Source organism: Erwinia artemisiae, from assembly GCF_051400835.1.
Lineage (GTDB): Bacteria > Pseudomonadota > Gammaproteobacteria > Enterobacterales > Enterobacteriaceae > Erwinia > Erwinia aeris.
In genome coordinates this window covers 230,487-286,760 of record NZ_JBLFFM010000006.1, presented here as the reverse complement: position 1 = coordinate 286,760, position 56,274 = coordinate 230,487, and the positions used below count along the sequence as shown (strand labels likewise).

The following is a 56,274-nucleotide window of genomic DNA, read 5'->3' as shown; positions in this document are numbered from 1 at the left end:
TCACGTTATCGCCTGCTTTGGCGATCCGGGGCTGCTGGCGGCGCGCGAACTGGCTTCGGGGCCGGTTATCGGCATTGCGGAAGCCGCTATGCATATGGCTACGATGGTTGCCACGCGCTTTTCCATCGTCACCACGCTGCCGCGCACCGTTATTATCGCGCGTCATCTTTTACAGCAGTATGGTTTTGAACCGCATTGCGCCGCGCTGCATGCTATCGATCTGCCGGTACTGGCGCTGGAGGATGGCACAGGGCTGGCGCAGGAAAAAGTGCGTGAGCGCTGCATCCGCGCAAAAAAAGAGGACGGCAGCGGCGCCATTGTACTGGGCTGCGGCGGCATGGCCCGGCTGGCGCGGGAACTGACGCAGGAGCTGAATATGCCGGTTATTGACGGCGTGGGCGCGGCGGTAAAAATGGTGGAATCGCTGGTGGCGCTGGGGCTGTCGACCAGTAAGCATGGCGATCTGGACTATCCGCTGCGAAAAAACCTGTCGGGTCAGTTTAAGCGCCTAAACTAAGTTATCTTGCTCTGGAACAGGACTACGATCATGACCGATGCTGATGAAAAGAAAGAGTACAGCTTCAATAAAAACTATCCCCGCGATCTGATCGGCTACGCCGGAAAGCCGCCCCATGCGGCCTGGCCGGACAATGCACGTATCGCCGTGCAGTTTGTTCTGAACTATGAAGAGGGCGCGGAAAACAGCGTGCTGCATGGCGATACCGGCTCCGAGCAGTTTTTATCGGATATTATCGGTGCGGCCAGCTATCCCGAGCGCCATATGTCGATGGAATCGCTGTATGAATACGGCTCGCGCGCCGGTTTCTGGCGCATCCACAACGAGTTCCAGAAGCGCGGCCTGCCGCTAAGCGTTTTTGGCGTGGCGATGGCGCTGGCACGTCATCCGGAAATCGTCGAGGCGATTAAAAACGCCGATTACGACGTGGTCAGCCACGGCTGGCGCTGGATCCACTATCAGGGGATGGATGCAAAAACCGAGCGGCAGCATATGCAGCAGGCGGTGGATACGCTGACCGATCTTTTTGGCAAAGCGCCAACCGGCTGGTATACGGGACGCGACAGCCCGAATACGCGCAGGCTGGTGGTGGAGCAGGGCGGCTTTACCTACGACAGCGACTATTACGGCGACGATCTGCCATTCTGGACAAAGGTGACCTGTCAGGACGGGACGGTCAAGCCGCACCTGATCGTACCTTATACGCTGGAAACCAACGACATGCGTTTCGCCACGCCGCAGGGCTTTAACACGGCGGAGCAGTTTTACACCTATCTGAAAGACAGCTTTGACGTGCTGTATGAAGAGGGCGAGACGGCGCCGAAAATGCTTTCCATCGGCATGCACTGCCGTTTGCTGGGCAGGCCTGGCCGCTTCCGCGCATTGCAGCGCTTTCTGGATCATGTACAGCAGCATGATAAGGTCTGGATCTGCACGCGCCAGCAGATTGCCGACCACTGGATAAAGACGCACCCGGCGCCGGAGGCGTAAGTAAACCTGTCAGGAAGGCATGAAGTGCCATCCTGACAGGATCGCCAGCAGAGGCAAAATTGGCTAGCGGATCGACCTGGAGCTGGCAAAACCACGAATAGCCGCTTCAGCCAGGCTTGCTGCCGTATCAACAATCGGCAGCAACTGCTGAGGATGGCTTTTAAGTAAGGGGCTGATGTCCGTACAGGCAATAAGCAGCGCCTGGGCGCCAGCTTCCTGCGCCAGAGAAATCAGCGCCCGCCACTGCGTTATCACTTCAGGATCGGTAAATCCGTTTTGCTTAATCAGCGCTATCAAACGCGTTGTGCTCGCACGTAATGGCTCAGAAGAGACACAGCGCTTTCCTGTCAGATGCAGACGCTGCTGATAAAAACCCGCATCAAGCGTAGCCTCAGTAGCAATCACGGCGATGTTCTCCGCTGCGGCAAGGCGTTCAAGCGCGCAGTCGGCAATATGCAGGACAGGAATGCCAGCGCTGGCCTCCTGCATTTCAGCAAAGTAGCAATGGGCTACATTGCAGGGCACCACGATCAAATTGACCCCGACTTTTACCAGATCGCTAATGCCATCGCGCAGTGCCGCTGACATTGCGGCATCTTCAACCGCCCGGTCAGGGAAAAAAGGCGTCGGCAAGGAAATAATATGCATTTTGGGATAGTCGATATCGAACCTGGCCCCGTATTGCTTTTGGCACTCATCCACCAACATATCGATAAAAGGCGCGGTGGAGCGCGGCCCCATACCGGCCAGCACCCCTAGACTGTAAGGCATTACGCTCTCTCCCTTTGATAACGGACAAAATTCATCATACATAGCGCCAGCAGTAAAAAAGAAATTATTAACAGCTCAACAGAGATAAGGACGGCGGTAAACCGATAGACACTGGTTGATAATTAAGCGCTTAAATAAACTGATGCGGTCCATTTTTTAATGCGTATCTGGTTACGGATTAAACGACCTTAAGGCCTGGCTCTCTCCCGCAAACAGGTGACAGAAAAGAGCCTGGCCCTGGTAAAAGCATTTTCAGGCTAAAAAATAGCCGGTCGGGCTTCTGCCGGGTCTGCGGATTCACTCCTGGTGAAACGGCATTATTCGCCGCACGTTATCAGGCTGACCTGCGCGGCGACAATCCGCCAGCCTTGCGGCAGCTTCACCCATGTCTGCTGCTGACGACCAATCTTATCCGTTCCCTCACGGGTAAACTCTGTGCTGCATACCGCGTAATCATCGCCAAACGTGGTGATTACCGTATTACGCAGCTGACGAGCCAGGCCCTGTGCAGGACGCGCGGCGCGGAAAGCGCGGATCGCCTCAATCCCGTATAAATTTTCTCCTGCGCCCAGCCGCACGGTGCGCTCGTCATGCCAGAACAGCTCGTCGAGCACGTCGATATCGTTGCCGGTCAGCGCCTGCTCGTAGCGATAAAAAGCTTCGGTAACCTCTGCCAGCACCGAGGGGCGATTAATTTTATCCGTCATGCTGTCAATCCTCCTGCTACAGGTGCTTTAGCTATGCCCATTTTCTCCAGCGTCCATGCCACGCGCAGGCAGGCTTCTTCTTTAAACGGCGCGGCGATAAGCTGTAGGCCGATCGGCATGCCGCCCGGCGTTTGCAGCGGCACGGTCGTCACGGGCAGCCCCAGAAAGGAGATGGGCTGCGTCAACATGCCCATGCTGGCGCGGATGGGCAAATCGCTGCCGTTGATATGCATCGTTTCCTGTCCAATCAGCGTGGCGCTGGTGGGCGTGGCGGGCGCAATCAGCACGTCAAACTGCCCGAACAGGGGCAGCACCCGCTCACGAAAATAGTGGCGGAAGCGCTGCGCCTGCACGTACCAGGCGGAAGGCGTCATCGCACCGGCCAGCAGGCGCTCGCGCGACAGCGGCTCAAAACGCTCCGGCTGCGCGCGCAACGCGGGCAGCCAGGCGTTGCCGCCTTCGGCAGCGGTCAGGATAAACGCGGCGGTACGGGCCAGCGCGGCCTCCGGCATCAGCACCTCTTCCTGCGCATCAAGCGCTTTTGCGGCCTGCGCGACGGCTGCGCGGGCATCGTCATCACACCAGGTTTGAAAATAGCCGCCCAGCACGGCGCACCGCAGGCCCTGTGCGCCTTGCTCCAACAGGCGATGAACAGGCTGGATCGCTTTTTCCGCCTGAAAGCTATCCTGCGGATCGCGGCCCTGTAACGCATCGTAAACCAACGCCAGATCTTCGGTGCTGCGGGCGAAAGGCCCGATATGATCGAGGCTGGCGACAAAGGGCTGGCTGCCGCTGCGCGACAGGCGGCCAAACGTCGGCTTCAGGCCAAAAATGCCGCACAGCGAAGCCGGTACGCGGATCGAGCCGTTGGTATCCGAGCCCAGTGAAAAATGCACCAGGCCAGCGGCGACGGCCGCCGCCGAGCCGCCAGAGGATCCCCCGGCGATACGTTGGCTATCGTGAGGGTTACGCGTGGCGCCGTAATGGCTGTTTTCCGTGGTAAAACCGTAGGCATAGGCGTCCATATTCACCATGCCGGACAGCAGCGCGCCCGCCTCGCTGAGCTTGCTCACTGCCCAGCTGTCTTTTTTGGCCGCCGGGCGATCGCTGAGCAGGCTGGCACCCGCCAGCGTGGTATGGCCTGCAACGTCAAAAAGATTTTTTACCGCGCAGGGAATGGCCGCCAGCGCGGGTAACGGACGATCCTCTTTGCGCTGACGATCGAGGCGATCGGCCTCGCTCAACATGCGATCCCGCGTTACGCTCGTCCAGGCATTGATCGTCGGATCCAGCCGCTCGATCCCGTCCAGCGTTTGCTGCGCGATTTCTCTGGCGCTCAGCTCGCCTTTAAGCAGCGCGCTTTTTAGTTCGGCAATGGAAAGGGAGCTGAGCGTCATGCTTTATATACTCCTGCGATTTCCTGACGTTCATCCAGCGGGAACGCCATCAGCGGCGCGGCCATCTCGGCAATACGTGAAAACTGCACCAGCAGCTCGGCGCGACGACAGTCGTCCATCGGTACGCCCAGCACCTGCTCCATGTGGGTCAGATAAGCCGTCCAGTCAATTTCGGTGTTCATGATCTTCTCCTGTTAAAAACCGGCCGCGCTGCCGTTGCTGCGGGGATCGCTGGCGCCTTCCAGCATGCCGTTGGTATGGCGGACAATCGCGCCCGCGTGGCCGACCGCCTCGCTGAAATCTTCCAGCGCTTCGACTTCATGCCCCAGCTCGCGCAGGCGGGTAAAGGTGGCGGCGGAAAAACGGCCCTCCAGCTTCAGCGAATCGGAAGCCTGGCCCCAGGTGCGGCCGAGCAGCCAGCGCGGCGCGCTGACGCACTGCTGTAGCGGCATTCCCTGCACCACGTGACGGGTAAAAATGGCGGCCTGAGTCTGCGGCTGGCCGTCGCCGCCCATCGAGCCGTAGACCATGGTGCGGCCGTCGTTCAGCCGTGCGGCGGCGGGATTAAGCGTATGAAAAGGCTGTTTGCCCGGCGCTAAAGCCAGCAGGTGTTCGGGATCCAGGCTGAACGCCGCGCCGCGGTTTTGCCAGGTGATGCCGGTGCCGGGCAGCACCACGCCGCTGCCGAATTCGTGATAGATGCTCTGAATAAAAGAGACGGCAAGGCCGCTGCTGTCCATCACGCCCATCCACACGGTATCGCCCGGCCCTTTGCCGGTTCCCCAGCCGGCCGCGCGGCTGTCGCTGATTTGCCCCGCCAGCGTTTCGAGCTGGTCGGAATCAAGCAGCGCCTGCATCTCTTCGCGCATATGCAGCGGATCGGTGATATAGCGGTCGCGCAGGCCGAAAGCCAGCTTGGTCGCCTCCACGATGCGGTGCACGGTCTGCACCTCGTCTGCTTCCGCCATATTCAGATGATTGGTGATGCCCAAAATCGCCAGCGACACCAGGCCCTGGGTCGGCGGCGTCATATTAAAGACCTCGCCGTACTCGTGGCGGATGCTTAATGGCTTACGGCGCTTCGCCCGATGCTTATTAAGATCTTCCAGCGTAATCGGCATGCCAAGCGCCGACATTTCTGCCGCCAGGCGATTAGCCAGCGAGCCGCGATAAAAGCTGTCCAGCCCCTGTTCCGTCAGGATGCCCAGCGTGTTTGCCAGCGCCGGTTGGGTAAAGCGGCTGCCGGCGCGCGGCACCTCGCCATCCGGCAGGAAAGCGGCCGCGAAGCCCGGCTGCGCCGCCAGCTCGTGATATTTGCCGGCGGTTGCGGTCGACTGCGATTGGGTGACGGGAATGCCGTCCGCCGCATAGCGGATCGCATCGGCCAGCAGGCGTGAAACGGGCATCACGGCACCGCTAAGCTCGTTGGCTATCGTCAGCGCTTCTGACCAGCCGCTGACCGTTCCGGCTACCGTCAGCGCCGATTTTGGCCCGCGATGGGGGATAGCCGCCGCGCCGTCATAAAAAGCGAAATCGGCCAGCGATCCGGCCGCGCCGCTGGCGTCGATGGCGACAGGATCGCCCTGCGGCGGCATAATCAGCCAGAAGCCGTCGCCGCCCAGCCCGTTCATATGGGGATAAACCACAGCGATCGTGGCCGCCGCCGCGACCATCGCCTCAATAGCGTTGCCGCCTTCGCGCAGAATGGCCAGCGCGCTTTCACTGGCGAGATGATGAGGCGTTACGGCCATGCCAAGCGGAGCGAGATTACTTTGTATCATCACGTTCTCATTTTCAGGGACGGAGCAGAAAGGGAAGCAAGAGCTGTTCCAGTTTGTTGCAGCCGGAACGGCAGGGCAGTGAAAAAACGCGTCCGGCTTGCAAGATGAAGGTGAACTTTTCCGCCCGGCACGTTATTTGTATACGTTATCTTCTCTGAAACAAAAGTTACAAGGTTCATATCATGAAGCAGCTTGATGAGCGCCTGAGAAATCACTATCCCCAGCTTTCTCCGCAGGAGCAGCGCGCGGCGGATTTCATCTTCGATCATTTTGACGATTTGATTAGCTATAACAGCGCAGAGCTGGCGCGGCTCAGCGGCGTTTCTAAAGCGACCGTCAGTCGCTTATTCAAACGTCTTGGCTATGAGAAATATCGCGATATGCGCGACGAGTTGCGTACGCTGCGCCAAAGCGGCATGCCGCTGACCGACAATCGCGACGCGGTGCAGGGCAACACGCTGCTGGCGCGCCACTACAAGCAAGAGATGGCAAACCTGACGCAGTGGGTAAGCCAGCTGGACGCCGCGCAGTTCGGCGAGGTGGTGCAAAGACTGGCCGCCAGCAGGCGCATCTTTATTGTCGGTATGCGCAACTCCTGGCCGGTGGCGCTGCACCTTCGGCAGCAGCTGTTGCAGGCGCGCGGCGAGGTCTCCGTCGTGCCGCAGCCGGGGCAGACGCTGGCGGAAGAGCTGCCGGATATGACGCCGGACGATGTAGTGGTGGTGATTGCCTTTCGCCGTCGTCCGCGCATCATTAAGCCCCTGCTGCAACAGCTTCAGCAGGCTGGCGTGCCCACGCTGGTGATTTGTGAGCCGCAGGCGCAGGCGATCCTGGCGCTGGCGACATGGCAGCTTTGCGCGCCGTTGGACAGCGTGTCCGCTTTCGACAGCTATGCCTGCGCCAACAGCCTCATCAACCTGCTGACCAATGCGCTGCTGCATGAGCTGTTAAGTAAAGGTCGTCAGCGCATCCATCATATCGCTAATCTGTACGGCCAGCTGGACGAGCTGGAACAACGCTGACAGGGCACCATTTTGGTGCTTTGCTTTATTTCAGGGCAGCGCCGCAGGCATCGGGAAACTGTTTTCTGAGCTTGCTGACATGCTTCTTTTTCTGCCTTATCTCCTGCTTTCTGGCTGGTTTGAAACCGCTTTTTCCTTTCTTTGCGTGCTGTTCCACGGCTGGCGATCCCTTTTTCCGTGGCTGGCACATTAGTTGCAAATGATTATTTCAGGAATCTTTCGTTTCATGTTGGCTTAACCGGGGAAGAGAAAATGAAAAAAACGTTACTGGCTATCGCGGGCGCAGTATTGCTGTTCACCCAGGCCGCACAAGCGGATCAGTTGCAGGATATAGAGAAACGCGGCGTGCTTCGCGTCGCCGTGCCGCAGGACTTTCCGCCGTTTGGCTCGGTCGGCACCGAGCTACAGCCGCAGGGTTACGATATCGATATGGCGCGCTACCTGGCCAGCCAGATGAAACTTAAGTTACAGCTGGTGCCGGTCACCAGCGCCAACCGTGTCCCCTATTTACAGACGGATAAAGTGGATCTGGTGATCTCCAGCCTGGGTAAAAATCCCGAGCGGGAAAAAGTTATCGCCTTCAGCCGCGCCTATGCGCCTTTCTTCCTGGGCGTTTTCGGGCCGAAAGAGGCCGAACTGAAAGCGGCAGCCGGGCTGAGCGGCAAGTCGATTGGCGTAACTCGCGGCGCGGTAGAGGATATGGCATTAAGCGATATTGCGCCCAAAGACGCGCAGCTGAAACGCTATGAGGATAACAACACCACGCTGTCGGCCTACCTGTCGGGCCAGGTACAGTATGTGGCGACCGGCAACCTGGTGGTGGCGGCGATTGCGCGCCAGAACGCAGACAAAGCGCCGGTGGCTAAGTTTATGCTGAAAGATTCGCCCTGTTTTATCGGGATGCGCAAAGGCGAACCGGCGCTGAAGGCGAAGGTGGATGGCCTTATCGAACAGGCGATCAAAGATAAAACGCTGAACGGGCTGTCGCAGCAGTGGCTGAAAGCGCCGTTGCCGGCCGACTTCAGCGCGTAAGGGCCGGCCAATGACGGAGCAACTCGACTTTCCGGCGCTGCTGCCTTACTGGCCGCAGCTGCTGGCCGGACTCTGGATCACTATTCAGCTGACCGTGATGGCGACGGCGGGCGGCGTGGCGCTCGGTATTCTGGGCGCGGCGCTGCGTAGCGGACGGCCTTCGGCGCTCAGCCGCCTGTGGGGCTGCTACGTTGAGCTGATCCGTAACACGCCGTTTGTGGTGCAGCTGTTCTTTATCGTGTTTGGCCTGCCGAACCTGGGGCTGAAGCTGACCGCTGGCGAAGCGGCGCTGCTGGCGATGCTGATCAACCTGGGCGCCTACAGCACGGAAATTATCCGCGCCGGGATCCAGGTCACGCCGAAAGGCCAGTGGGAAGCGGGCCGGGTGCTGGGCCTGACGCGGTCGCAGACTTTCCTGCGCGTGGTTCTGCCACCTTCTTTAAAGCGCATTTATCCGGCGCTGGTCAGCCAGTGCATCATCGTGATGCTGGGATCGTCCGTGGTCTCGCAGGTTTCGTATGAAGAGCTGACCTTTGCCGCCAACCTGATCCAGTCACGCACCTTTTTAAGTTTTGAGGTCTATCTGGTCACCACGCTGATTTATCTGGCGCTGTCGATCGCCATGCGTCAGCTGCTGCTGGCGGCCGGACGTAAATGGCTGGGAGGAACGGCCTGATGACGACATTTACCGACTGGGACATTCTGCGCAATTTACTGCTGGCGGCGCGCTGGACGCTGCTGCTGTCGCTGACCGCGTTCTTTGGCGGCACGCTGGTGGCGATGCCGCTGGTGATGGTGCGCCTGACGCGTCGCCGCTGGCCCAACCGGGCAATCAGCACCTATATCGAGCTTTTTCAGGGCACGCCGCTGCTGATGCAGCTGTTCCTGGCGTTTTTCGGCGTGGCGCTGTTTGGCATCGACGTCTCGCCGTGGACGGCCGCCTCGCTGGCGCTGACGCTCTATACCAGCGCCTTTCTGATCGATATCTGGGTGGGCAGCATCAACGCGTTGCCGAAAGGGCAGTGGGAGGCGTCGCGCTGCCTGGGGCTTGCCAAAGGCCAGACGCTGTATCGCGTGGTGCTGCCGCAGGCGCTGCGTATCGGCATCGCGCCGACCGTGGGCTTTGCCGTACAGGTGGTCAAAGGCACCGCGCTGGCGTCGATTATCGGCTTTGTCGAGCTGACCAAGGCGGGCACCATCCTGAATAACGTGACCTACCAACCTTTTAAAGTTTTCGGGCTGGTGGCGCTGGGCTACTTCCTGATCTGCTATCCGCTGTCGCGCTACAGCCAGTACCTGGAGAAAAAATTCAATGCCGCTCATCACCATTAATCAGGTACAGAAATATTACGGCGCCAACCACGTGCTGAAAGGCGTGGATCTGGACATTGATATGGGCGAGGTCATCTCGATTATCGGCCGCAGCGGCTCGGGGAAAAGCACGCTGCTGCGCTGTATCAACGGGCTGGAAGGCTATCAGGAAGGCAGCATCAAGCTGGGCGGCATGACCATCACCGATCGCGATTCGCAGGCGCGGGAAATCAGCCGTTCCGTCGGCATGGTGTTTCAGAACTTCAACCTGTTTCCGCATATGACGGCGCTGGAAAACGTCATGCTGGCGCCCAGGCGCGTGCTGAAAAAGAAAGAGGCGGAATGCCGGGCGCTGGCGGCGCAAATGCTGGAGAAGGTCGGCCTCGGCGAGCGCATGGATTACTACCCGTCCAGCCTTTCTGGCGGCCAGCAGCAGCGCGTGGCGATTGCGCGGGCGCTGGCGATGACGCCCAAAGTGTTACTGTGCGATGAAATCACCTCGGCGCTCGATCCGGAGCTGGTGGGTGAAGTGCTGAAAGTGCTTGAGCAGCTGGCCCGCGAAGGCATGACGCTGATTTTAGTCACGCACGAAATGAATTTTGCCCGGGAAGTGGGCGACCGCGTGGTGTTTATGCATCAGGGCCGCGTCTGGGAGCAGGGCGACAGCAAAAGCGTGTTCGCCAGCCCGCAGACGGCGGAGTTGAAACAGTTTATCTCATCGGTGCGCGGCCTGAGCTGAGCACCGGATCTGCAAGAGAAGGAAACGAAATGGATGTAACCCGCTATCCGCAAATTAATCCGCCGCAGCGCCTGTTGATGGGGCCTGGGCCAATCAACGCCGATCCTCGCGTATTGCGCGCCATGTCCAGCCAGCTGCTTGGGCAGTACGATCCGGCCATGACGCACTATATGAACGAGGTGATGGAACTGTATCGCGGCGTGTTTCGCACGCAGAACCGCTGGACGCTGTTGGTTGACGGTACCTCGCGCGCGGGCATCGAGGCTATTCTGCTGTCGGCGATCCGCCCTGGCGATAAGGTGCTGGTGCCCGTTTTTGGCCGCTTTGGCCATCTGCTGTGCGAGATCGCCCGCCGCTGCCGCGCGGAAGTGCACACCATCGAAGCGCCGTGGGGTGAAGTCTTCACGCCGGATCGCATTGAAGACGCGATCAAAACCGTGCGCCCTCGTCTGCTGCTGACCGTGCAGGGCGATACCTCCACTACCATGCTGCAACCGCTGGCCGATCTGGGCGGCATCTGTAAAAAATATGGCGTGCTGTTCTATACCGACGCCACGGCCTCGCTGGCCGGCAACGCGCTGGAAACCGACGCCTGGGGACTGGACGCGGTCTCCGCCGGGATGCAGAAATGCCTTGGCGGCCCGTCCGGCACTTCGCCGATCACGCTAAGCCCGGAAATGGAAGCCGCGATCCGCAAACGCAAATGCGTAGAGGAAGGGATCCGCACGGCGGCGCATCAGGATGGCGACGACGAGATGATCTACTCCAACTATTTCGATCTGGGGATGATCATGGATTACTGGGGGCCGGAGCGGCTGAACCACCACACCGAAGCGACGTCGGCGCTGTTCGGCGCGCGTGAATGCGCGCGGCTGATTATGCAGGAGGGCCTGGATAACGGCATCGCCCGCCACGAGCTGCACGGCGACGCGCTGCTGAAAGGCATTCAGGGCATGGGGCTGGAAACCTTCGGCGACCTGCAACACAAAATGAACAACGTGCTGGGCGTGGTCATCCCGCAGGGCATTAACGGTGACCAGGTGCGCAAGCTGATGCTTGAGGACTTCGGCATTGAAATCGGCACCTCGTTCGGCCCGCTGCACGGCAAGGTCTGGCGCATCGGCACCATGGGCTATAACGCCCGTAAAGACTGCGTGATGCAGACGCTGAGCGCGCTGGAATCGGTGCTGACCTGGCTGGGTTATAAAACGCCTCAGGGCGCGGCGATGCAGGCGGCCTGGGATCGTTATGCCGCCGGGAGCCGCTGATGGAGCCACTCAATCTTGCAGAGGCGCAGCAGGCGGCGGCCAGGGTGATGGCGCGCTGCGATCGCCTGGCGGAAATCAGCGAAACGGCGGACGCGCTCACCCGCGTCTATCTGTCGCCTGAACACCTCCAGGCCAACCGGCTGGTAGGGGAATGGATGGCGGCGGCGGGAATGCGCGTCTGGCAGGACAGCGTCGGCAATATCTGCGGACGCTATGAAGGGCAGCAGCCCGATGCCCCTGCGCTGCTGCTGGGATCGCATCTGGATACCGTGCGCAACGCGGGCCGCTACGACGGGATGCTCGGCGTGCTGACCGCGATTGAAGCCGTGCAGGCGCTGCACCGGCAAAATCTGCGGCTGCCGCTGGCGGTGGAAATCGTCGGCTTTGGCGACGAAGAGGGAACGCGCTTCGGCATCACGCTGCTGGGCAGTCGCGGCCTGACCGGAAGCTGGCCGGAAAGCTGGGTCAGCCATCCCGACGGCAACAGCATCACCGTGGCGCAGGCGATGGCCGACGTCGGGCTGGATGCGCAGGCGATTGGCGAGGCGGCGCGTGAGGTAAAAGATATCGTCGCCTATCTGGAGCTGCACATAGAGCAGGGGCCGTGCCTGGAGCAGGAAGACCTGGCGCTGGGCGTGGTCACGGCGATCAACGGCGCACGCCGCCTGAACTGCCGGTTTGTCGGTGAGGCAGGCCATGCGGGCACGGTGCCGATGACGCATCGTAAAGACGCGCTGGCGGCGGCAGCGGAATGGATGGTGTTTATCGAACAGGCTGCGGCAAAGCACGGCCCGCAGCTGGTGGCAACGGTGGGGACGCTGCAGTGCCAGCCCGGCGCGGTCAACGTGATCCCCGGCGAGGTGGCGCTGAGCCTGGACGTGCGGGGGCCGGAAGATCGGGCGCTGGCTGAACTGCTGTCGGCGCTGCTGACCCAGGCGGAAGCGATAGCGCTGCGGCGCGGCTTAAGCTTCAGCGCCGAAGAGTATTACCAGATCCCGGCGACGCGCTGTGACGAAAAGCTTCAGGCGGCGCTGAGCCAGGCGGTAACGGCGGTGCAGGGCCGCTCGCTTTCGCTGCCCAGCGGCGCGGGTCACGACGCCATTGCCATGGCGGAGCGCTGGCCGGTCGGCATGTTGTTTGTCCGCTGCGATCGCGGCATCAGCCACCATCCGGCGGAATCGGTCAGGGTGGAAGACGTGGCGCTGGCGGTTCGCGCCTGGACGAAAGCGGTGAGCGAGATAGCGCTGTCAGCAGACAGCACAGGAGGTCAGCGTGTCGCCTGAACAGTTTAATCAGGCCCCGGTCGCCGAGGCCAGAAAGCACATCGCCCACTGCGTCGCGCTGGCAAGCTGGGTGGAAGAATTAGTGGCCGCACGCCCTTTCGCCTCGTTGGACGAGCTGCTGCAAACCGGCGAGCAGCTGGCGAGCGGCTGGGACGGTCAGGCGCTGGACAAGGCGCTTTCCGCGCATCCACGTATCGGTGAAAAGGCGCAGGGCAGCGACAAAGAGGCCGCGCTTTCCAGCGGCGAGCAGGGCAGCGTTAAGGAGGCGGATGCCGCGCTGAAAGAGGCGCTGCGGGCAGGAAACGCCGTTTACGAACAGCGTTTTGGCCGGGTGTTTTTAATCCGCGCCAAAGGGCGAAGCGCCGGAGAGATGTTGGCCGAACTGCATCGACGCCTCGCCAACGACCCGCAACAGGAGCAGCAGGAAGCGCTGGATCAGCTACGGGAAATCACTCTGCTGCGTTTAAAAGAGACGTTTCGCTAACCCAGCTACATTTGCACAGGAGAGTTCAATGAGCACCATCACCACGCATATTTTGGATACCGCGCTGGGCAAACCGGCGATTGGCGTCGCCGTTTCGCTGGAGCAGAACAGCAGTCAGGGCTGGCTGCCGGTGGCGCAGGGCGATACCGATGTGGATGGCCGCATCACAGACTTAACGCCCGAGCCGCTGGCACCGGGCCATTACCGCTTAATTGCTGAGATCGGCGACTATTTTGCCGCCGACGGCCGCGACGCGCTCTACGTCAGCGCCCAAATCGATTTCGTGCTGCCGGAAGCGGGCAGCCACTATCACCTGCCTTTCCTGATTTCGCCGTGGTCGTGGTCTACCTATCGCGGCAGCTGATCCTTTTATCCTTCGGGCCGCAGCCTGAATGATGTTGGGGAGAGATTAATAACCAGCACCGCCTTTGCGGCGAGTGCAGCAGTGAGGGGTAAACATGAGCGCCAGGCCAGAAGATACGCGTTACCCGGCAGGCAAATCTTTTGCCTGGGGATTGCAGCATGTATTGACGATGTACGGCGGCATTATCGCGCCGCCGTTGATTATCGGCTCGGCCGCCGGGCTGCACGCCGCCGAACTGGGGATGCTGGTGACGGCGGCGCTGTTTGTCAGCGGCTGCGCCACGCTGCTCCAGGCGCTGGGCGTGCCCGGTTTCGGCTCACGTCTGCCGCTGGTGCAGGGCGTCTCTTTCGCGGGCGTGGCGACCATGGTGACGTTAGTGACCAGCGGCGGCGGCCTGCCGGTGGTGTTCGGCGCGGTGATCGCCTCTTCGCTGATTGGTCTGCTTATTGCTCCTTTGTTTGCCCATATCATCCGCTTTTTTCCTCCGGTGGTGACCGGCACCGTGATTACGGTGATCGGCCTGTCGCTGATGCCGGTCGCCGCGCGCTGGGCGATGGGCGGCAATCCACATGCGCCGGAATGGGGCTCGCCGGGCAATATCGGGCTGGCCGCGCTGACGCTGGGGATGGTGCTGCTGTTTCATCGCGTAGGCAACGCCGCGATAAAAAGGCTGGCCGTGCTGGCGGCTATGGTGTTGGGCACGCTGTTTGCTGTGGCAGGCGGTAAAACGCAGTTTTCGGGCGTGCTGCATGGCGACGTGGTGGCGCTGCCCGGCATCCTCAGCTTTGGGCTGCCGGTTTTCGACGTGGCGGCCATCCTGTCGATGACGCTGATCGTGCTGGTGCTGCTTACCGAAACCACTGCCGGGCTGATCGCTATCGGCGACATTGTCGGTACGCAGGTTGACGGTAAACGCATCGCCAGCGGGCTGCGGGCCGATATGCTGACCAGCGCGCTCGCGCCGCTGTTTAACTCCTTTCCGCAGAGCGCCTTCGCTCAGAACATTGGCCTGGTCGCCATTACCGGCATCAAAAGCCGCTATGTAGTGGCGGCGGGCGGCGCGATCCTGGTGTTGCTTGGCTGTCTGCCCGTGCTGGGCCGGATAGTCGCGGCCGTTCCCGCTCCGGTGCTGGGCGGCGCGGGCGTGGTATTGTTCGGCACCGTCGCGGCATCCGGTATCCGCACGCTGGCAAAGGTCGATTACAAAGAGAATATGAACCTGGTGGTGGTGGCGACGGCCATTGCGTTTGGCATGATCCCCATCGTGATGCCGACCTTTTACGACCGCTTCCCTGACTGGGTCAGAACGATTTTCCATTCCGGCATCAGCGCCGCCTGTGTCGTAGCCGTGCTGCTAAATATTATGTTTAACAGCGTTACAGCAAAGGTAAGCGTGCAGGAAAGCCGATCGGGCTGAAGCATTCAGCCAGCAGGCTATGCAATGCCGGGCAGCAACGGCTTATAAACTAAACTCGTCCGCATCGCGCCAGGCCGGAAAACGCTCCCGATATTCGCGCAGCGAATCCAGCGACAGCTCGGCGCTCAGTACCGCTGGCTGATGCGGTTCGCCAGCCGCCAGGATTTCGCCCTGCGGGCTGATAATCCGGCTGTCGCCGCTGTAGCTATGGCCGTTGGCATCATGGCCGGTGCGATTGCAACCGGCTACGTAAGCCTGATTTTCAATCGCCCGCGCCAGCAGCAACGCCTGCCAGTGCGCCGCACGCGCTGCCGGCCAGTTGGCGACATACAGCGCCAGATCGTAATCGTTGCGGCTGCGGGAAAACACCGGAAAGCGCAGGTCATAGCAAATCTGCGGCAGAATGCGCCAGCCGCGGAACGCTATGATTTCCCGCTTTTCGCCCGCCAGATAATGCTGGTGCTCGCCAGCCATGCGGAACAGATGACGCTTGTCATAGCGATGTACCGTGCCGTCCGGCTCCGCCAGCAGGAAGCGATTGACCGCGCCCGCGGGCGTCTGAACGGCGACGCTGCCGCCGATCATGGCATCAGCCGCGCGGGCTTTCTCCTGTAGCCAGCCCACCACGCGCGCTTCCGGCAGCGAGCTTTTCGCCGCCTCCATCGCAAAGCCGGTGGTAAACATTTCCGGCAGTACAATCAGGTCGCGGCCCGTTAATCCGGCTAACAGCTCGTCAAAAAAACGCAGATTGGCTTCGCCGTCCATCCAGACCAGCGGCTGCTGTAGCACGCTCAGGTTTAAAGCTGACATAGCCGCTCCGCTGCCGCATCCAGCGTGGCTTCCTGTTTGGCAAAGCACAGACGGATGAGTTTATGAGGGAAAGGCCCGGCGCAGAAAACCGACAGCGGGATCGCCGCCACGCCCGCTTCTTTGGTCAGCCACTGGCAAAAGGCGACGTCATCCAAATCGGAAACGGCGCTGTAGTCGGCCAGCAGAAAGTAGGTGCCTTCACACGGCAGGATTTTCAGGCGACTTTTCGCCAGCGCCTGTACAAAACGGTCACGGCGGGCACGATAAAACGCCGGCAGCTCGCGGTAGTGCTCTGGTTCGGCCTTCAGCATATCGGCCAATGCCAGCTGTGCGGGCGTGTTGACGGCAAAGGTCAGATACTGATGCACCTTGCGCACTTCCGCCGTTAAGGCTGGCGGCGCCACGCAGTAACCGACCTTCCAGCCGGTCATATGAAAGGTTTTGCCAAACGAGGAAACGGCAATAGCGCGCTCACGCAGCTGCGGATGGGCGAGCACGCTGGCGTGGCCCTCTTTGGCAAAGCAGATATGCTCGTAAACCTCGTCGCTCAGCACATAGATTTCCTGTGCTTTCACCGCCTGCCACAGCGAGGCAAAATCGCTTTTTTGCCAGACGGTAGCGGAAGGATTGTGTGGCGTATTGAGGATAACCAGACGGGTACGAGGCGACAGCAGCGCGGTAAATTCCTGCCAGTCGACACGAAAAGCCGGCGGCTGCAAAGCGATGCGCTTCATCACGCCGCCAGCCAGCATCACCGCTGGCGCATAGCTGTCGTAGCTGGGATCGAAACAGATCACCTCATCGCCCGGCCGCACCAGCGCGGTAATGGCGGCATACAGCGCTTCGGTCGCGCCTGCCGTCACCGTGATTTCGCTGTCGACGTCGGGTTTATGCCCGTAAAGCTCCGCCGTTTTAGCCGCAATCGCCTGCCGCAGCGGCTGCACGCCGGTCATCGGCGCATACTGGTTGGCGCCAGCGCTGACGTGATGCGCCAGGCGCGCTTTCAGATAGTCCGGGCCGTCGAAATCCGGGAAGCCCTGAGAAAGATTAATGGCGTTATGCTGCTGCGCCAGCGCGCTCATTTGCGAAAAAATAGTGGTGCCCAGAGCGGGGAGTTTGCTCTCAGGCTTAATCGGCGTCTGGCTCATGATTAGTCACCCTTGCGGAACGCTATGGATATGTTTTAGCCCGTTGCTGCCACTATAACGTCAGTGCTAATATTTGGCAATCAAGACGCTTAGACGTCTAAACGATAAGAATATGCCGTGCTTAGCGGTTGAAAAGGAAGGTTATGACAACATCGCAATTAGATCGGCTGGTGGCGGCCTGCCACTGGATCGGTGCCAAAGGCTGGGCGCCCGCCACCGGCGGCAATATGTCGGTGCGGCAGGACAGCGAGTTTTGCCTGCTGAGCGAATCCGGCAAAGACAAAGGTTCGCTAACCCGCGAGGACTTTATTCAGGTCGCCATCGCCACTAACCATGCGCCTTCCGGCCGCAGGCCTTCCGCAGAAACGGGCCTGCATACGCTAATCTATCGTCTGTTTCCCGAAGCGGGTGCCGTACTGCACGTTCATACGGTGAACGCGACCGTACTCTCAAGAGTTGAGAAACGCGCCGCATTAGTATTGCAAGGCTATGAAATGCAGAAAACGCTGGCCGGACAAAGCTCGCATCTGGAAGAGGTGGCTATTGCGCTGTTCGATAACGATCAGGATATTGAGGCGCTGGCGAAACGTATTGAGCAGTACGCGGAAGGCCATCCGCTGCGCTACGGTTTCCTGCTGCGCGGCCACGGCCTGACCTGCTGGGGAAGAGACGTGAACGAAGCGCGTCGCCATCTTGAAGGGCTGGAGTTCCTTTTCCAGTGTGAATTACAACGTCGGCTTCTGGAGGCCCAATGATCCGCGCTATTGTCACCGATATTGAAGGCACCACCAGCGATATTCGCTTCGTACACAACGTGCTTTTCCCGTATGCGCGCGAAAATCTGGCGGCCTTTATTGCCGCTTTTCAGCACCGGGAAGAGGTGGCGCAGGCGCTGAGCGATCTGCGTGATGAAATCGCGCAGCCGCAGGCCACGGTAGAGGATTTAATCACCGTGCTGTTCGGTTTTATGGATGAAGACCGCAAATCCACCGCGCTGAAAGCGTTACAGGGCATGATCTGGCGCGACGGCTATCTTAACGGCAGCTTTACCGGCCATCTCTATCCGGACGTGCTGCCCGCGCTGAAAGCCTGGCACCAGGCCGGCATTGGGCTGTATGTTTATTCATCCGGCTCGGTAGCTGCGCAGAAATTGTTATTTGGCTACAGCGACGAGGGTGATATTACCTCGTTGTTCAGCGGCTATTTCGATACGCACGTCGGGGCCAAGCGCGAAACGGACTCTTACCGCAATATTGCCGCAGATATCGGGCTGGCACCGGGCGAGCTGCTGTTTTTATCCGATATTCGTCAGGAGCTGGACGCCGCTCGGGAAGCGGGCTGGCATACCGTGCAGTTAATTCGCGATGAAGCGGATGACGTCAGCCATCATCCTCAGGTCAACCGGTTCGATCACCTTACTCTGGAGTCGTTTGTATGAGCGCACTGACCATTTTTACCGACAGCGAAGCGAAAACGCCGATCTGGCAAAGTACCGATGAAGAAGCGATCCGTCAGAAACTGAGTGGCAAAAACGTGCGTTTTGAGCGCTGGCAGGCGGATCGCGATTTAGGCGTGGATCCGCAGCCGGAAACGGTTATAAACGCTTATCAGCACGCTATCGATCGGCTGGTGGCGGAAAAAGGTTACCAGAGCTGGGACGTAATCAGTATGCGCGCGGACAATCCGCAGAAAGAGACGCTGCGGGAAAAGTTTCTTTCCGAACATACGCATGGCGAGGACGAAGTGCGGTTCTTCGTGGAGGGGGCGGGGCTGTTCTGCCTGCATCTGGACGGGCATATTTATCAAATCCTGTGTGAAAAGAACGATCTAATCTCCGTGCCTGCGGGAACGCCGCACTGGTTTGATATGGGATCGTCACCGCACTTTACCGCTATCCGTATTTTCGACAATCAGGAAGGCTGGATTGCGAATTTTACCGGCGACAGGATTGCCGATGCCTATCCGCGACTGCCGTAAGCAAATCTCTGAGCCATGATGAAAATGGCCGTTTTACAAAACGGGCGGACAGACTGGCCGCCCGGGTTTATCTCAATCAGGTAACCGGAGCGCCAATAAAATAAGACAGTTACTCATTAGCAACTGGGCCACCTGTTTTCAATGGTGCTTTAAAAGTAGTTCTTTTCGTTTCTTATGTGCTTCTGCTGGAAATAATTAATGCAGTGGTTTTGGAAGGTCTTTTAAATATTTAAATATATAACTGAATATTATAATGCTAATTAATAGCCGGGAAAGGATGGTAGATAAATCGATAATAAATATTTTTGGTTTTCATCTTAAAATATTGATTTTTAATATTTAAACTTTAATGCCTAATGTTAGGGTTTGCAGTCAGGGTTTGCGGTCAGGGTTTGCAGTCAGGGTTTGCAGTCAGGGTTTGCAGTCAGGGTTTGCGGTTAAGGGCTTGCGGTTAGGGTTTGCGGTTAGGGTTTGCAGTTAAGGGTCTGAAAGTTGTATTCGTTCTGATGGGGCGCTTTAAACACTTCATTTCTCAATTTTTCATGTAGTGGCTTGAAATTACCATGTTTAAGCCTCTTTTGATTGGTTATTTTCTTATTGTTAATGAATCTTGCCTGTTTTTTATTTTTTTACTGCAGGGTACATATTTATTTTGACGGGAATGTTTTATCAGACGTAGTATGATTTTGCTCTGTCAGAAGGGGATATACTATTTTCAGGTGATAAGTCGTGCCTCACGCTGCTATTTCTGTGTGGCACCGCTCAATTTTAAAAGGAAATTAAAATGAGAGAAATAACCCGAACAGAAGCCACCCGCGTCAGCGGCGGAAGCTTTTTATGCGATCTCAGTCAGGCCAACCTTGCGTTAACCGCCAACCTATTCAAAGTAGGTTTCTTTTTGCTGGGCGGGCTGGTATTGATGAACTGTCTGTGTTCAGGGGCACAAACACCACCAACACCAGCACCAACAACACCAGCACCAACAACAACACCAGAACCCCCCCTGTAGTCACGATCTTTCATGGCCCATAAAATGATGCCGTTATTTTAACCTGCGGGCGCTGCTATAACGCGGCGTCCGGGCCAGTTTGCCTTCCGTCAGTTTGTTACACGGCACTTCCGGTTCTCCGTCCGCCTGAAAGCTTTGCCAGGCGCGCGCTGTCCTGTGTTTTTTAGTGGCGCGGCGCTTAAGGTGTCGTTAACCTGTCTTCGTTTTGTATGCACAGAATTAAGGGAAACATTATGAATGAGGCACAGATCCGTCTGGCTATTGTTGGCGCAGCGGGACGCATGGGGCGTCAGTTAATTCAGGCCGCTCACGAAGCGGAAGGCGTTTGCGTGGGAGCCGCGCTGGTGCGTAACGGCTCTTCTTTGGTCGGGGTTGATGCGGGCGAGCTGGCCGGAACCGGCACGCTGGGCGTGAAGGTCAGCGATCGGCTGGTTGCCGATGAGTTTGATGTCCTGATCGACTTTACCCGTCCCGAAGGCACGCTGGAATATCTGGCGTTTTGTCGTCAGCACAAAAAAGCGATGGTCATCGGCACCACCGGCTTTGACGAGGCCGGTAAGGCGGCGATCGGCGCGGCTGCGCAAGAGATAGCCATCGTTTTTGCCGCCAACTTCAGCGTGGGCGTCAATCTGGTGCTGAAGCTGCTGGAGCAGGCCGCGCAGGTGATGGGCGATTATGCGGACATCGAAATTATCGAAGCGCACCATCGCCATAAGGTTGATGCGCCTTCCGGCACCGCGCTGGCGATGGGCGAAGCGATAGCGGACGCCATGGACTGGGATCTTAAAGAGCATGCGGTCTACAGTCGGGAAGGGCACACCGGCGAACGTAAGCCACAAACCATTGGTTTTGCTACCGTACGGGCAGGCGATATCGTCGGCGAGCATACCGCGATGTTTGCGGATATTGGCGAGCGTATAGAGATAACGCACAAGGCTTCAAGTCGTATGACCTTTGCAAAAGGCGCTGTTCGTGCTGCATCCTGGGTTTTTGCGAGTAAAGAAGGTCTTTTTGATATGAGGAATGTGCTTAATATTGATAATAATTGATAAGTAAGAGTCTGGATATTTTTTTAAGTTGCTGTTTTAATTGGGTAGTTTTGCTGCCCTTTTTTATTTGTGCATATAAATAATATTTAGATGGTATTTTTAACAAAAAGTTGTTTTTAGGTGTTTTTCTGCATTTTTACAGGGTTGATTTGTTAATTTTGACCATTTGGTCCACTATTTTTCGGGCTATCTGGATTTTTCCCATTCATTTCGTCAGGCAACCGTTTTTATCACCACGATAGTTGCTGTTTTTGGTGGCTATCATCATCTTTTTACGCCAGTGGCACAAAAAACAATGAAAAACTCCGCTTCAGGGTAGACATCAGCCGGGGCGATCATTAGAATGCGCGCAATTTGCCAAAAATCGAGCAGGCAGGCAGGTTTTGCATTGATTTAAAGGTGTATCCTGAATTAATATGCAAATAATGTGACTGTTTATTCTCTGGAGGATGTTTTGATTAAGTCAGCGCTATTGGTTCTGGAAGACGGAACCCAATTCCACGGTCGGGCCATCGGGGCAACAGGAACGGCAGTGGGTGAAGTTGTTTTCAACACTTCAATGACCGGTTATCAAGAAATCCTCACTGATCCTTCCTATTCCCGCCAGATTGTTACTCTCACTTATCCTCATATCGGCAATGTCGGCACCAATATCGCCGATGAAGAATCCGCCCAGGTTCATGCTGAAGGCCTGGTTATCCGCGACCTGCCGTTGATCGCCAGCAACTTCCGTAATGAAGAGGGGCTTTCCGCTTACCTGAAGCGTCTGAATATTGTCGCCATTGCCGATATCGACACGCGTAAGCTGACCCGTCTGCTGCGTGAAAAAGGCGCGCAGAACGGCTGCATCATCGCAGGCGACGCGCCGGATGCCGAGCTGGCGCTGCAAAAAGCAAAAGCTTTTCCAGGCCTGAAGGGCATGGATCTGGCGAAGGAAGTCACTACGCAAGAAACCTACAAGTGGCTACAGGGCAGCTGGACGCTGGATGGCCTGCCTGCACCGAAGAAAGAAGAGGAGCTGCCTTTCCACGTGGTGGCCTACGATTACGGCGTGAAGCGAAATATCCTGCGGATGCTGGTGGATCGCGGCTGTCGCCTGACGGTTGTCCCGGCGCAAACGCCTGCGGAAGAGGTAATGAAGATGAACCCGGACGGGATCTTCCTCTCTAACGGCCCTGGCGATCCGGAACCCTGCGACTACGCTATCGCCGCGATTAAGACTTTCCTGGAAACGGAGATCCCGGTATTCGGCATCTGCCTGGGCCATCAGCTGCTGGCGCTGGCCAGCGATGTGAAAACGGTGAAGATGAAGCTGGGCCACCACGGCGGCAACCATCCGGTGAAAGATCACGACAACAATACCGTGATGATCACCGCGCAAAACCACGGTTTTGCCGTAGACAACAACAACCTGCCAGCGAACCTGCGTATTACCCATACCTCGCTGTTTGACCACACGGTGCAGGGCATTCACCGCACGGATAAGCCGGCGTTCAGTTTCCAGGGCCATCCCGAAGCCAGCCCTGGCCCACACGACGCCGCACCGCTGTTCGATCACTTTATCGAACTGATCGAAGCCTACCGTTCAAATAAATAATCAGGAGCGAAAGAATGCCAAAACGTACCGACATAAAAAGTATCCTGATCCTGGGCGCGGGTCCGATCGTTATCGGCCAGGCCTGTGAATTTGACTACTCTGGCGCGCAGGCCTGTAAAGCGCTGCGCGAAGAGGGCTATCGCGTTATCCTGGTGAACTCCAACCCGGCGACCATCATGACCGACCCGGAAATGGCCGATGCCACCTACATCGAACCGATTCACTGGGAAGTGGTGCGCAAAATTATTGAGAAAGAGCGTCCGGATGCCGTGCTGCCGACCATGGGCGGCCAGACCGCGCTGAACTGCGCGCTGGAGCTGGAGCGTCAGGGCGTGCTGGAAGAGTTCAACGTCACCATGATTGGCGCCACGGCGGATGCAATTGATAAAGCGGAAGACCGCCAGCGTTTCGATAAGGCGATGAAGAAAATCGGCCTTGAAACCGCACGTTCCGGTATCGCCCATAATATGGAAGAAGCGCTGAAAGTTGCTGAAGACGTCGGCTTCCCATGCATTATCCGTCCCTCCTTTACTATGGGCGGCAGCGGCGGCGGTATCGCTTACAACCGCGAAGAATTTGAAGAGATTTGCGAGCGCGGGCTGGATCTGTCGCCAACCAACGAGCTGCTGATTGATGAATCGCTGATCGGCTGGAAAGAGTATGAAATGGAAGTGGTACGTGACAAAAACGACAACTGCATCATTGTCTGCTCCATTGAAAACTTTGACGCGATGGGCATCCATACCGGCGACTCCATCACCGTAGCGCCTGCGCAGACGCTGACCGACAAAGAGTACCAGATCATGCGTAACGCCTCGATGGCGGTACTGCGTGAAATCGGCGTGGAAACCGGCGGCTCCAACGTGCAGTTCTCGGTGAACCCGGAAAACGGTCGTCTGATCATTATCGAAATGAACCCGCGCGTTTCCCGCTCTTCGGCGCTGGCTTCCAAAGCGACCGGCTTCCCGATTGCGAAAATCGCCGCCAAGCTGGCCGTCGGCTATACGCTGGACGAGCTGATGAACGATATCACCGGCGGCCGCACGCCGGCCTCGTTTGAGCCTTCCATCGACTATGTCGTCACCAAAATCCCTCGCTTCAACTTTGAAAAGTTTGCGGGCACCAACGATCGTCTGACCACGCAGATGAAGTCCGTGGGCGAAGTGATGGCGATTGGCCGCACCTTGCAGGAATCAATGCAGAAAGCACTGCGCGGCCTGGAAGTAGGCGCGCACGGTTTCGACCCGAAAGTTGACCTGAACGATGCGGAAGCGCTGACCACCATTCGCCGCGAGCTGAAAGATGCCGGCTGTGACCGTATCTGGTATGTGGCCGATGCGTTCCGCGCGGGCATGTCCGTGGACGGCGTCTTCAATCTGACCAATATTGACCGCTGGTTCCTGGTGCAGATCGAAGAGCTGGTGCGGCTGGAAGAGCAGGTTGCCCGCGAAGGCATCAACGGCCTGACCGCCGATTTCCTGCGTACCCTGAAGCGTAAAGGCTTTGCCGACGCGCGCCTGGCCGTGCTGGCTGGTGTGGCGGAATCAGAAGTGCGCAAGCTGCGTCAGCAGTATAATCTGCACCCGGTTTACAAGCGCGTGGATACCTGTGCGGCGGAGTTCTCTACCGATACCGCCTATATGTACTCCACCTATGAAGAAGAGTGCGAAGCCAATCCCAACCAGGATCGCGACAAGATCATGGTGCTGGGCGGCGGGCCAAACCGTATCGGTCAGGGCATTGAGTTTGACTACTGCTGCGTGCACGCCGCGCTGGCGCTGCGCGAAGACGGCTATGAAACCATTATGGTTAACTGCAACCCGGAAACCGTCTCTACCGATTACGATACCTCTGACCGCCTCTACTTTGAGCCGGTCACGCTGGAAGACGTGCTGGAAATCGTGCGCATCGAGAAGCCAAAAGGCGTGATCGTGCAGTACGGCGGCCAGACGCCGCTGAAGCTGGCGCGCGCGCTGGAAGCCGCAGGCGTGCCGGTTATCGGCACCAGCCCGGATGCGATTGACCGCGCCGAAGACCGCGAGCGTTTTCAGCAGGCGGTGGATCGCCTGGGCCTGAAGCAGCCAGCCAACGCAACGGTCACGGCGCTGGAACAGGCGGTGGAAAAAGCGGTGGCTATCGGCTATCCGCTGGTGGTGCGTCCTTCCTACGTGCTGGGCGGCCGGGCAATGGAAATCGTCTATGACGAAATTGACCTGAAGCGCTATTTCCAGACGGCGGTTTCTGTTTCCAACGATGCGCCGGTGCTGCTGGATCGCTTCCTGGACGACGCGGTGGAAGTGGACGTTGACGCCATCTGCGACGGCGAGCGCGTGCTGATTGGCGGCATCATGGAACACATCGAGCAGGCTGGCGTGCACTCCGGCGATTCGGCCTGTTCACTGCCAGCCTACACGCTGAGCAAAGAGATCCAGAACGTGATGCGTCAGCAGGTCGAGAAACTGGCCTTTGAGCTTTGCGTGCGCGGGCTGATGAACGTGCAGTTCGCGGTAAAAGATAACGAAGTCTATCTGATTGAGGTTAACCCTCGCGCCGCGCGTACCGTGCCGTTTGTCTCTAAAGCGACCGGCGTGCCGCTGGCGAAAGTCGCCGCGCGCGTGATGGCGGGCAAAACGCTGGCAGAGCAGGGCGTAACGGAAGAGGTGATCCCGCCTTATTATTCGGTGAAGGAAGTGGTACTGCCGTTTAATAAATTCCAGGGTGTCGATCCTATCCTTGGCCCGGAAATGCGCTCCACCGGCGAAGTCATGGGCGTTGGCCGCACCTTTGCCGAAGCTTTCTCTAAAGCGATGCTGGGCGCGCAAAGCAATATGAAGAAAAGCGGCCGCGCGCTGCTCTCCGTTCGCGAAGGCGACAAAAAGCGTATTGTGGATCTGGCCGCTAAGCTGCAAAAGCTGGGCTTTGAGCTGGACGCCACCCACGGCACGGCGGTAGTGCTGGGCGAAGCGGGCATCAATCCGCGTCTGGTTAACAAGGTGCACGAAGGCCGCCCGCATATTCAGGATCGCCTGAAGAACGGGGAATATGCCTACATTGTTAACACCACGGCCGGACGCCAGGCGATTGAGGATTCCAAACTGATCCGCCGCAGCGCGTTGCAGTATAAGGTGCACTATGACACCACGCTGAACGGCGGTTTCGCGACGGCTATGTCGCTGAATGCCGATCCGACTGAGCAGGTGATCTCCGTGCAGGAAATGCACGCGCAGATCAAACAGGCTTAAAGCGTTTTCTCTGCCCATCCCCGCTACGGCGGGGATTTTTTTATCTCCGCCGCGTTCCCGCCCCAATAACCCGTTTTGTGACGCCTTTAAAATTGATGCGCCAAAAAATGCTATAGGCTTGTCCCGTTGCCGAACCGTCGGCGCTTTTACTCAACATCAGGGATGAAACAATGAAAAAACGCTTAATAGCTCTGGCCTGCATGGCCTTTTTTTCGCAGGCCTTTGCGGCGAAAGACGTTACCACGCAACCTGACTTTTATTTCCTGCAGGAGGCGCAATCCCCCGACAGCCTGACGCTGTTGCCGCCGCCGCCCGCGACGGACAGCATCGAATTTCTTAACGACAAAGCGCAGTACGAGCTGGGCAAAAGCCTGCGCGATACGCCCCGGGGCAAGCAGGCGTGGCAAGATGCGCATGTCGCAGGCGATGGCGTGGCCGCGGCTTTTTCCGGCGCGTTTGGACGAGAAATCAGCAAGAGTAAAACGCCGGAGCTTTATCGGCTGGTGATGAAAATGCGTGAGGATGCCGGCGATTTGGCCACCCGCAGCGCCAAAATTCGCTATATGCGCATTCGTCCTTTTGCTTTTTATCAGGAACCGACCTGCCGCACCGATCAGCAGCAGGAGCTGTCTACCAACGGCGCTTATCCTTCCGGGCATACAACAATTGGCTGGGCTACGGCGCTGGTGCTGACCGAAATAAACCCCGCCAGACAGAATGAAATCCTCAAGCGCGGCTATGAAATGGGCCAGAGCCGGGTAATTTGCGGCTATCACTGGCAGAGCGATGTTAACGCCGCCCGCATCGTCGGCGGGGCTGTCGTGGCTCGTCTGCATGCCGATGAAAGCTTTATGCGACAGTTACAAAAAGCGAAGGACGAGTTTAAACGTCAGACGACGCTGGCCGGAAACCTCGACAGATAACCCACCGCAGAATAACCCTGTGGTTTTACCCCGTCCGCGCGTGGGAAGTAGGTATTGCTGCTGCCGTATAGTCGCTAAAGCCGCAAAGTAAAAAGGCCCGGTTGCCAACAATGCCAACCGGGCCTTCGCTTATCCCCCGCTAATCAGGAGAGCGCGACTTTGATACCGAAAGCGATCAGCACGGTGCCCAGCAGCCTGTCGATCAGCTTCTGCGCGCGGGCCAGGCCACGGCGTACGGGCGGGCTTTGGATCAGCACCACCAGCGTCGGCCACCAGATGGAAGAGAGCGTGATAATAATGCCTGCATACCAAATCTTCTCGCCCAGGCTGGAATGCACGTTCAGCACCTGCGTAAACATCGACAGGAAAAACAGCGTGGCCTTAGGATTCAGCAGATTGCAAAGGTAGCCCTGCATAAAGGCTTTCTTTAACGAGGTGCTTTCCGCCGCGACGTTGCTGAGGTCCATCTTGCTGCCGCCGCGTGAAAGCAGCGCTTGGATGCCGACGTAGATCAGATAAGCCGCCCCGGCATACTTCAGCAGCATAAACAGCCACGGCGTGGTGGTGATCACCACCGCCAGCCCGGCGACGCAATAGGTCATATGCGTTGCCACGGCGCAGTTAACGCCAAGCGCCGTCATCAGCGCGGCGCGGCGTGGATAGCGCGCGGCATTTTTGATAATCAGAAAAAAATCGGGGCCGGGCGAAAGCATGCCCAGCGTCGCAATAGTGACGATAAGTAAACTGGTTTCTAACATGGTGTTCTCAGAATTCAGCAGAAGAGAGAAACCCCAAAGGGTTTGCCGTGGCTATTTTAGCCTGAAGCGCTAATAAATAACACGGCGCCGCTAAACCTTTACTTAATTCGCCAGGTTTTGCTATCGACGAAACTTTCGCCTTTCCGTATGATGGCGCCAATTTTACACCTTGTGAGTATTCTCAGATGATAAGCCTGATTGCAGCCATGGCGACCGACCGCGTTATCGGGATGGAAAATGCCATGCCGTGGCATCTGCCAGCCGATTTGGCCTGGTTTAAAAAGCACACCCTGAACAAACCGGTCATTATGGGACGCCGCACCTTTGAGTCGATCGGCCGTCCGCTGCCGGACAGGCTGAATATTGTGATCAGCAGCCAGCAGGGCGATGCGGAAGGCGTGCGCTGGGTCACTTCCATTGAGGAAGCGCTGAAAGCGGCGGGCGACGTGGCAGAGATCATGGTGATTGGCGGCGGGCGCGTCTATGAACAGCTGCTGCCGCGCGCGGATCGCCTGTATCTGACGCATATTGATGCGGAAGTCGAAGGCGACACGATTTTCCCGGACTATGAGCCGGATGAGTGGCAGTCGACCTTTAGCGAATTTCACGACGCTGACGAGAAAAACACGCACAGCTACTGCTTTGAAATTCTGGACCGTCGACAGTAAGTAACTTTACACTCCTTTCGAACATTTTGTAACCTAAGTGTAACAAAATATCTCTAGCATTGCTTCATTTTACAAACCGTAAAGGAAGCAATGCGCTATGAATAATCAATCGCCGTTACCGAACGAAGCCGTCACGCCCAATCCTGGCCGTCGTAAATTCCTTGCAGGAACCGGGGCATTGAGTCTGGCAGGCTTTATTGGCGGCGGTCTCTCTGTTCCCTCTCTGGCGCTGGCGAAGCCCGTGTCGGGCGGCAGTCAATTGCTGGGTTTTGACGGTATTTCGGCTTCCACAGCGGATGAAATTGCCATTGCCGACGGTTATCAGGCTGATGTGCTGATTTCATGGGGCGATCCGCTGGTCGATGGCGCCCCGGCGTTTGACGCGGAAGGAAAAAACAGCGCAGCCGATCAGGAAAAACAGTTTGGCGATAACAATGATGGCATGAGCTTTTTTGCCATGGAGGGAAGCCGGGATCGCGGCTTAATTGCGGTTAACAATGAATATGTTAATGAGCAATATCTCTATGCTCACGGCGACAGCAAGGCGCACGATGCTGAAGATGTAAAAAAATCGCAGGCGGGGCACGGCGTATCGGTGATGGAAGTCCGTCGTGGCCAGGGAAACCGCTGGGAAGTTGTCCGTCCTTCACGCTATAACCGCCGCATCACTGCCAATTCGCCAATGCGTTTTTCCGGCCCTGCCGCTGGCGATGCGGCGCTGCGTACCGCAGCCGATCCGCAAGGAATGAACGTGCTCGGCACCTTTGGCAACTGCGCTAACGGCAAAACGCCCTGGGGTACTTATCTCACCTGTGAAGAAAATTTCGATACCTATTTCGGCACTAAAAAGGCGGATTTCAGCCTGACGGCGGCGCAAAAGCGCTACACGCTGAGCCCCGCCGATCCCGAGCGCAACTGGTCCGATTTCGATCCGCGTTTTGATGTGGCGAAAAACCCTAACGAATTTAATCGTCACGGCTGGATTGTCGAGATCGATCCTTTCGCCCCCGATTCCGTGCCGGTCAAGCGCACCGCGCTGGGCCGCTTTAAGCATGAAAACGCGGCCGTTACGGTAGCGAAAAGCGGCGAGCTGGTGGTGTATATGGGGGACGATGAGCGCGGCGAGTATATCTACAAATATGTTTCCAAAGGCAAGGTCGATCGCGCTAATCCGGCGGCAAATGCCAGACTGTTGGATGAGGGAACGCTCTATGTTGCCATCTTTGACGGCGACAGAAACGGTACGCCGCTGAAGGGAACCGGACACTGGGTAGCGCTGGTTCAGGGGCAGCACGGCCTGACCGCCGACAACGGTTTCCGCACCCAGGCAGATATTTTGATTAACACGCGCGGCGCGGCGGATGTGGTGAAAGCCACACGTATGGATCGCCCTGAGTGGATTGCCGTTAATCCTCATGATGGCCGCGCCTACTGCACCCTGACCAATAACAGCAAGCGAGGCGATGAGGGAATGCCGATCAACGCGGCTAATCCTCGGCCGGATAACATTTATGGGCAGATTATTCGCTGGGATGAGAAAGGGGACGCTACGGCCCAGGCGTTTGACTGGGATATTTTTGTGCTGTGCGGTAATCCAATTGCGCATCCGCAGGGCATATATCGTGGTACGCCGAACATCACCGAGCAGAACACCTTTAACAGCCCTGATGGTCTGGGCTTTGATGAAGCCGGACGCCTGTGGATCCTGACGGATGGTAAATACAGTAATAAAGGCGACTATGAAGGGCAGGGGAACAATCAGATGCTGGTGGGCGATCCGCAGAGCGGAGAAATTCGTCGCTTTATGGTGGGGCCCAAATCCTGTGAGCTGACCGGGATCACTTTTACACCGGACTACAAAACGATGTTTGTGAATGTGCAACATCCGGGAGAAGAGAAAGACTCGCACTTTCCTGACAATAGCCCGCGTCCCCGCTCTTCCGTGATAATGATTACGCGCAAGGATGGCGGCGTATTGGGTGCCTGAAAGCGGACGGATACGTTTATCGGCTGAGTAAAGCCACGCCTTTAAGGGCGTGGCGCTCACTCTTTATCGGATAGCAAAAAGCCTGTCGCGAAAGCAATTGACGCTTATGAGTCAGCAGACGGCGCCGTTATAGCGGTCTCATGTTCGTTTGACAACCGTTTTGACGGCTGAGTAAACCAGGTTTTATCTTCCCAGCGCAGCATCGTCAGCGTGCCGCCCCAGCAGCAGCCGGTATCCAGCGCCAGGATATTTTCCGGCGTGCCTTTTCCTTCCAGCGAAGCCCAGTGACCAAACGCAATAGTGTAGTCGCGCGACACCGGCCCCGGAATAGCAAACCAAGGCTTTAGCGGCGCGGGCGCCGAATCGGGCGTATCTTTGCAGATCATATCCAGCTGGCCGTTAGGAAAGCAGAAGCGCATCCGGGTTAGCGCATTGGTGCTGAAGCGCAGACGAGCCAGCCCGGTCAGCTCCGGCGTCCAGTTGTTGGGCATATCGCCATACATCGCATCCAGAAACAGCGGATAGGTATCGCTTGAGAGCACCGCCTCGACCTCGCGGGCGCAGCTTTGCGCCGTAGCCAAATCCCACTGTGGCGTGATGCCCGCGTGCGCCATCACCAGCTTCTTCTCTTCATCGACCTGGATCAGCGGCTGGCGGCGCAGCCAGTTAATCAGATCGTCGGCGTCTTCCGCTTCCAGCAGCGGCGTCAGCCTGTCCTTTGGCTTGTTGCGGCTGATACCTGCAAACACGGCCAGTAAATGCAGATCGTGATTGCCCAGCACCACTTTCACCGCATCGCCCAATGAACGAACGTAGCGCAGGACTTCCAGCGAAGCGGGGCCGCGCGCAACCAGATCGCCCGTCAGCCACAGGCTGTCCCGGGCAGGATCGAAAGCCACCTGGTCCAGCAGTGACCGAAGCTCATCGTAGCAGCCGTGAATATCGCCAATCAGGTAAGTGCTCATCAACAATCCGAACCTCAGCGCCGGACCAGCGCCCGGATCGCAATCAGAATTAGTGTATGTGGCTGGGGATGGCCAGCCGGAACACCGGGATCGCCACGCGGAAAGCTTCGCCTTCGCTGTCGATCATTTCATAGTGTCCCTGCATGGTGCCCATAGGGGTTTCCAGTACCGCGCCGCTGGTGTACTGGAATTCGCCAGCGGGTGCGATGTGCGGCTGTTCGCCGATAACGCCTTCGCCCTGAACTTCCGTTTCGCGGCCGTTGCCATTGGTAATCAGCCAGTAGCGGCCCAGCAGTTGAACGGCGTGACGCCCCAAATTACGAATGGTAATGGTGTAGGCAAAAACGTAGCGGTTCTCTTCCGGCGCGGACTGCGACGCAATATAAGCGCTTTGTACATGCACACAAACTCGGGGCGTATCCATGTTTAACTCTCCTGCGGCGTCTGTTGAGGATGCGCAGACAGCCAGTTCGCCAGCTGGCAGTACTGGGCTACGGAGATGTTTTCCGCGCGCAGCGTCGGATCGATATTCATCTCCTGCAGCGCTTCCAGCGTAAACAGATGGCCAAGGCTGTTGCGCAACGTTTTACGGCGTTTGCCGAACGCTTCGGTGGTGATCCTGCTGAGGACTTTAAGATCCTGCACCGGATTCATAATCGTGGCGTGTGGGACCAGACGAACCACGGCGGAATCCACTTTCGGCGCAGGCGTAAAGGATTCCGGCGGCACTTCCAGCACCGGGATCACCTGGCAGTAATATTGCGCCATTACCGTCAGACGACCATAGGCTTTGCTGCCCGGCCCGGCAACCAGTCGGTTGACCACCTCTTTCTGCAACATAAAGTGCATGTCGCGGATCGCATCAGTATAGCTGAAAAGGTGGAACATCAACGGGGTAGAGATGTTATAGGGCAGGTTGCCGAAGACGCGCAGAGACTGGCCTTTTTCACGGGCGTAGGCCGCGAAATCAAAGGTCATGGCATCCTGCTGGAAAATCGTCAGCTTTGGCCCTAAAAACGGATGGGTCTGCAAACGAGCCGCCAGATCGCGGTCGAGTTCGATCACCGTCATCGCTTCCAGCCTGTCGCCAACCGGTTCGGTTAACGCGCCCAGACCGGGGCCGATTTCGACTACCGCCTCGCCGGGCTGAGGGTGGATGGCGGAAACGATGCTGTCAATAATATACTGATCGTTAAGGAAGTTCTGGCCAAAACGTTTGCGGGCGAAGTGGCCCTGATGGACGCGATTATTCATTACTGCTCTTAATCATGGTAATGGCGAGGTTAAGCGCCGTAATAAAGCTGCCCGCATCCGCGTTGCCCTGGCCGGCCAGCTCTAAAGCGGTGCCGTGGTCAACGGAGGTGCGGATAAAGGGCAGGCCGAGCGTGATATTCACCGCTCGCCCGAAGCCCTGGTATTTCAGTACCGGCAGGCCCTGGTCATGATACATCGCCAGAACCGCGTCGGCATGTTGAAGATATTTAGGCTGAAACAGCGTGTCCGCCGGCAGCGGGCCGGTCAGCTGGATGCCGCTGCGCCGCAGCTCGTCAAGCGCCGGAATGATAACGTCAATTTCTTCACGTCCCATATGGCCGCCTTCGCCCGCGTGCGGATTCAGGCCGCAGACAAAAATATGCGGCTGCGCCAGACCGAACTTGCTTTGCAGATCGGCATGCAGGATGTTGATCACTTCATGCAGGCTGTCGCGGGTAATGGCGGCGGAGACGTCTTTTAACGGCAGATGCGTGGTCGCCAGCGCGACCCGCAGCGCTTCCGTCGCCAGCATCATCACCACGCGGGCACAGCCTGCGCGCTCGGCGAAAAACTCGGTATGGCCGCTGAACGGGATACCGGCGTCGTTGATCACGCCCTTGTGTACCGGCCCGGTAACCAGCGCCGCAAATTCGCCGTTAAGGCAGCCGTCGCAGGCGTGAGCCAGCGTATCCAGCACGTAGTGGCCGTTGGCGACGCAAAGCTCGCCAGCTTTTACCGGCTGCGGCGCGCTAACGGGCAGCACGGTCAGGGTGCCGGCAGCCTGCGGCCGGGCAGCAACGCCCGGCTGATAGTCACGCAGCGTCAGAGGGAGGCCCAGCTTTGCCGCGCGCTCGCGCAGCAAAGCTGGATCGGCGACGACGACCAGTTCAACTGGCCAGTCGCGCTGGGCCAGTTGTAGTGTGACATCGGGACCAATCCCGGCGGGTTCGCCGGGAGTGATCGCCACGCGCATATTACTGAGCATTGGCATCCAGAATTTTCACATAGGCAGAGGCGCGCTGCTCCTGCATCCAGGTTTGCGCTTCTTCCGCAAATTTACGGTTAAACAGCAGGCGGTAAGCACGCTCTTTCTGCGCCGCGTCGGTTTTATCAACCTGGCGCGTATCCATCAGCTGGATCAGGTGCCAGCCGAAAGAGGAGTGCACCGGCGCGCTCATCTGGCCTTTTTTCAGTTTCAGCAGCGCGTCGCGGAAGGCGGGATCGTACACCTCTGGCGAGCTCCAGCCAAGATCGCCGCCCTGGTTGGCGGAGCCGGGATCCTGAGAAAGCTGTTTAGCGGCCTGCGCGAAGGTGGTTTTGCCGCTGTTGATTTCAGCCGCAACCTGCGTCAGATTCTGGCGCGCCTGATCGTCCGTCATCACCGGCGACGGCTTGAGCAGAATATGACGAGCGTGCACTTCCGTCACGGAGATGCTCTGTTTGTCGCCGCGAACGTCGTTCACTTTCAGGATATGGAAGCCTACGCCGGAACGGATTGGGCCGATGATATCGCCTTTCTTCGCCGTAACCAGCGACTGCGCGAACAGCGAAGGCAGTTCCTGGATGCGGCCCCAGCCCATATTGCCGCCTTTCAGCGCCTGCGGATCGGCGGAGTAGGTGATCGCCAGCTTGCCGAAGTCCGCGCCGCCTTTAGCCTGGCTGACCAGCTGTTTCGCCAGATCTTCCTGCTCGTCCACCTGCTGCTGCGTCGGGTTTTCCGGCAGCGGCAGCAGAATGTGGCTGAGGTTCAGCTCGGTAGACGCGTTGTTCTGCGAGGAAACCTGCGTCGCCAGCGAATCCACTTCCTGCGGCAGAATAGTCACGCGACGACGTACTTCGTTGTTGCGGACTTCGGCAATGGTCATCTCTTTACGGATCTGCTCGCGATAGGTGGCGTAGTTCATACCGTCATAGGCCAGACGGCTACGCAGCTGATCCACGCTCATCTTGTTCTGAGCGGCGATATTGGCAATCGCCTGATCGAGCTGATCGTCCTGGATCTGGATCCCCGCCTGTTTCGCCATTTGCAGCAGAATATTGTCCATCACCAGGCGTTCGACAATCTGGTGACGCAGCGTTTTATCATCCGGCAGCTGCTGACCAGCCTGCTGTGCCTGACTTTTCACCGACCGCATCATGCCGTCGACATCGCTTTCTAACACAACGCCGTTATTGACCACGGCGGCTACTTTATCAACAACTTGCGGTGCTGCAAACGCGGTGCTGGCAGTGAGCGCAGCCCCCAGGATCAGCATTCTCCAGTTCTTCATACTTTTTCCATTTTTCTATCCGCACTGCGGGTTGGCATACTAATTATCACAACATCAGAAAGAGCGCTGATAAGGCAGGATGCCCTGTCGCAGCATTTGCCCGGTGCCCAGACCATAGGATGAGCTCAGGCCGCGCAGCTCAATGTTGAACGAGATTTTGTTGTCGTACGTGCTGCTGTCGTTTTCCCAATTGGTGATTTTACGTTCATAACCCAGACGAATAGCGTAGCAGCAAGAGCTGTACTGGACGCCCAGCAGCTGATCGGCAGGCTGTTTGGCCTTGGTATCGTAATACCAGGCACCGACCACCGACCAGGCATCGGCGATTGGCCAGCTGGCCGTGGCGCCTACCTGCGAAATCCCCTGCTGGTAGCCAGGGTTCTTAATCTGGCTCAGCGTCTGCTGAATATATTCGGGGCTGGTGTAGCGGTAGTTCAGCTGCACCAGACGATCGGCATCCCGACGATATTCCAGAACGGCGTTGCCCTGGGAAACGTTATCGATGCGGGTGTCGTACTGCACACCGCCGCGCGCGCCCCAGCGATCGCTAATCTTCCAGTAGGTGTCGCCAGCCCAGACCAGGCTGCCGCGATCGTCGCTGTCTGCGTTCTCCAGTCCGGTACGGGCCGGGGTAAACGAGTAGATTTGACCAATGGAAGCGTTAAAACGTTCAACCAAATCGTTATCAAATATTCGCGTAGTCACGCCGCTGGTCAGCTGATTAGCGGAAGCGATGCGATCCAGGCCGCTATAGGTGCGGTCGCGGAACAGGCCGGTATAGTCGCTTTGCAGCAGCGTTGAGTCGTAAGCGCGTACCGTGCTCTGATCGCGATAGGGAAGATAAAGGTACTGCATACGCGGTTCCAGCGTCTGCGTGTAGCCTTCCGACCAGTCCATATCGCGGTCAAATACCATCTTGCCGTCGACCTTAAACTGCGGCATAACGCGGTTTACGCTGCTTTTCAGCTGGTTGACTTTGCTGGTATCAACGTTGTTGTTGTAATACTCGACGTCATCCTGCTGATAGTGCGTCGCCAGCAGTTTCGCTTCGGTATTAAGGCTGCCCCAGCCGTTGGAAAGCGGCAGGTTGATAGTCGGTTCCAGGTGCAAACGCGTTGCATCCGGGTAATTATCGTTAACGTTGGTAAACTTCACCGCCTGCGCATAGAGATGCGTATCGAACGGGCCGACGTTGTTCTGATAGTAGTTATAATCGAACTGCGGCTCGGCGCGGTAAACGTCGTTATTGGTCTGGGTGGAGAAGATCTGGAACTGCTTGGTCGACAGCGTCGCATCCCAGTTTTTCTCTGCGTAGCCTACGCTGAATTTCTGCGTAACGTAGCCGTCGGTCGAGTCGCCGTAGGTGGAATCCAGATCGGTAAAGTAGTAAAGATCGCTGACCTTGGTGTAATCAACGTTAAAGCGCCAGTTCTGATCGTAGACGCCGGAGTGCCGCCAGAAGAAGAGCCAGCGGTTAGAATCTTTGTCGTCGGTCATCCCGCGCGTGGCGGCATCTTTATTGTACTGGTCGTCGCTCGGCAGATAATCAAACTCAACCAGGCCCGCGCCCGCCTTGGTCAGGTAGCGGAATTCGTTCTGCCACTGCAGGCCGCGCTTGCTCATATAGTGCGGCGTGATGGTGGCATCAGCCTGCGGCGCAATGTTCCAGTAGTAAGGCAGAATAAATTCAAAGCCGTTGGAGCTGCCGAATTTCGCGTTGGGGATCAAAAAGCCCGAACGGCGGCGGTCGCCAATCGGTAGCTGTAGATAAGGGCTGTACAGCACCGGCACCGCGCCGATCTTAAAGCGGGCGTTCCAGATTTCCGCGACCTGCTCTTCACGATCCTGGATCACCTGCGTACCTGCAACGCTCCAGCTGTTGTCGCCGGGCAGACAGGAGGTGAAGGTACCGTTTTCAAGGATGGTATAGCGGTTTTCACCGCGCTGCTTCATCTGATCGCCGGTACCCCGTCCCTGGCGGCCCACCATTTGATAGGTGCCGTTCCAGACGTTGGTGTCTTTGGTATTCAGATTCGACCAGGCTTTCGGCCCTTTCAGGATGACCTGATTGTCGTCATATTGCACATTACCCAGCGCGTCAACGGTGCGTACCGGCGTTGTCTGGCCCGGCTGCTGTCGCTGATGCAGCTGCACCTCGTCGGAAAGCAGACGGCTGTTGCCCTGGCGAATATCGACGTTGCCGTTGAACACCGCGTCGTCAGGGTAGTTGCCTTTCGCTTGATCCGCGTTGATAGTAACCGGCAGTTCATTGGTATTTTTACCCTGAATCAGAGGCCGGTTATAGCTCGGTACACCCAGCATACACTGCGAGGCGAGGTCATCTGCCAGACCCTGCTGGCTGTAGAGCGCTGAGCCGATAAGCGTGGCCAGCAAAGTAGGTAGTCGTTTTTTCATACGCGGTATCGAAAATTCCGTGATAGCTGGCATCATGCCGACAAACGGTCAGAGACTAACGCACTCAACTGCGTTGCGCTAGTGTTATCCAGGCTGTTTGACCGCGTTGCCGTTAGGCTCAGAGATAAATGACGGGTATGATAATGCAATTTTTAGCCTTCAGCATGGCGAATTGAGGAGTATATGCGCTATTGGGGAAAAGTAATCGGGCTTGTGCTGGGTTTGTTAAGCGGCACCGGCTTTTGGGGACTGGCGATTGGCCTGCTCTTCGGGCATTTGGTTGATAAAGCGCGAGCGGTTCAGGGGCAGGGCTATTTTGCTAATCAGCAGACCCGTCAGGCGCTCTTTTTCAGCACCACCTTTCAGGTTATGGGCCATCTGACCAAGTCAAAAGGCCGCGTGACCGATGCGGACATCCAGATGGCGTCATTGTTGATGGATCGTATGCAGCTGCACGGCGAGGCGAGAACGGCCGCGCAGCAGGCTTTTCGCCAGGGGAAAGAGGGCAACTACCCGCTGCGCGACAAGCTGCGGGAGCTGCGCAGCGCCTGCTTCGGCCGCTTCGATCTGATTAGGATGTTTCTGGAAATCCAGATCCAGGCCGCGTTTGCCGACGGCTCGCTCCATCCTAACGAACGTCAGGTGCTGTATGTCATCGCGGAAGAGCTGGGGATTTCGCATGCGCAATTCGATCAGTTTTTACGGATGATGCAGGGCGGTCAGCAGTTCGGCGGCGGGGGCTATCAGCACGGTGCCGGTTCGCAAGGCTATGCGCAGGCGCAGCGCGGGCCAACGCTGGAAGATGCCTGTAGCGTGCTGGGCGTAAAAAGCAGCGACGATGCGGCGACCATCAAGCGCGCCTATCGCAAGCTGATGAGCGAACACCATCCCGATAAGCTGGTGGCCAAAGGGCTACCGCCGCAGATGATGGAGATGGCGAAGCAAAAAGCGCAGGAGATCCAGGCGGCTTACGATCTGATCAAGCGTGAAAAAGGATTTAAATAATTTGTTAGCGGCCGACGAGCGCTTTCGTCGGCCTTTTTAATGCCAGGCTTATTATTAATATTCTTTTTAACACCACGCTGATTTTTTATTAACACCTTGTCTTTTAATTCCCCTTTCTTGTTAATCTCGCCTGGCTGTAATCATGCCGCAGCCCGTCTGCGCGCTATATTGCTAATATAAATAATCAGAATGATATACAGACAGGTTCTGTCTGAGCGAACGGCAAATGTTTATGCTGGGTTTATCAGCGGGCCGCTATGATAGAGAAATAAAACCCTGACAATATTAAAATGGCTTAATGAGATATGAATAAAGATAAATATTTTCTTTTTCTCTGTGTTGCTATCGCGTCTGAAATAACGGCTACCACGATGCTGGCGCTGTCTAAAGGCATGTCCGTGCTGCTACCGGCATTTACGGCGCTGGCCGCTTATGGTTTCTCCTATTATTTCTTATCGCTGTCCCTTAAAAAAATTCCGCTGGGCCTGGCCTATGCCCTGTGGGCCGGGCTGGGGATTGTCGCCACTTCGCTGATCAACCGCTTCCTGTTCCAGGTTTCCCTGAGCGGCGGCGCGATTGTCGGCCTGTTAATGATCATAGCCGGGGTGCTGGTGATTAATCTGCTGGCCAAAAGCGATCGCGGTAACGATACCGTGGAGGAAAACTAATTATGCACAGTACGCTGATGGGATTGTTATGGCTTTTTATCGCCATCCTGCTGGAGGTGCTGGCAACCAGCCTGCTGCCTAAAACCGATAATTTTAAACGCTGGGGACTGACCCTGGGTGTCATGGCTATTTACGGCACCTGTTTTTACGCATTATCAAAAGCGATTGTCGTGCTTTCCGTTGGCCTTTCTTATGCCCTGTGGGCCGGGTTGGGCGTGGTTATTATCAGTCTGGTTGGCGTGATTTTTTATCGAAATAAGATCGATAAGTATTCCGTTCTGGGGATTGGTCTTATCGGCATTGGCTGTATTACCATGGGGATATTTTAATGCAGGATATAAACACACGGCTTTTACCTCGTGCTGAGCGTCTGCGCGAGCGTTATTTACAGGCTAAGCCATTTATTTCGGCCGCGCGAGCCAGAGCGGTCACGGAAATTTACCGTCGCTATCCGGGGATGCCGGCTATTTTATTACGCGCGATGGCCTTTCGTCATGCCTGCCGCACGGCGCCGCTGGTGATTGCAGAAGATGAACTGATTGTCAGTCATCCGGCAGGCGCGGCGCGCGGTGGCGAAGTGTCGCCGGAAATCGCCTGGCGCTGGGTGGCGGACGAGCTGGATACCATGTCCACGCGCGCGCAGGATCCCTATGAAATCAGCGAAGAGGTAAAGCGCGAGCTGCGTGAAGAGATTTTCCCTTTCTGGCAGGGGCGGTCGCTGGATGAGGTGGCGGAAACCCGGCTGCGCCACGCGGGGCTGTGGGAATGGAGCACCGTTGAAGGAATTTGTGATTTAAGTATTAAAACGCAAAACGGCGGCGGCGACACCTGTCCGGGCTACGACATCATCCTGCTGAAAAAAGGCATGGGCGGCGTGCAGCGGGAAGCGCAGGCGGCGCTGGATAAGCTTTCGCCAACCTGCCCCGAGGATCAGGACAAGCGCTATTTCTATGAGGCGGTCGTGGAAACCTGTCAGGGCGTGGTGGATTACGCCAACCGCTACGCCGACTACGCCCAGGCGCTGGCTGAGCAGACGCCGGACGCGCAGCGCAAAGCGGAGCTGGAAAAGCTGGCCGCTATTTGCCGTCGCGTGCCGGAACAGCCGCCCGCCACCTTTTACGAAGCGCTACAGGCCATCTGGTTTGCGCAGTCGCTGTTTATTCTGGAAGAAAACCAGACCGGCATTTCGCTTGGCCGTGTCGATCAGTACCTGTGGCCGCTGCTGGAGGCCGATCTTGCCAGCGGCGAGCTGACGGAGGAACAGGCGGAAGAGCTGCTTTGCTGCTGGATGATCAAAATGTCCGAGTGCATGTGGATTTGCAGCGCCAGTTCCGCCATGTATTTCGCGGGCTACCAGCCCTTTGTCAATCTGGTGGTCGGCGGCCAGAAGCGCGAGGGCGGCGATGCCACCAATCCGCTTTCCATGCTGATTATGGACTGCTCGCGCAAGCTGAAAATTTATCAGCCAAGCCTGGCAGTGCGGATCCACAACCAGTCGCCGCAGCCTTTTATGCGCAAAATCGTCGAGGTGATCCGCGCCGGGATCGGTTTCCCTGCCTGTCACTTTGACGACGCGCATATCAAAATGATGCTGCGTAAAGGCTTCGATTACGACGATGCGCGCGACTACTGCCTGATGGGCTGCGTAGAGCCGCAACGTTCTGGCCGCATCTATCAGTGGACCTCGGTAGGCTATACCACCTTTACCTGCGCCATTGAGCTGGCGCTAAATAACGGCAGAAGCGCCAGCGGCAGCCAGATGGGGCCGCAGACCGGCGAGGCCGCCACGCTGAAAAGCTGGGAAGCCTTTGAGGAGGCAGTCAGGCAGCAGCTGTGCCACATTGTGAAGCAGGCCGCAGAAGCCACGCTGATGATGCAAAAGCTGCATAAAGAGCTGGCGCCCAAGCCGTTTATCTCCTGCCTGGTCGAAGGCTGTCTGGAGCAGGGCAAGGATGTGATGCACGGCGGCGCGGCAATTAACAACGGGCCAGGACTGATCTGGACGGGAATGGCGGACTACGCCAACGCCATGATGGTGATGCGCGAGCTGGTTTATCAGCAGCAGCAGGTGACGCCAGCGCAGATGGCGCAGGCGCTGCGTGATAATTTCTCCGGGCACGAAACGCTGCGCAACGCCTGCCTGAACGTCGCCAAATTTGGCAACGATATTGAAGAGGTCGATCTGATCGCGCGCGATCTGATCCGCTTTATCGAAAGCGAGCACCGCCGGTACTCGATGCTGTACGGGCCGTTCACCCACGGGACGCTTTCTATCTCTAACAATACGCCGTTCGGCCTGACCACCGGCGCGCTGCCCAGCGGACGACTGGCCGGTATGCCGCTCGCTGACGGCATCAGCCCTTCCCAGCAGACGGACTATGCAGGCCCGACGGCGATTATTAATTCCGTTGGCCGGATCAATGTCGAAGAGATGGAGATCGGCATGGTGCATAACTTTAAGCTGCTGCACGGCATTCTGGATACGGAAGAGGGCGAGCAGGGCATTATCACCCTGCTGCGCAGCGCCAGCCTGCTGGGCAACGCGCAGATGCAGTTCAGCTATGTGGACAACGAAACGCTGAAAAAAGCGCAGGAAAACCCCGGGCAGTATCGCAACCTGATGATCCGGGTGGCGGGCTACAGCGCCTTTTTCGTTGAACTCAGCCGCGAGGTTCAGGATGAAATCATCAGCCGTACCCAACTCCAGTCTTTCTGAGGCCGCCAGCGGGAGCGTATTCAATATTCAGCGCTTTTCTCTGCATGACGGCCCCGGCGTGCGCACCGTGGTGTTTCTGAAAGGGTGCCAGATGCGCTGCGCCTGGTGCGCCAACCCGGAAAGCCTGGCGCCGCAGCCGGAAGTCCTGTTCGATCGGCAACGCTGTGCAAAAGCGCCTTGCGAGCAGCACTGTCCGGGCCGATCGGCCGTTAAAATGGCGGCGGTCGGCTATGAAAGCTGGCCGGATGACCAGAAGTGCCCGGCGGCGGCGCTGCGCAAAGTGGGCAAAACGCTTAGCGTCGACGAAGTGATGCGCACGGTGGCGGCGGATGCACTTTATTACCGTACTTCAGGCGGCGGGATGACGCTCAGCGGCGGTGAGGCCGCCATGCAGCCTGATTTTTCCCGTGCCTTACTGCGCCGCGCCATGCAGGAGGGGATCCACACCGCCGTTGAAACCTCCGGCTTTGCCGCCTGGCCCGCGCTCTGGCAGGTCTGCGAAGCCAGCCAGCTGATCCTGTACGATGTTAAGCTGGCCGACGACGTCCTGCACCAGCGCTACACCGGCGTCAGCAACCGCAGCATCTGGCAGAACCTGACGCGCCTGCTGACGCAGACGATCCCGCTGCGCATCCGCATTCCGGTCATACCTGAGGTGAACGACAGCAGAAAAGAGGCGGAGAAGATGATGCGCGCCATCGCCAGCCTGACGCAGGGCAGCCGCTGCTTTCAGGGCATCGATCTGCTGCCTTATCACAATTTCGGCCTGCGCAAATACGTGCTGACGGACAGGCGGTGTCTTTATGAGGAAATGCACCCCGATCGCGGCAAGCCGCGGGTGGCGGAGCTGGAGAAAATGGCCGTGCGGTATGGGTTAAACACGACAACGCTGTCCCACTGCATCGGCTGAATAAGGCCTCTGGCGACAGAGGCCTTTGTTCAGAAGTCCGCCGGCTGACGGAAAGTCATCGGCGTCTGGTATTTAGGATGGGTGATGGTGAGCATCTCGGCGTGCAGCAGCAGGCGCGGCGCCATCGCTCTGGCCTCTTCATGCGCGTAAAAGTTATCGCCCAGAATCGGATGCCCCAGCGCCAGCATATGCACGCGAAGCTGATGAGAACGGCCGGTAATCGGCTTTAACCGCACGCGTGCGCTGTTATCCGCCGCATACTCCAGCACCTGATATTCGGTCTGCGCCGGTTTACCGGTTTCAAAGCAGACTTTCTGCTTTGGTCGCAGCGGCCAGTCGCAGATCAGCGGCAAATCGATAAGCCCTTCTTCCTGCGCGGGATGACCCCAGACGCGTGCCAGATAGGTTTTTTTCGGCTCGCGCTCGCGGAACTGGCGTTTCAGCTCCCGCTCGGACGCTTTGGTCAGTGCGACCAGGATAATACCGCTGGTTGCCATATCCAGGCGGTGTACGGATTCCGCCAGCGGAAAATCGCGCTGAAGACGCGTCATCACGCTGTCTTTATGCTCGGGCAGCCGACCGGGCACCGACAGCAGACCGCTCGGTTTGTTGACCACGATAATATGCTCGTCCTGATAAAGAACGGCTAAGGGATCTTGCGGAGGATTATAGGGTTCCATCTTTTTGCCTGTGTGGGGCGACCGCAGCCGCCCCGTGCTAATTACTGATGCGTGACAACGATCAGGCGCAGTGCGTCAAGACGCCAGCCCGCGCTATCAAGCGCCGCCAGCACCTGCTCGCGATTGCTTTCCAGCGCGTCGATCTCATCCTGACGGATGTTAGGATTAACCGCGCTCAGCGCCTGCAAACGCGACAGCTCCGCGCTCAGGTTCTCGTTTGCTTCCGTGCGGGCAATCTCGATCAGCTTGCGCGCTTCTTCGGCAGCCTGGCCTTCCGCCAGCTTCAGGATCTCGTGCACATCCTGCTGTACGGCGTTAACCAGCTTGCTGCCGGTATGGCGATTGACCGCGTTCAGCTGACGGTTGAAGCTCTCGAACTCGACCTTACCCGCCAGGTTAGTCCCCTTGCGATCAACCAGCATCCGCACCGGCGTCGGCGGCAGGAAGCGCGTCAGCTGAAGCTGTTTCGGCGCCTGCGCTTCCACCACGTAGATTAGCTCCACCAGCAGCGTGCCGACCGGCAGCGCCTTGTTTTTCAACAGCGAGAGCGCGCAGCTGCCGGTATCGCCGGACAGGATCAGATCCAGGCCGTTGCGAATGATCGGATGCTCCCAGGTGACGTACTGTGCGTCTTCGCGCGACAGTGCCTGATTGCGATCGAAAGTAATGGTGCAGCCATCTTCCGGCAGGCCAGGGAAGTCCGGCACCAGCATGTGATCGCCCGGCGTCAGCACGATCAGGTTGTCGCTGCGATCTTCCTGATTAATACCGACGATATCAAACAGGTTGAGCGCAAAGTTAACCAGCTCGATATGGTTATCCTGCTCGCTGATGGTTTCCGCCAGCGCCTGCGCTTTTTCACCGCCGTTGGAGTTCAGCTCCAGCAGGCGGTCGCGGCCCTGTTCCAGCTTGCTTTTCAGCGCGTTATGCTGCTCGCGGCAGTCGCTGATAAAGTCGTCCAGCCCCTCGCTGTTTTCCGGCGAGGCCAGATAGTTCACCAGCTGGTCGCTGACCGTATCGTAAATAGCGCGGCCGGTCGGGCAGGTATGCTCAAAGGCGTCCAGCCCCTCGTGATACCAGCGCACCAGCACCGACTGGGCGGTTTTTTCCAGATAAGGCACGTGGATCTGGATATCGTGCGCCTGACCGATACGGTCAAGACGGCCAATACGCTGCTCCAGCAGATCCGGGTTGGCAGGCAGATCGAACATCACCATCTGGCTGGCGAACTGGAAGTTACGGCCTTCGGAACCGATTTCCGAGCAGAGCAGCACCTGCGCGCCATCCTCTTCGGAGGCGAACCAGGCCGCCGCGCGGTCGCGTTCAATAATCGACAGCCCTTCATGGAACACGGCGGCGCGGATGCCTTCACGTTCGCGCAGCACCTGCTCCAGCTGGAGCGCGGTGGTGGCTTTGGCGCAGATAACCAGCACTTTGCTGTCGCGATGGCTGGTCAAAAAGCCCATCAGCCATTCGACGCGCGGATCGAAGTTCCACCAGGTGCCGCTGTCGCCTTCAAATTCCTGATAAATTTGCTCCGGATAGAGCATGTCGCGCGCGCGCTCATCGGCCGCCTTACGCGCGCCCATGATGCCGGACACCTTGATCGCCGTCTGATACTGCGTCGGCAGCGGCAGGCGGATCTGATGCAGTTCGCGTTTCGGAAAGCCTTTGACGCCGTTACGGGTGTTGCGGAACAGCACGCGGCTGGTGCCGTGGCGATCCATCAACATGCTGATCAGCTCCTGACGCGCTTCCAGCTTGCCTTCGCGATCGCTGTTGGCGACCTGGAGCAGCGGCTCGATATCCTGCTCGCCCATCAGATCGTTCAGCATATTCAGGGCGTCGTTATCGATCGCCTTATCGGCCAGCAGGCCGGAAACCGCATCGGCAATCGGCTGAAAATGTTGCTGTTCTTCAACAAAAGTGGCGAAGTCGTGGAAGCGATCCGGGTCCAGCAGGCGCAGACGGGCAAAGTGGCTCTCCATGCCCAGCTGCTCCGGCGTCGCGGTCAGCAGCAGCACACCGGGGATCTGCTCGGCCAGCTGCTCAATTACCTGATATTCGCGGCTTGGCTGACCCTCTTCCCAGGCCAGGTGATGCGCCTCGTCCACGATCAGCAGATCCCACTCGGCTTCCGCCAGCATCTCCAGACGCTGCTTGTTGCGGCGCACAAAGTCGAGCGAGCAGATTACCAGCTGTTCGGTATCGAAAGCGTTGTCGCTGTCCAGGCGCGCCTGCGCGTAGCGATCGTCGTCAAACAGGGCAAAGCGCAGGTTAAAGCGGCGGAGCATTTCCACCAGCCACTGGTGCTGTAGCGTTTCCGGCACGACGATCAGCACGCGCTCGGCGCGACCGGCCAGCAGCTGCTGATGAATAATCATGCCCGCTTCGATGGTTTTGCCAAGGCCCACTTCATCAGCCAGCAGCACGCGCGGCGCGTGGCGACGGCCTACGTCGTGCGCGATATGCAGCTGGTGCGGGATCAGGCTGGTGCGCATGCCGCGCAGGCCGCTGACCGGCAGGCGATACTGTTCGCTCTGGTATTTACGCGCGCGAAAACGCAGCGCGAAGCGATCCATACGATCCAGCTGGCCGGCAAACAGGCGGTCCTGCGGCTTGCTGAACACCAGCTTGCTGTCGAGCATCACTTCACGCAGCATCACGCCGGACTCTTCGGTATCAAGCCGGGTGCCGATATAGCTGACCAGACCGTTTTCGGTCACGACTTCCGCCACCTCCAGCTGCCAGCCTTCGTGACTGGTAACGGTGTCGCCCGGGTTGAAGATCACACGAGTAATAGGCGAATCATTTTTAGCGTAAAGACGGTTCTCGCCGGTGGCGGGGAAAAGCAGTGTGACCATGCGCGCATCTACCGCAACAATAGTTCCTAATCCCAGTTCGCTTTCCGTATCGCTGATCCAGCGTTGACCAAGTGTAAAAGGCATAGATATTCGGCTCGATTCTCGTAGAGGTTATTTCAGGCAATAGCACGGCTGCCCGGCAATAAAGCCCGGCAGATTCATTTCGTTTTGCAGGAAGGGCGCTATGGTACTGGAAGGTGGCGCGTTCGTCACCTGTCAAAAAAGCCCCAACTGACCTGTTACCAGTGTAGCAAAGTCATCCTGCACGAAAGGCAAAATGCCTTCCGCAACGGGCTGCAGCTGGCGGGAAAGGTAGTGATCGTAGTCCAGCGGCGTCAGGCGTGCCTCCAGCGGCTCCGGCCCTGAGGTGGCGATAACGTAGCGGATCCGGCCGCCTTTTTGATACTGCAACGGGCGGCCCAGCTGGCGGTTCTGCTCATCGGCAAGGCGCGCGGCGCGCACGTGCGGCGGTACGTTGCGCTGATAATCTTCCAGCGGGCGGCGCAGCTTTTTGCTGTAGGTCAGCTGCTCGTCCAGTTCGCCATCCAGCAGCTGCCGCACGGTTTCGCGGATGTAATCCTGATAGGGCTGCCGTTTGAAAATCCGCAGATAAAGCGCCTGCTGAAAATTTTTCGCCAGCGGCGTCCAGTCGGTGCGCACCGTCTCCAGCCCTTTAAACACCATGCGCTCCTGGTCGCCTTCGCGGATCAAACCGGCGTAGCGTTTTTTGCTGCCCTGTTCCGCGCCGCGAATGGTCGGCATCAGAAAACGACTGAAGTGGGTTTCGTACTCCAGCTCCAGCGCGCTGGTCAGCCCCAGCGTTTCCTGCAGATGCTGCTGCCACCAGGCGTTGATTTTTTCCACCAGCCGACGGCCAATCGCGGCGGCCGACGCCTCGTCGTGCGGCGTTTTCAGCCAGACGAAGGTGGAGTCGGTATCGCCATAAATCACGTCATAGCCTTCCGCCTCTATCAGCTCCCGCGTCTGGCGCATGATTTCATGGCCGCGCAGCGTGATGGAGGAGGCCAGCCGCGGATCGAAAAAGCGACAGGCGCTGGTGCCCAGCACGCCGTACAGCGCGTTCATAATGATTTTCAGCGCCTGCGACAGCGGCTTGTTGCCGTGCTTTTTGGCCGTTTCGCGGCCCTGCCAGATCTGACCGACGATCTCCGGCAGGCAGTGCAGGGTGCGGGAGAAACGCGCGCCGCGAAAGCCGCTGACCGACTCGCTGTCGTCGGGATGCGCCATGCCTTCGGCCAGCCCGACCGGGTCAATCAGAAAGGTACGGATAATCGAGGGATAAAGGCTTTTGTAATCCAGCACCAGCACCGAGTCATAAAGGCCTGGCCGCGAGTCCATCACGTAGCCGCCCGGACTCGCCTCCGGCGCGACTTCGCCCATATTCGGCGCAACGTAGCCGGCGCGATGCATACGCGGCAGATAAAGATGGCTGAACGAGGCGACCGAGCCGCCATGCCGATCCGCAGGCAGGCCGTTGACGGTGGCGCGCTCCAGCAGAAAAGGCATGATCTCGGTACGCTGGAAAATGCGCGTGACCAGCTCGCAGTCTTTCAGGTTGTAATGCGCCAGCGCCGGTTTGTCTTCCGCAAAGCGCTGGTCGATCTCCTGCATCCTGTCCCACGGATTATTAATGGCTTTGCCTTCGCCCAGCAGCTCGCGCGAGACCGATTCCAGGCTAAAGGAGGGGAAATCCCAGAAGGCGGATTTCAGCGCCTCGATGCCGTCGATAATCAGCCGCCCGGTCGCCTGCGCAAAGTAGATCCCCGGCTTGAAGCCGTGCTCGCGCCACTCCAGCGCTTCGCTGTTGCGGCCCAGCCGCAGCGGGATGCCATAGCGGTCGGCATGTTTTTGCAGCACCCTGAGATCGAACTGCACCACGTTCCAGCCGATCAGCACGTCCGGATCGTGTTCGGCAAACCAGGCGTTGAGTTTTTCCAGCAGCGCGGGACGGCTGGCGACATATTCCAGCCTGAAGTCCAGGCGGCTGGCATCGCCGTTTTCCGGCCCTAACATATAAACCACGCGCTGGCCGCAGCCTTCCAGCCCGATACAGTAAAGCTCGCCGTGGCGCGTGGTTTCAATGTCCAGCGACACCCACTTCAGCGGCGGGCGATAGTCCGGGTTGGGTTTAAGCCGCGCCTGCGTCAGGCTGCCGCCGACCTGCTGGCCGCTGAACCACACTGGCGCAGTGATAAAGCGCTCCATCAGGAAACGATCGGGCGGGCGGATATCGGCTTCATAAACCATCACGCCGTTTTCGCGCAGCAGCTTCTCCAGCTTTTGCAGCTGTCGATACTGTTTGCAGTAAAGCCCGGCGACCGGACGCTGGCGGAAGTCCTTCAGCGTCAGCGGCGTCAGCCGGATATCTTTTTCGGCGCGCAGCAGCGTTTCCGCCTGCGCCAGCTGCTGCTGCGGAATAAAGGCGACCGACTCCTGCGGCGGCAGCACGACCCGCTGCGGGCCGTCGTCCGTGGCCAGCCACAGCACGATCTCCGTACCGCTGGGCGTATCCCGCCAGTGTCGGGTCAGCAGAAAGCCTGCGCGCGCGTCGTTCACCTGAACCTCCTGAGCGGCTGGAAATGGAATACGGGGCTGTTCACCGCCATGCGGGCCTATAATAGCATGTTTATTTATACAGTTCTTACTTCGCCAGCGCCGCTCACCGGTAAGCGCTTTTCTTCTTTACCTGAACAGAAGAAATATCCGCATTCCCATACAAAACAGCGCTTGACGGATCCCGGACGGGCCAGGACAATCCGGCTTTCCAATAAACAGAATGTGAAATCTATGGAAGCCTGGCTGGAACACCTTATAACTCAATCAGTTGCCTGGTCTTTACTGGCAGTAGGCCTGGTCGCCTTTTTCGAGTCGCTGGCGCTGGTTGGGCTGCTGCTGCCGGGCACCGTGCTGATGGCCTCGCTGGGCGCACTGGTCGGCAGCGGACAAATCAGTCTCTATCCGGCCTGGGGCGTGGGGATTATCGGCTGCCTGCTGGGCGACTGGATCTCCTACTTTATCGGCTGGCAGTTCAAAGGGCCGCTGCACCGCTGGTCATTTATTAAAAAGCATCAGCCGCTGATGGATAAAACCGAACACGCGCTGCATCAGCACAGCATGTTTACCATTATTATCGGCCGCTTTATCGGCCCGACGCGGCCGCTGATCCCGCTGGTGGCGGGGATGCTGGAGCTGCCGGTAAAGAAGTTTATCCCGCCTAATTTAATCGGCTGCGTGCTGTGGCCGCCTCTGTACCTGCTGCCAGGCATCCTGGCTGGCGTGGCGATTGACGTGCCGAAGGACGCCAGCAGCAGCCTGTTTAAATGGCTGCTGCTGGCGGTAGCGCTGCTGGTGTGGCTGGGCGGCTGGCTGGGCTGGCGCTGGCTGCGCGCCAAAAAACAACATGACTGGGCGACGGCCTATTTGCCGGAGAGCCGCCTGCGCTGGCTCGCGCCGCTGATGATGGCGGCGGGCGTCGCCAGCTTCGTGGCGATCCAGTTCCATCCGATGATGCCCATCTTCCGCCATCTGCTGTGGCAGGTGTTTATCGGCTAGTTCGCCAACCATGCCACGAGATCCGCCGTGAAACGTGACGGATTCGCTGATATTAACGCGATCCATCTTCATGCGGTTGCCCGGTGCGGTTTCGGCCGGGTAGCAAAATGAGATGCCAGGCAGTAGCTTCACAAAAGGAAGGCATAAAGAGCAGCGCGACATGTGGCGCGTTGAAGAACGAGTGGTTATGGGCCGCTGCCCGCTGACGACCTTCTTTTTACCGTTTCGCTGAATGACAGCACGCGTCCTTCAGACGCAGCGGATAGAACCTGATTATTCATGGCACTTCTCCTTATGAAGTGCTCCCTGCGCCAGCGGGGATAGACCGGTTAGCGCCCTGAATGCCAATCACAGCCCCGGGTGTTCCCCGCGCCAGCGGGGATAAATCGAAACTGTATATTCAGCCGCTTTTAGATTTGATGTGTTCCCCGCGTGAACGGGGATAAACCGGACGATGGGCGGCGATATAGCCCGTGGGTTGTGGGTTTATCAGTCAGGCAGTAAGATTTACCTACTACGCATCTTTGTTAAAAAAACGCCCCCCACAGAGATTGCGTTATTTCTTGTCGTTAGTGAGTTATCCGTCTGCTACAAATGAGCTACGCAGCCCCAAGCGATTGAGGCTGAAAAATGGACAAATTTTTCTTTGCTTTTGTTGTCCTGCTTGCAGTACTGAAATCTTTCGGAGGAGATACGCCAGCGATTAACATCCACGCGGACAACTTCCTTAATATTTCAGTCACTAGCAGCAAGTAACCCATACAGAGGTCGGAATTATCCGGCCTTCTGTAAAATTCTATAGCGGCATATTATCGCCGGTCTGCCTTTTCGGCGATCAGATAAGTCAGTCCATAAACCACAAGGCCAGCGATCAAAACCAATAAGGGGTTAATGACGCGCATCGCCCCTTCGCTGAGTGTTGCGGCCAGAAAAATACCTATAACGACGGCCATAAGCACCAGACCGCCAGAAATCTCGGCTATCAACTTGCGAACCAGCCTAATAATTTTCGATAGCATTAATAAATTCCTGTGAGGCTGTCGGATTTTTGCGCAGCGTTTCGCCCATCTTGATGTAGTTTTGCAACGGCTCTTCAAAGAAAAAATAGAGCATATCGTAATCTTTAAACCCGCAATTTTTGCCACAGCTGGGGGTTTTGCATGTGTAAACGCCTGGACGACTCACAGGCCCGCGAGATCACCCCCTGAGCCACCATGCCGCCGGTCATGGTTCCCGTCAGTCCCCGCAAGGCAATCCGGGAAATAAAAGACAGCATCACGCCGCTGACCACTTTTGATCCCAGATAAGAAGAGAGCGCAAGCTGGGTCGTTGTTCGGCTGGTCATCGAGGTGGCACCGCCGATCAGTTTGTCGTACACCTTCTTTAACGCCGGTTCTGGCAAATTTTTTAGCGAGTCGTCAATGATGATTTTTGCGATCTGGGTTATTTCGTTTCTGTCCCTGAAAGCATTCCTGATAGCCCGCCCCACGCGAATATCGTCCTGCATGTTGCGGTACTGTATGCGGCGGCCACCGTCGGAAAGGTTCAGATCCTGGAAGGTGCGTTCAAGCCCCAGATAAAAATCCATTGGTACCGATATAACGCCCGACATTATCGACTTGGCCAGCATTGTTGCGTTCATTCCCTTTCTCCTTTTGGGGGCTGTGATCCAGATTTGTTTAAATATGATACATATTAAAAATACTGAACCACAAGGACAAGGTTTGCTCGTCGGTTTGAGGCCGCGCCCTTACTGGCTTAACAGGTGATCCTGATTTTTTATCTATATCTATATAGTCAGAAAAATTGGGAGCATTTTCAGGCTTCAATGTCTGCGGCTGTTTCAGGGCAAAGAACGTTTGGCCATCCTGCGCACGCTGTGCCAGCACATCGGCAACGAATGAGTAAGATTCCGGAATAACTGACCATACCCAGTTCATGCGTGTTCCCCGCGCCAGCGGGGATAAACCGTCCTGTCCGGTAATCAGACGGCGCACCGACTCGTGTTCCCCGCGTGAGCGGGGATAAACCGTCCACGTAATTGCGTGGTAACTCCAGCCGGGCGTGTTCCCCTCGCCAGCGGGGATAAACCGGCCTTAATTTCTGTCTGTGCCGTCTGGCTCTGGTGTTCCCCGCTCATGTGAACACACTTTTCCCATTTGCTACTAACAGGCATGGCGAGGTTTGTCCCCAAAAATACGGAAGAAGGTTGCTTACGGCTGCGATAATACAACTTATATGCGCGAAAGGGCTGACACCACGCGGAGCAGACGACATTCCAAACTCTTCTTCCGGTAGAATACAATCCCAGGCCCGGCTAATGCCGCCGTGCTGAAGTATTAAACGGATCATATATGAGGCAATACAGAACGCGCGACTTTCTGCCGTTCAAGCCTGCGCCATGTCGCTTTTGCTTAGTGGTTTACTAAATTTTTCCGCACGGACAAAGGCGATGGCGTGCCCATAAGTACGCAGATCAATCCAAGGCCGTCGGTGCCGAAACCGATAGCGTTACGGAGTGCTCACGGGCGCGTAAATTAACCGACTCATTTGCCGGAGAACGCAACGCGTCAAAAGAGTCGCTTTCAGAACATTTTACCATGTTAAAAGCGCTGTCAAAAAAAACTAAGATATCCTAGACGACCGGTCTAATCAGGTGTAAGGTTAGTTCATGAACACAGCGACGCATAAACACAAAGACGATGTCCGCGAGCATATCCTCGCCACCGGACAGCGCATCATGGCGGGCAGAGGCTATTCGGCCGTCGGGCTGAACGAAATCCTGACCGAAGCGGGCGTGCCGAAAGGCTCCTTCTATCACTATTTCGGCTCCAAGGATGCCTTTGCTGTCGCCATGCTGGAAAGCTATTTTGCCGACTACCTGGCCGGGCTTGATCACACGATGAGCCAGCCCGGTGCCAATATGGCGCAGCGGCTGATGAACTACTGGCAGCAGTGGCAGGATACACAGTCATTCCAGGACTGTCAGGGCAAATGCCTGGCGGTAAAGCTGGGGGCGGAAGTGGCCGACCTGTCGGAAAATATGCGACTTGTGCTGGAAAAAGGCACTTCGCAAATTGTGGCGCGGCTGGCTGAAGCCATTGAGGCTGGCGCAGAGGAAGGATCACTGCGGATTATCGACGAGCCAGGCCGGGTCGCGGAAAGTCTTTACCAGCTCTGGCTGGGCGCGAGCGTGATGGTGAAAATCGTTCGCCACCAAGGGCCGTTTGCCTCAGCCATGCTGTTAACCCGGCACACGCTGGGCCTGGCAGGCTGAAGCGCCGTTTGCTTCAGCGGTCCGGCAAATGCGTGGCCTGGCAGGCCAAAGCGCCGCTAAGCCAGGCGGATAGTTTTATTACAGGTTTACGATCGACAGGGCCAGCAGGCTGGCCTGTTTTTTTACCCCGAGATTAGACGACTGGTCTACTATATATTAATGCCACCATGCGGAGAGACACGATGAAAGTTTTAATGGTTCTGACCTCACACGATCGACTGGGCGACACCGGCCGTAAAACCGGTTTCTGGCTGGAAGAGCTGGCCGCGCCTTATTATGCCTTTAAAGATGCGGGCGCCGAAGTAACTCTGGCTTCGCCGGCTGGCGGCAATCCGCCGCTGGATCCGAAAAGCAACGAGCCGGATTTTCAGACTAAGATGACGCATCGCTTTGAGGCTGACGCCGACGCTGTTGCGCAGCTTGCCGCTACCGTGCGTCTGGACACGATTTCCCAGGCCGATTACGACACGGTATTTTATCCGGGCGGCCACGGCCCGCTGTGGGATCTGGCTGAGGACAAGCATTCCATCGCCCTGATTGAATCTTTCCTCGCCGCAGAAAAACCGGTAGCGCTGGTTTGTCACGCGCCTGGCGTGCTGCGCCATGTGAAAACGCCGGCGGGCCGTCCGCTGGTGGAAGGGAAAAAGGTCACGGGCTTCGCCAACAGCGAAGAAGAAGGCGTCGGCCTGACCAACGTGGTGCCTTTCCTGGTAGAGGATGAGCTGGTGGCGCAGGGCGGCATCTACTCTAAGGGCGCCGACTGGGGCTCTTACGTGGTTCAGGATGGATTGTTAATTACCGGCCAGAACCCTGGCTCCTCAGCGGCAACAGCCGCGCTGCTTCTCAAACAGTTCGCATAATCATCGCTTTCCTGCGGCGCAATGCCGCAGGATCCCATCGGGCCGCGGCTATTGCAGTAGCGGCATCAGCGCGGCTACCAATTTTTCAGGCGAAACTGGCGGCCCTTCCGGCTGCCAGGCGTTCTGCAATTCCGCTATCTCTATACCGATTAAAGACGAACAGGCGAGCACTTCGCAGCAGGCCGTCAGTTCCGCCAGCGTTAATCCTCCCTCTGACTGATAATCTGTCGGCACCGTGCCCGGGGCCAGCACGTCGCAATCCAGATGCACATAAACCGCACGGCCAGCAACGGCCTTACGCAGGCGATCCGGCAAATCTTCACCGGGCGGAAGGCAGGAAATATTGTGCTGCTCGATCAGGTTCACTTCAAAAGGATCGAGATCGCGCTGGCCGACCAGCACGACCTGTTCCATCCTGATACCGCTGCCCAGGCCGGTGTCCCAAAGGCCCAGCGGCCCGGCCAGAGCCAGTCCGCCCAGAAATCCACTGGTGGAAGAAGCCGGCGTATTGAGATCGGCGTGCGCGTCGAACCACACCAGACAAGCGTCGGGATAATGTTGCGCCAGCGCGGGCAGCGTCGCCAGCGACACGGCACAGCGGCTGGTGGCCGCTACGGAAACGGCTCCGGAGGCAAACACGGCGGCAAAATGTTGTTGTACCGCGTGCAAATCGGGCATGGCCGCGTCCAGCTCTTCGCGCCAGCCTGCGCTCAGCGCCGGTTTGGGCGTACCGATAACAGTCGGCCGCTGGCCGAGGCAGGATGCCAGCGCGTTACCAAGGGATTTGGCCGCTGGGATCGCAAGATCGTTATGGTCTCCGGCACGCCCCTGAAAAATAGTACAGACAGTGTGGTTTTCGACCATCAGGCTGCTCCGGTTAATTGCCAGGGAGGATTAAACATAAAACAGCGGGGAATGACGCACAAGATGGCATGATGTTTTACACAAAACCCGGCCGTTTGCCATAAACGCAAGCGGCCAGGTAAATACTTTGCAGACTGAAGATACGAGGCGGTTTTCAGACGAAGAAACGGCGGGCCTAAACAGCCAGCCCGTTGACCCTTAACATAAACAGGTCGCCTTCCCGGATTTCCCTTTTTCTTTCCAGCAGCAAATCGAGATCGTCTCTGACGGTAAGATAAAGTCCGCTTAACGACCTGTATTTCCCGCTGCACAGTTTTTCAATATTGATCAGGCTTTGCGTTTCATCAACGGTATTCCCGGCATCTTTTTCATCATATACCCACTGCAAGGCTTTTCCACGAGCGCTGTTGCTGTCGGTGATGGTATCAATCAGATTCGTTACCATGCCGGTGGAATGAACCAGGCCGGGGTGATAGGCGTAAAGAGAGATATTTTCACGCTTCATTTCAACCGCAAGATTTTCGGTTAATTTAATCACGGCCGCTTTGGTTACGGAATAAGAGGTACAATAAGGCCAGCGGTAAACCCCGGCATTACTGACGATATTAATAATAATCCCACGCTTTTTCACACGCATTGGCTTTAGCGCCTCATGCGTGCAATAAGAAAGGCCAAGCAGGTTAATATTGATGGCCTCAAACCAGTCGTCCAGTTCGATATCGGCAAATTTATCTACCGGCCCCCAGACGCCGGCGTTGTTGATCACAACATCAATATGACCAAACTTGTCGGCTATGCTGGCAAAGCAGGCGGCAACCGCGACCCGATCGGTAACGTCGCACTGGAGGCAGTGAACGGCACCGCCAAACTCCTCTTCAAGTTCGGCCAGTCTTTGCGCATCTCTGCCGGTAATAATAACCCGATGATCTTTCGCCAGCGCTCTGGCATAGGACAGGCCAAGCCCTTTAGACCCACCGGTGATTAATATCGTCTTTTTTTGCGCATCAATCATTGCCTGTTTTCCTTTAATAAAATAGATTTCTGGTCATGCTTGCTATATCGCATTAGTAACATATCTTTATGTAACTTACATGACATTCATCATTCATTTTATTTATGGCAGGATAATAGTTTGTTTCTGAGTTGAATTAACAGATGAATAAGGTGATTATTCCTGTACGTTAATATATGGCAATAAAAAGGAAATTATTTAATAAGTAAATAAAGCCGTCTGGCCCTGTTGATATCAATATATCTGTGCCGTTGCAGGAAAGATGACTTAGTTAGCAGTGCCAGTTTAATGTGGACTGTAGTTATGCCAGTGAATGCTTATGACGTGGCTCGGCTTAAGGCAGAGAGGCCCGGTATGTAAACCAGGCGCCGCCGCCGTTACCGCAGGCTAATGCCTAATATGGCCGCCTCTTTGACCTCACCGTTAAGCAAGGCGGAAGTGCTGCCGTCCCAGAAAATCCGGCCATCGACCACCAGGGCGCTGCGCGGCGTGATGCGCGCCGCATCCTCAATACTGTGCGACACCATCAGCAGCGTCATCTTTCTTTCCCGACAAACTTCATCCGTCAACGCCAGCATCTCTTTACGCAGCGCCGGATCCAGCGCCGAGAACGGTTCGTCCAGCAGCAGGATCGGCTGCTGGCGCACCAGGCAACGGGCCAGCGCGGCGCGCTGACGCTGCCCGCCGGAA

The 56,274-nt window shown here is 57.5% G+C and carries 52 protein-coding genes and 2 pseudogenes (2 of these 54 running past the window's edge); 31 read left to right on the top strand and 23 right to left on the bottom strand.

What is annotated here, in order from left to right; genetic code table 11:
• Together hpxA and puuE are read left to right on the top strand one after the other, a co-directional pair.
• Positions 1-517, top strand: partial view of an allantoin racemase gene (hpxA, locus tag ACMGEE_RS15400; protein WP_253455348.1) — the 3' portion only. Its footprint begins 224 nt before the window's first position; 517 of the gene's 741 nt are visible here — the last part of the coding sequence; its start codon lies off the left edge, out of view; its stop codon occupies positions 515-517.
• Positions 518-547: 30 nt separating this feature from the next.
• Positions 548-1,507, top strand: a complete 960-nt coding sequence (gene puuE / locus ACMGEE_RS15395) for an allantoinase PuuE (protein WP_253455347.1) — start codon at positions 548-550, stop codon at positions 1,505-1,507.
• Positions 1,508-1,570: 63 nt separating this feature from the next.
• Here the strand turns inward: puuE and ACMGEE_RS15390 are convergent, their stop codons facing one another.
• From ACMGEE_RS15390 to ACMGEE_RS15370, 5 genes are all read right to left on the bottom strand, one after another.
• Positions 1,571-2,278 carry an aspartate/glutamate racemase family protein gene (locus ACMGEE_RS15390; RefSeq protein WP_369895582.1) on the bottom strand — a complete coding sequence of 236 codons (708 nt, stop codon included), beginning with the start codon at positions 2,276-2,278 and terminating at the stop codon, positions 1,571-1,573.
• A 317-nt stretch (positions 2,279-2,595) separates the two neighbouring features.
• Complete coding sequence (gene hpxZ, locus ACMGEE_RS15385; protein WP_301253361.1) at positions 2,596-2,985, bottom strand: oxalurate catabolism protein HpxZ; 390 nt, start codon at positions 2,983-2,985, stop codon at positions 2,596-2,598.
• The gene (locus ACMGEE_RS15380; RefSeq protein ID WP_369895581.1) at positions 2,982-4,382 is read right to left on the bottom strand and encodes an AtzE family amidohydrolase; all 1,401 of its coding nucleotides are present in this window, start codon (positions 4,380-4,382) and stop codon (positions 2,982-2,984) included. The genes hpxZ and ACMGEE_RS15380 overlap by 4 nt, the downstream gene beginning before the upstream one ends.
• Positions 4,379-4,564 (bottom strand): oxalurate catabolism protein HpxX, encoded by a 186-nt coding sequence (gene hpxX, locus ACMGEE_RS15375; RefSeq protein WP_436830305.1) that lies wholly within the window; start codon positions 4,562-4,564, stop codon positions 4,379-4,381. Before hpxX ends, ACMGEE_RS15380 begins: the two co-directional genes overlap by 4 nt.
• A gap of 12 nt (positions 4,565-4,576) precedes the next feature.
• Positions 4,577-6,163, bottom strand: coding sequence for a gamma-glutamyltransferase family protein (locus ACMGEE_RS15370; protein ID WP_436830304.1), 1,587 nt, complete (start codon positions 6,161-6,163; stop codon positions 4,577-4,579).
• Between the two features lie 182 nt (positions 6,164-6,345).
• Here ACMGEE_RS15370 and hpxU point away from each other — a divergent pair, with 182 nt between their 5' ends.
• The 10 genes from hpxU to ACMGEE_RS15320 all read left to right on the top strand — a co-directional run bounded on the left by hpxU (position 6,346) and on the right by ACMGEE_RS15320 (position 15,083).
• A complete protein-coding gene (hpxU, locus tag ACMGEE_RS15365) occupies positions 6,346-7,185 on the top strand; it encodes a MurR/RpiR family transcriptional regulator HpxU (RefSeq protein ID WP_253455341.1) in 840 nt (279 codons plus the stop codon).
• Between the two features lie 252 nt (positions 7,186-7,437).
• A complete protein-coding gene (locus tag ACMGEE_RS15360) occupies positions 7,438-8,217 on the top strand; it encodes a transporter substrate-binding domain-containing protein (protein WP_253455340.1) in 780 nt (259 codons plus the stop codon).
• A gap of 10 nt (positions 8,218-8,227) precedes the next feature.
• Positions 8,228-8,893 (top strand): amino acid ABC transporter permease, encoded by a 666-nt coding sequence (locus ACMGEE_RS15355; protein ID WP_253455339.1) that lies wholly within the window; start codon positions 8,228-8,230, stop codon positions 8,891-8,893.
• On the top strand, positions 8,893-9,549 hold the full coding sequence (locus ACMGEE_RS15350) for an amino acid ABC transporter permease (protein WP_369895578.1): 657 nt from the start codon (positions 8,893-8,895) through the stop codon (positions 9,547-9,549). The genes ACMGEE_RS15355 and ACMGEE_RS15350 overlap by 1 nt, the downstream gene beginning before the upstream one ends.
• Positions 9,530-10,267 (top strand): amino acid ABC transporter ATP-binding protein, encoded by a 738-nt coding sequence (locus ACMGEE_RS15345; RefSeq protein ID WP_125288932.1) that lies wholly within the window; start codon positions 9,530-9,532, stop codon positions 10,265-10,267. The genes ACMGEE_RS15350 and ACMGEE_RS15345 overlap by 20 nt, the downstream gene beginning before the upstream one ends.
• Positions 10,268-10,296: 29 nt before the next feature.
• Complete coding sequence (locus ACMGEE_RS15340; protein ID WP_436830303.1) at positions 10,297-11,535, top strand: pyridoxal-phosphate-dependent aminotransferase family protein; 1,239 nt, start codon at positions 10,297-10,299, stop codon at positions 11,533-11,535.
• Positions 11,535-12,818, top strand: a complete 1,284-nt coding sequence (gene hpxK, locus ACMGEE_RS15335) for an allantoate amidohydrolase (RefSeq protein WP_369895574.1) — start codon at positions 11,535-11,537, stop codon at positions 12,816-12,818. The genes ACMGEE_RS15340 and hpxK overlap by 1 nt, the downstream gene beginning before the upstream one ends.
• Positions 12,808-13,302, top strand: a complete 495-nt coding sequence (uraD, locus tag ACMGEE_RS15330) for a 2-oxo-4-hydroxy-4-carboxy-5-ureidoimidazoline decarboxylase (protein WP_301253357.1) — start codon at positions 12,808-12,810, stop codon at positions 13,300-13,302. The genes hpxK and uraD overlap by 11 nt, the downstream gene beginning before the upstream one ends.
• A 28-nt stretch (positions 13,303-13,330) precedes the next feature.
• Positions 13,331-13,666, top strand: coding sequence for a hydroxyisourate hydrolase (uraH, locus tag ACMGEE_RS15325; protein WP_436830302.1), 336 nt, complete (start codon positions 13,331-13,333; stop codon positions 13,664-13,666).
• Positions 13,667-13,760: 94 nt separating this feature from the next.
• Positions 13,761-15,083, top strand: a complete 1,323-nt coding sequence (locus ACMGEE_RS15320) for a nucleobase:cation symporter-2 family protein (protein ID WP_436830301.1) — start codon at positions 13,761-13,763, stop codon at positions 15,081-15,083.
• 42 nt (positions 15,084-15,125) lie between these two features.
• Here the strand turns inward: ACMGEE_RS15320 and ACMGEE_RS15315 are convergent, their stop codons facing one another.
• Both ACMGEE_RS15315 and ACMGEE_RS15310 read right to left on the bottom strand, forming a co-directional pair.
• Entirely contained in the window at positions 15,126-15,893 is a 768-nt protein-coding gene (locus tag ACMGEE_RS15315) for an amidohydrolase (RefSeq protein WP_394148908.1), read from the bottom strand.
• Positions 15,881-17,041 carry a pyridoxal phosphate-dependent aminotransferase gene (locus ACMGEE_RS15310; protein WP_436830300.1) on the bottom strand — a complete coding sequence of 387 codons (1,161 nt, stop codon included), beginning with the start codon at positions 17,039-17,041 and terminating at the stop codon, positions 15,881-15,883. The genes ACMGEE_RS15315 and ACMGEE_RS15310 overlap by 13 nt, the downstream gene beginning before the upstream one ends.
• A 143-nt stretch (positions 17,042-17,184) precedes the next feature.
• Here ACMGEE_RS15310 and ACMGEE_RS15305 point away from each other — a divergent pair, with 143 nt between their 5' ends.
• The 8 genes from ACMGEE_RS15305 (at position 17,185) to ACMGEE_RS15270 (ending at position 26,838) form a co-directional block, all read left to right on the top strand.
• Positions 17,185-17,796 (top strand): methylthioribulose 1-phosphate dehydratase, encoded by a 612-nt coding sequence (locus tag ACMGEE_RS15305; RefSeq protein ID WP_301730733.1) that lies wholly within the window; start codon positions 17,185-17,187, stop codon positions 17,794-17,796.
• A complete protein-coding gene (mtnC, locus tag ACMGEE_RS15300; protein ID WP_436830299.1) occupies positions 17,793-18,479 on the top strand; it encodes an acireductone synthase in 687 nt (228 codons plus the stop codon). The genes ACMGEE_RS15305 and mtnC overlap by 4 nt, the downstream gene beginning before the upstream one ends.
• The gene (locus ACMGEE_RS15295) at positions 18,476-19,018 is read left to right on the top strand and encodes a 1,2-dihydroxy-3-keto-5-methylthiopentene dioxygenase (RefSeq protein WP_253455327.1); all 543 of its coding nucleotides are present in this window, start codon (positions 18,476-18,478) and stop codon (positions 19,016-19,018) included. Before mtnC ends, ACMGEE_RS15295 begins: the two co-directional genes overlap by 4 nt.
• Positions 19,019-19,802: 784 nt before the next feature.
• Complete coding sequence (locus ACMGEE_RS15290) at positions 19,803-20,027, top strand: hypothetical protein (protein WP_253455326.1); 225 nt, start codon at positions 19,803-19,805, stop codon at positions 20,025-20,027.
• A gap of 233 nt (positions 20,028-20,260) precedes the next feature.
• Positions 20,261-21,076, top strand: coding sequence for a 4-hydroxy-tetrahydrodipicolinate reductase (gene dapB, locus ACMGEE_RS15285; protein ID WP_436830298.1), 816 nt, complete (start codon positions 20,261-20,263; stop codon positions 21,074-21,076).
• Between the two features lie 454 nt (positions 21,077-21,530).
• Positions 21,531-22,673, top strand: coding sequence for a glutamine-hydrolyzing carbamoyl-phosphate synthase small subunit (carA, locus tag ACMGEE_RS15280; RefSeq protein ID WP_301251485.1), 1,143 nt, complete (start codon positions 21,531-21,533; stop codon positions 22,671-22,673).
• Positions 22,674-22,687: 14 nt separating this feature from the next.
• A complete protein-coding gene (gene carB / locus ACMGEE_RS15275; protein ID WP_253455323.1) occupies positions 22,688-25,915 on the top strand; it encodes a carbamoyl-phosphate synthase large subunit in 3,228 nt (1,075 codons plus the stop codon).
• Between the two features lie 170 nt (positions 25,916-26,085).
• Positions 26,086-26,838 (top strand): acid phosphatase, encoded by a 753-nt coding sequence (locus ACMGEE_RS15270; protein ID WP_369895561.1) that lies wholly within the window; start codon positions 26,086-26,088, stop codon positions 26,836-26,838.
• A gap of 143 nt (positions 26,839-26,981) precedes the next feature.
• On the opposite strand, the gene ACMGEE_RS15265 is transcribed toward ACMGEE_RS15270, so the two are convergent.
• Positions 26,982-27,596: a LysE family transporter gene (locus tag ACMGEE_RS15265; protein ID WP_253455321.1), complete on the bottom strand. Its 615-nt coding sequence runs from the start codon at positions 27,594-27,596 to the stop codon at positions 26,982-26,984.
• 185 nt (positions 27,597-27,781) lie between these two features.
• Here ACMGEE_RS15265 and folA point away from each other — a divergent pair, with 185 nt between their 5' ends.
• Together folA and ACMGEE_RS15255 are read left to right on the top strand one after the other, a co-directional pair.
• Positions 27,782-28,264, top strand: a complete 483-nt coding sequence (gene folA, locus ACMGEE_RS15260; protein WP_253455320.1) for a type 3 dihydrofolate reductase — start codon at positions 27,782-27,784, stop codon at positions 28,262-28,264.
• A 97-nt stretch (positions 28,265-28,361) separates the two neighbouring features.
• Positions 28,362-30,251: a PhoX family protein gene (locus ACMGEE_RS15255; protein ID WP_436830297.1), complete on the top strand. Its 1,890-nt coding sequence runs from the start codon at positions 28,362-28,364 to the stop codon at positions 30,249-30,251.
• 104 nt (positions 30,252-30,355) lie between these two features.
• Here the strand turns inward: ACMGEE_RS15255 and apaH are convergent, their stop codons facing one another.
• Genes apaH through lptD form a run of 6 tightly spaced genes read right to left on the bottom strand, consistent with a single transcriptional unit; the run spans position 30,356 to position 37,191 of the window.
• Positions 30,356-31,216, bottom strand: a complete 861-nt coding sequence (gene apaH / locus ACMGEE_RS15250; protein ID WP_301730727.1) for a bis(5'-nucleosyl)-tetraphosphatase (symmetrical) ApaH — start codon at positions 31,214-31,216, stop codon at positions 30,356-30,358.
• A 49-nt stretch (positions 31,217-31,265) separates the two neighbouring features.
• Positions 31,266-31,640 carry a Co2+/Mg2+ efflux facilitator ApaG/CorD gene (gene apaG / locus ACMGEE_RS15245; RefSeq protein ID WP_125288956.1) on the bottom strand — a complete coding sequence of 125 codons (375 nt, stop codon included), beginning with the start codon at positions 31,638-31,640 and terminating at the stop codon, positions 31,266-31,268.
• 2 nt (positions 31,641-31,642) lie between these two features.
• Positions 31,643-32,470 carry a 16S rRNA (adenine(1518)-N(6)/adenine(1519)-N(6))-dimethyltransferase RsmA gene (rsmA, locus tag ACMGEE_RS15240; RefSeq protein WP_253455317.1) on the bottom strand — a complete coding sequence of 276 codons (828 nt, stop codon included), beginning with the start codon at positions 32,468-32,470 and terminating at the stop codon, positions 31,643-31,645.
• Entirely contained in the window at positions 32,463-33,455 is a 993-nt protein-coding gene (gene pdxA, locus ACMGEE_RS15235; RefSeq protein WP_436830296.1) for a 4-hydroxythreonine-4-phosphate dehydrogenase PdxA, read from the bottom strand. The genes rsmA and pdxA overlap by 8 nt, the downstream gene beginning before the upstream one ends.
• On the bottom strand, positions 33,445-34,740 hold the full coding sequence (surA, locus tag ACMGEE_RS15230; RefSeq protein WP_436830295.1) for a peptidylprolyl isomerase SurA: 1,296 nt from the start codon (positions 34,738-34,740) through the stop codon (positions 33,445-33,447). The genes pdxA and surA overlap by 11 nt, the downstream gene beginning before the upstream one ends.
• Positions 34,741-34,794: 54 nt before the next feature.
• The gene (gene lptD, locus ACMGEE_RS15225) at positions 34,795-37,191 is read right to left on the bottom strand and encodes an LPS assembly protein LptD (RefSeq protein WP_253455314.1); all 2,397 of its coding nucleotides are present in this window, start codon (positions 37,189-37,191) and stop codon (positions 34,795-34,797) included.
• Positions 37,192-37,338: 147 nt separating this feature from the next.
• Between lptD and djlA the strand changes: the two genes are divergently transcribed.
• From djlA to ACMGEE_RS15200, 5 genes and pseudogenes are all read left to right on the top strand, one after another.
• Positions 37,339-38,160 carry a co-chaperone DjlA gene (gene djlA / locus ACMGEE_RS15220; RefSeq protein WP_253455313.1) on the top strand — a complete coding sequence of 274 codons (822 nt, stop codon included), beginning with the start codon at positions 37,339-37,341 and terminating at the stop codon, positions 38,158-38,160.
• A gap of 305 nt (positions 38,161-38,465) precedes the next feature.
• Positions 38,466-38,828 carry a DMT family transporter gene (locus ACMGEE_RS15215; protein ID WP_253455312.1) on the top strand — a complete coding sequence of 121 codons (363 nt, stop codon included), beginning with the start codon at positions 38,466-38,468 and terminating at the stop codon, positions 38,826-38,828.
• A 2-nt stretch (positions 38,829-38,830) separates the two neighbouring features.
• Positions 38,831-39,157: a DMT family transporter gene (locus ACMGEE_RS15210; RefSeq protein ID WP_253455311.1), complete on the top strand. Its 327-nt coding sequence runs from the start codon at positions 38,831-38,833 to the stop codon at positions 39,155-39,157.
• 20 nt (positions 39,158-39,177) lie between these two features.
• Positions 39,178-41,544, top strand: a pseudogene (cutC, locus tag ACMGEE_RS15205) (choline trimethylamine-lyase); the annotation flags it as partial.
• On the top strand, positions 41,507-42,454 hold the full coding sequence (locus tag ACMGEE_RS15200) for a glycyl-radical enzyme activating protein (protein ID WP_436830294.1): 948 nt from the start codon (positions 41,507-41,509) through the stop codon (positions 42,452-42,454). The pseudogene cutC and the gene ACMGEE_RS15200, both read left to right, overlap by 38 nt.
• Positions 42,455-42,483: 29 nt before the next feature.
• Here the strand turns inward: ACMGEE_RS15200 and rluA are convergent, their stop codons facing one another.
• From rluA to polB, 3 genes are all read right to left on the bottom strand, one after another.
• Positions 42,484-43,134 carry a bifunctional tRNA pseudouridine(32) synthase/23S rRNA pseudouridine(746) synthase RluA gene (rluA, locus tag ACMGEE_RS15195; RefSeq protein WP_253455309.1) on the bottom strand — a complete coding sequence of 217 codons (651 nt, stop codon included), beginning with the start codon at positions 43,132-43,134 and terminating at the stop codon, positions 42,484-42,486.
• A 41-nt stretch (positions 43,135-43,175) separates the two neighbouring features.
• Positions 43,176-46,082, bottom strand: a complete 2,907-nt coding sequence (gene rapA / locus ACMGEE_RS15190; RefSeq protein WP_253455308.1) for an RNA polymerase-associated protein RapA — start codon at positions 46,080-46,082, stop codon at positions 43,176-43,178.
• 132 nt (positions 46,083-46,214) lie between these two features.
• The gene (gene polB / locus ACMGEE_RS15185; protein ID WP_370735009.1) at positions 46,215-48,575 is read right to left on the bottom strand and encodes a DNA polymerase II; all 2,361 of its coding nucleotides are present in this window, start codon (positions 48,573-48,575) and stop codon (positions 46,215-46,217) included.
• Between the two features lie 231 nt (positions 48,576-48,806).
• Between polB and ACMGEE_RS15180 the strand changes: the two genes are divergently transcribed.
• A complete protein-coding gene (locus ACMGEE_RS15180; protein ID WP_253455306.1) occupies positions 48,807-49,571 on the top strand; it encodes a DedA family protein in 765 nt (254 codons plus the stop codon).
• 448 nt (positions 49,572-50,019) lie between these two features.
• Positions 50,020-50,169: pseudogene (locus ACMGEE_RS15175) on the top strand (type II toxin-antitoxin system RelE/ParE family toxin); the annotation flags it as partial.
• A gap of 211 nt (positions 50,170-50,380) precedes the next feature.
• On the opposite strand, the gene ACMGEE_RS15170 reads toward ACMGEE_RS15175, so the two are convergent.
• The 3 genes from ACMGEE_RS15170 to ACMGEE_RS15160 form a co-directional block, all read right to left on the bottom strand.
• Complete coding sequence (locus tag ACMGEE_RS15170; RefSeq protein WP_253455305.1) at positions 50,381-50,590, bottom strand: hypothetical protein; 210 nt, start codon at positions 50,588-50,590, stop codon at positions 50,381-50,383.
• 104 nt (positions 50,591-50,694) lie between these two features.
• On the bottom strand, positions 50,695-51,213 hold the full coding sequence (locus tag ACMGEE_RS15165) for an Ssp6 family T6SS pore-forming effector (RefSeq protein WP_369895546.1): 519 nt from the start codon (positions 51,211-51,213) through the stop codon (positions 50,695-50,697).
• A 37-nt stretch (positions 51,214-51,250) separates the two neighbouring features.
• Positions 51,251-51,511, bottom strand: coding sequence for a hypothetical protein (locus tag ACMGEE_RS15160; RefSeq protein WP_253455303.1), 261 nt, complete (start codon positions 51,509-51,511; stop codon positions 51,251-51,253).
• Between the two features lie 731 nt (positions 51,512-52,242).
• On the opposite strand from ACMGEE_RS15160, the gene ACMGEE_RS15155 reads away from it, so the two are divergent.
• Positions 52,243-52,848: a TetR/AcrR family transcriptional regulator gene (locus ACMGEE_RS15155; protein WP_436830293.1), complete on the top strand. Its 606-nt coding sequence runs from the start codon at positions 52,243-52,245 to the stop codon at positions 52,846-52,848.
• A gap of 182 nt (positions 52,849-53,030) precedes the next feature.
• On the top strand, positions 53,031-53,708 hold the full coding sequence (locus ACMGEE_RS15150; protein ID WP_436830292.1) for a type 1 glutamine amidotransferase domain-containing protein: 678 nt from the start codon (positions 53,031-53,033) through the stop codon (positions 53,706-53,708).
• A 48-nt stretch (positions 53,709-53,756) separates the two neighbouring features.
• Here ACMGEE_RS15150 and ACMGEE_RS15145 read toward each other — a convergent pair whose 3' ends face one another.
• The 3 genes from ACMGEE_RS15145 to thiQ all read right to left on the bottom strand — a co-directional run.
• Positions 53,757-54,572 carry an arginase family protein gene (locus ACMGEE_RS15145; protein ID WP_301251468.1) on the bottom strand — a complete coding sequence of 272 codons (816 nt, stop codon included), beginning with the start codon at positions 54,570-54,572 and terminating at the stop codon, positions 53,757-53,759.
• Between the two features lie 175 nt (positions 54,573-54,747).
• Complete coding sequence (locus ACMGEE_RS15140) at positions 54,748-55,584, bottom strand: SDR family oxidoreductase (protein ID WP_253455299.1); 837 nt, start codon at positions 55,582-55,584, stop codon at positions 54,748-54,750.
• A 377-nt stretch (positions 55,585-55,961) separates the two neighbouring features.
• On the bottom strand, positions 55,962-56,274 hold the 3' end of the coding sequence (thiQ, locus tag ACMGEE_RS15135; protein ID WP_301251466.1) for a thiamine ABC transporter ATP-binding protein ThiQ. Its footprint extends 389 nt past the window's final position; the window shows 313 of its 702 coding nt (coding positions 390-702); the start codon falls outside the window, past its right edge; it ends in the stop codon at positions 55,962-55,964.

Excerpts from the sequence above, each read along its gene's own strand:
- hpxU (WP_253455341.1), top strand. The coding sequence starts at position 6,346 with ATGAAGCAGCTTGATGAGCGCCTGAGAAATCACTATCCCCAGCTTTCT.
- apaG (WP_125288956.1), bottom strand. The coding sequence starts at position 31,640 with ATGGATACGCCCCGAGTTTGTGTGCATGTACAAAGCGCTTATATTGCG.
- ACMGEE_RS15160 (WP_253455303.1), bottom strand. The coding sequence starts at position 51,511 with ATGAACTGGGTATGGTCAGTTATTCCGGAATCTTACTCATTCGTTGCC.
- surA (WP_436830295.1), bottom strand. The coding sequence starts at position 34,740 with ATGAAGAACTGGAGAATGCTGATCCTGGGGGCTGCGCTCACTGCCAGC.
- ACMGEE_RS15290 (WP_253455326.1), top strand. The coding sequence starts at position 19,803 with ATGAGAGAAATAACCCGAACAGAAGCCACCCGCGTCAGCGGCGGAAGC.
- ACMGEE_RS15295 (WP_253455327.1), top strand. The coding sequence starts at position 18,476 with ATGAGCGCACTGACCATTTTTACCGACAGCGAAGCGAAAACGCCGATC.
- ACMGEE_RS15200 (WP_436830294.1), top strand. The coding sequence starts at position 41,507 with ATGAAATCATCAGCCGTACCCAACTCCAGTCTTTCTGAGGCCGCCAGC.
- ACMGEE_RS15370 (WP_436830304.1), bottom strand. The coding sequence starts at position 6,163 with ATGATACAAAGTAATCTCGCTCCGCTTGGCATGGCCGTAACGCCTCAT.
- ACMGEE_RS15150 (WP_436830292.1), top strand. The coding sequence starts at position 53,031 with ATGAAAGTTTTAATGGTTCTGACCTCACACGATCGACTGGGCGACACC.
- ACMGEE_RS15215 (WP_253455312.1), top strand. The coding sequence starts at position 38,466 with ATGAATAAAGATAAATATTTTCTTTTTCTCTGTGTTGCTATCGCGTCT.
- ACMGEE_RS15140 (WP_253455299.1), bottom strand. The coding sequence starts at position 55,584 with ATGATTGATGCGCAAAAAAAGACGATATTAATCACCGGTGGGTCTAAA.
- apaH (WP_301730727.1), bottom strand. The coding sequence starts at position 31,216 with ATGAGCACTTACCTGATTGGCGATATTCACGGCTGCTACGATGAGCTT.
- dapB (WP_436830298.1), top strand. The coding sequence starts at position 20,261 with ATGAATGAGGCACAGATCCGTCTGGCTATTGTTGGCGCAGCGGGACGC.
- puuE (WP_253455347.1), top strand. The coding sequence starts at position 548 with ATGACCGATGCTGATGAAAAGAAAGAGTACAGCTTCAATAAAAACTAT.
- ACMGEE_RS15350 (WP_369895578.1), top strand. The coding sequence starts at position 8,893 with ATGACGACATTTACCGACTGGGACATTCTGCGCAATTTACTGCTGGCG.
- ACMGEE_RS15255 (WP_436830297.1), top strand. The coding sequence starts at position 28,362 with ATGAATAATCAATCGCCGTTACCGAACGAAGCCGTCACGCCCAATCCT.
- ACMGEE_RS15355 (WP_253455339.1), top strand. The coding sequence starts at position 8,228 with ATGACGGAGCAACTCGACTTTCCGGCGCTGCTGCCTTACTGGCCGCAG.
- ACMGEE_RS15380 (WP_369895581.1), bottom strand. The coding sequence starts at position 4,382 with ATGACGCTCAGCTCCCTTTCCATTGCCGAACTAAAAAGCGCGCTGCTT.
- folA (WP_253455320.1), top strand. The coding sequence starts at position 27,782 with ATGATAAGCCTGATTGCAGCCATGGCGACCGACCGCGTTATCGGGATG.
- ACMGEE_RS15165 (WP_369895546.1), bottom strand. The coding sequence starts at position 51,213 with ATGAACGCAACAATGCTGGCCAAGTCGATAATGTCGGGCGTTATATCG.
- rluA (WP_253455309.1), bottom strand. The coding sequence starts at position 43,134 with ATGGAACCCTATAATCCTCCGCAAGATCCCTTAGCCGTTCTTTATCAG.
- hpxZ (WP_301253361.1), bottom strand. The coding sequence starts at position 2,985 with ATGACGGATAAAATTAATCGCCCCTCGGTGCTGGCAGAGGTTACCGAA.
- ACMGEE_RS15320 (WP_436830301.1), top strand. The coding sequence starts at position 13,761 with ATGAGCGCCAGGCCAGAAGATACGCGTTACCCGGCAGGCAAATCTTTT.
- ACMGEE_RS15170 (WP_253455305.1), bottom strand. The coding sequence starts at position 50,590 with ATGCTATCGAAAATTATTAGGCTGGTTCGCAAGTTGATAGCCGAGATT.
- ACMGEE_RS15390 (WP_369895582.1), bottom strand. The coding sequence starts at position 2,278 with ATGCCTTACAGTCTAGGGGTGCTGGCCGGTATGGGGCCGCGCTCCACC.
- uraH (WP_436830302.1), top strand. The coding sequence starts at position 13,331 with ATGAGCACCATCACCACGCATATTTTGGATACCGCGCTGGGCAAACCG.
- ACMGEE_RS15210 (WP_253455311.1), top strand. The coding sequence starts at position 38,831 with ATGCACAGTACGCTGATGGGATTGTTATGGCTTTTTATCGCCATCCTG.
- pdxA (WP_436830296.1), bottom strand. The coding sequence starts at position 33,455 with ATGCTCAGTAATATGCGCGTGGCGATCACTCCCGGCGAACCCGCCGGG.
- ACMGEE_RS15310 (WP_436830300.1), bottom strand. The coding sequence starts at position 17,041 with ATGAGCCAGACGCCGATTAAGCCTGAGAGCAAACTCCCCGCTCTGGGC.
- mtnC (WP_436830299.1), top strand. The coding sequence starts at position 17,793 with ATGATCCGCGCTATTGTCACCGATATTGAAGGCACCACCAGCGATATT.
- ACMGEE_RS15145 (WP_301251468.1), bottom strand. The coding sequence starts at position 54,572 with ATGGTCGAAAACCACACTGTCTGTACTATTTTTCAGGGGCGTGCCGGA.
- carB (WP_253455323.1), top strand. The coding sequence starts at position 22,688 with ATGCCAAAACGTACCGACATAAAAAGTATCCTGATCCTGGGCGCGGGT.
- ACMGEE_RS15360 (WP_253455340.1), top strand. The coding sequence starts at position 7,438 with ATGAAAAAAACGTTACTGGCTATCGCGGGCGCAGTATTGCTGTTCACC.
- ACMGEE_RS15155 (WP_436830293.1), top strand. The coding sequence starts at position 52,243 with ATGAACACAGCGACGCATAAACACAAAGACGATGTCCGCGAGCATATC.
- lptD (WP_253455314.1), bottom strand. The coding sequence starts at position 37,191 with ATGATGCCAGCTATCACGGAATTTTCGATACCGCGTATGAAAAAACGA.
- ACMGEE_RS15315 (WP_394148908.1), bottom strand. The coding sequence starts at position 15,893 with ATGTCAGCTTTAAACCTGAGCGTGCTACAGCAGCCGCTGGTCTGGATG.
- ACMGEE_RS15270 (WP_369895561.1), top strand. The coding sequence starts at position 26,086 with ATGAAAAAACGCTTAATAGCTCTGGCCTGCATGGCCTTTTTTTCGCAG.
- hpxX (WP_436830305.1), bottom strand. The coding sequence starts at position 4,564 with ATGAACACCGAAATTGACTGGACGGCTTATCTGACCCACATGGAGCAG.
- djlA (WP_253455313.1), top strand. The coding sequence starts at position 37,339 with ATGCGCTATTGGGGAAAAGTAATCGGGCTTGTGCTGGGTTTGTTAAGC.
- ACMGEE_RS15180 (WP_253455306.1), top strand. The coding sequence starts at position 48,807 with ATGGAAGCCTGGCTGGAACACCTTATAACTCAATCAGTTGCCTGGTCT.
- ACMGEE_RS15340 (WP_436830303.1), top strand. The coding sequence starts at position 10,297 with ATGGATGTAACCCGCTATCCGCAAATTAATCCGCCGCAGCGCCTGTTG.
- ACMGEE_RS15265 (WP_253455321.1), bottom strand. The coding sequence starts at position 27,596 with ATGTTAGAAACCAGTTTACTTATCGTCACTATTGCGACGCTGGGCATG.
- rsmA (WP_253455317.1), bottom strand. The coding sequence starts at position 32,470 with ATGAATAATCGCGTCCATCAGGGCCACTTCGCCCGCAAACGTTTTGGC.
- rapA (WP_253455308.1), bottom strand. The coding sequence starts at position 46,082 with ATGCCTTTTACACTTGGTCAACGCTGGATCAGCGATACGGAAAGCGAA.
- ACMGEE_RS15345 (WP_125288932.1), top strand. The coding sequence starts at position 9,530 with ATGCCGCTCATCACCATTAATCAGGTACAGAAATATTACGGCGCCAAC.
- ACMGEE_RS15305 (WP_301730733.1), top strand. The coding sequence starts at position 17,185 with ATGACAACATCGCAATTAGATCGGCTGGTGGCGGCCTGCCACTGGATC.
- hpxK (WP_369895574.1), top strand. The coding sequence starts at position 11,535 with ATGGAGCCACTCAATCTTGCAGAGGCGCAGCAGGCGGCGGCCAGGGTG.